This window comes from Pseudomonas sp. GM60, assembly GCF_000282415.1.
Classification (GTDB): Bacteria; Pseudomonadota; Gammaproteobacteria; order Pseudomonadales; family Pseudomonadaceae; genus Aquipseudomonas; species Aquipseudomonas migulae.
In genome coordinates this window covers 1-57,671 of sequence record NZ_AKJI01000068.1, presented here as the reverse complement: position 1 = coordinate 57,671, position 57,671 = coordinate 1, and the positions used below count along the sequence as shown (strand labels likewise).

44 protein-coding genes (1 of these 44 running past the window's edge) are annotated in these 57,671 nt (G+C 60.3%); 18 read left to right on the top strand and 26 right to left on the bottom strand.

Annotated features, from left to right (window positions below):
- Positions 1–345, top strand: partial view of a glutathione peroxidase gene (locus PMI32_RS12525; protein ID WP_008030357.1) — the 3' portion only. Its footprint begins 141 nt before the window's first position; only the last 345 of its 486 coding nucleotides appear in the window; the start codon falls outside the window, past its left edge; the stop codon is at positions 343–345.
- Positions 342–803, top strand: a complete 462-nt coding sequence (locus PMI32_RS12530; RefSeq protein WP_008030355.1) for a MarR family winged helix-turn-helix transcriptional regulator — start codon at positions 342–344, stop codon at positions 801–803. The genes PMI32_RS12525 and PMI32_RS12530 overlap by 4 nt, the downstream gene beginning before the upstream one ends.
- On the opposite strand, the gene PMI32_RS12535 is transcribed toward PMI32_RS12530, so the two are convergent.
- Entirely contained in the window at positions 787–3,108 is a 2,322-nt protein-coding gene (locus PMI32_RS12535) for a hybrid sensor histidine kinase/response regulator (RefSeq protein WP_008030354.1), read from the bottom strand. The genes PMI32_RS12530 and PMI32_RS12535 overlap by 17 nt on opposite strands.
- A 165-nt stretch (positions 3,109–3,273) precedes the next feature.
- Here PMI32_RS12535 and PMI32_RS12540 point away from each other — a divergent pair, with 165 nt between their 5' ends.
- On the top strand, positions 3,274–4,164 hold the full coding sequence (locus PMI32_RS12540) for an ATP-binding protein (protein WP_008030353.1): 891 nt from the start codon (positions 3,274–3,276) through the stop codon (positions 4,162–4,164).
- Positions 4,161–4,643: a free L-methionine (R)-S-oxide reductase MsrC gene (gene msrC / locus PMI32_RS12545; protein ID WP_008030351.1), complete on the top strand. Its 483-nt coding sequence runs from the start codon at positions 4,161–4,163 to the stop codon at positions 4,641–4,643. The genes PMI32_RS12540 and msrC overlap by 4 nt, the downstream gene beginning before the upstream one ends.
- On the opposite strand, the gene PMI32_RS12550 is transcribed toward msrC, so the two are convergent.
- The 9 genes from PMI32_RS12550 to PMI32_RS12590 form a co-directional block, all read right to left on the bottom strand.
- Positions 4,644–7,586: an HD domain-containing phosphohydrolase gene (locus tag PMI32_RS12550; protein WP_008030349.1), complete on the bottom strand. Its 2,943-nt coding sequence runs from the start codon at positions 7,584–7,586 to the stop codon at positions 4,644–4,646. It lies immediately after the preceding gene.
- Between the two features lie 50 nt (positions 7,587–7,636).
- The gene (locus PMI32_RS12555) at positions 7,637–10,936 is read right to left on the bottom strand and encodes a transporter substrate-binding domain-containing protein (protein WP_008030346.1); all 3,300 of its coding nucleotides are present in this window, start codon (positions 10,934–10,936) and stop codon (positions 7,637–7,639) included.
- 8 nt (positions 10,937–10,944) lie between these two features.
- On the bottom strand, positions 10,945–11,571 hold the full coding sequence (locus PMI32_RS12560) for a response regulator transcription factor (RefSeq protein ID WP_008030344.1): 627 nt from the start codon (positions 11,569–11,571) through the stop codon (positions 10,945–10,947).
- Positions 11,572–11,821: 250 nt separating this feature from the next.
- On the bottom strand, positions 11,822–12,214 hold the full coding sequence (locus PMI32_RS12565) for a response regulator (protein ID WP_008030342.1): 393 nt from the start codon (positions 12,212–12,214) through the stop codon (positions 11,822–11,824).
- A gap of 175 nt (positions 12,215–12,389) precedes the next feature.
- Positions 12,390–13,718 (bottom strand): deoxyguanosinetriphosphate triphosphohydrolase, encoded by a 1,329-nt coding sequence (locus PMI32_RS12570; RefSeq protein WP_008030339.1) that lies wholly within the window; start codon positions 13,716–13,718, stop codon positions 12,390–12,392.
- Between the two features lie 69 nt (positions 13,719–13,787).
- Complete coding sequence (locus PMI32_RS12575) at positions 13,788–14,951, bottom strand: EAL domain-containing protein (RefSeq protein ID WP_008030337.1); 1,164 nt, start codon at positions 14,949–14,951, stop codon at positions 13,788–13,790.
- Between the two features lie 124 nt (positions 14,952–15,075).
- Positions 15,076–15,417 carry a hypothetical protein gene (locus PMI32_RS12580; protein ID WP_008030336.1) on the bottom strand — a complete coding sequence of 114 codons (342 nt, stop codon included), beginning with the start codon at positions 15,415–15,417 and terminating at the stop codon, positions 15,076–15,078.
- Positions 15,414–15,803, bottom strand: coding sequence for a phage holin family protein (locus PMI32_RS12585; protein ID WP_008030334.1), 390 nt, complete (start codon positions 15,801–15,803; stop codon positions 15,414–15,416). The genes PMI32_RS12580 and PMI32_RS12585 overlap by 4 nt, the downstream gene beginning before the upstream one ends.
- A 2-nt stretch (positions 15,804–15,805) precedes the next feature.
- The gene (locus tag PMI32_RS12590) at positions 15,806–16,120 is read right to left on the bottom strand and encodes an ElaB/YgaM/YqjD family protein (RefSeq protein ID WP_008030332.1); all 315 of its coding nucleotides are present in this window, start codon (positions 16,118–16,120) and stop codon (positions 15,806–15,808) included.
- Positions 16,121–16,425: 305 nt separating this feature from the next.
- Between PMI32_RS12590 and PMI32_RS12595 the strand changes: the two genes are divergently transcribed.
- Entirely contained in the window at positions 16,426–17,634 is a 1,209-nt protein-coding gene (locus PMI32_RS12595) for an ammonium transporter (protein ID WP_008030330.1), read from the top strand.
- A gap of 1 nt (position 17,635) precedes the next feature.
- On the opposite strand, the gene PMI32_RS12600 is transcribed toward PMI32_RS12595, so the two are convergent.
- Positions 17,636–19,348 (bottom strand): cation:proton antiporter, encoded by a 1,713-nt coding sequence (locus tag PMI32_RS12600; RefSeq protein ID WP_008030327.1) that lies wholly within the window; start codon positions 19,346–19,348, stop codon positions 17,636–17,638.
- 210 nt (positions 19,349–19,558) lie between these two features.
- Between PMI32_RS12600 and PMI32_RS12605 the strand changes: the two genes are divergently transcribed.
- The 3 genes from PMI32_RS12605 (at position 19,559) to PMI32_RS12615 (ending at position 21,243) form a co-directional block, all read left to right on the top strand.
- Positions 19,559–19,795, top strand: a complete 237-nt coding sequence (locus PMI32_RS12605; RefSeq protein ID WP_008030325.1) for a glutaredoxin family protein — start codon at positions 19,559–19,561, stop codon at positions 19,793–19,795.
- 165 nt (positions 19,796–19,960) lie between these two features.
- Positions 19,961–20,281 (top strand): hypothetical protein, encoded by a 321-nt coding sequence (locus tag PMI32_RS12610; RefSeq protein WP_008030323.1) that lies wholly within the window; start codon positions 19,961–19,963, stop codon positions 20,279–20,281.
- A gap of 71 nt (positions 20,282–20,352) precedes the next feature.
- A complete protein-coding gene (locus tag PMI32_RS12615) occupies positions 20,353–21,243 on the top strand; it encodes a pseudouridine synthase (RefSeq protein WP_032828803.1) in 891 nt (296 codons plus the stop codon).
- A gap of 70 nt (positions 21,244–21,313) precedes the next feature.
- Here the strand turns inward: PMI32_RS12615 and PMI32_RS12620 are convergent, their stop codons facing one another.
- Together PMI32_RS12620 and mobA are read right to left on the bottom strand one after the other, a co-directional pair.
- Positions 21,314–21,535: a YgdI/YgdR family lipoprotein gene (locus tag PMI32_RS12620; RefSeq protein WP_008030318.1), complete on the bottom strand. Its 222-nt coding sequence runs from the start codon at positions 21,533–21,535 to the stop codon at positions 21,314–21,316.
- A 76-nt stretch (positions 21,536–21,611) separates the two neighbouring features.
- Positions 21,612–22,214 (bottom strand): molybdenum cofactor guanylyltransferase MobA, encoded by a 603-nt coding sequence (gene mobA / locus PMI32_RS12625; RefSeq protein ID WP_008030317.1) that lies wholly within the window; start codon positions 22,212–22,214, stop codon positions 21,612–21,614.
- Between the two features lie 81 nt (positions 22,215–22,295).
- Here mobA and moaB point away from each other — a divergent pair, with 81 nt between their 5' ends.
- Complete coding sequence (gene moaB / locus PMI32_RS12630) at positions 22,296–22,835, top strand: molybdenum cofactor biosynthesis protein B (protein ID WP_008030315.1); 540 nt, start codon at positions 22,296–22,298, stop codon at positions 22,833–22,835.
- 22 nt (positions 22,836–22,857) lie between these two features.
- Positions 22,858–24,045: a molybdopterin molybdotransferase MoeA gene (locus PMI32_RS12635; RefSeq protein WP_008030313.1), complete on the top strand. Its 1,188-nt coding sequence runs from the start codon at positions 22,858–22,860 to the stop codon at positions 24,043–24,045.
- 66 nt (positions 24,046–24,111) lie between these two features.
- On the opposite strand, the gene PMI32_RS29855 is transcribed toward PMI32_RS12635, so the two are convergent.
- The gene (locus tag PMI32_RS29855) at positions 24,112–24,420 is read right to left on the bottom strand and encodes a hypothetical protein (protein WP_081501773.1); all 309 of its coding nucleotides are present in this window, start codon (positions 24,418–24,420) and stop codon (positions 24,112–24,114) included.
- A 228-nt stretch (positions 24,421–24,648) separates the two neighbouring features.
- Here PMI32_RS29855 and yegS point away from each other — a divergent pair, with 228 nt between their 5' ends.
- Positions 24,649–25,566: a lipid kinase YegS gene (gene yegS, locus PMI32_RS12645; RefSeq protein WP_032828808.1), complete on the top strand. Its 918-nt coding sequence runs from the start codon at positions 24,649–24,651 to the stop codon at positions 25,564–25,566.
- Here yegS and PMI32_RS12650 read toward each other — a convergent pair.
- The 3 genes from PMI32_RS12650 to PMI32_RS12660 all read right to left on the bottom strand — a co-directional run bounded on the left by PMI32_RS12650 (position 25,550) and on the right by PMI32_RS12660 (position 27,915).
- The gene (locus PMI32_RS12650; protein WP_032828800.1) at positions 25,550–26,209 is read right to left on the bottom strand and encodes a response regulator; all 660 of its coding nucleotides are present in this window, start codon (positions 26,207–26,209) and stop codon (positions 25,550–25,552) included. The two genes, yegS and PMI32_RS12650, sit on opposite strands and share 17 nt — an antisense overlap.
- Positions 26,206–27,099, bottom strand: a complete 894-nt coding sequence (locus PMI32_RS12655; protein ID WP_008030303.1) for a sensor histidine kinase — start codon at positions 27,097–27,099, stop codon at positions 26,206–26,208. The genes PMI32_RS12650 and PMI32_RS12655 overlap by 4 nt, the downstream gene beginning before the upstream one ends.
- Positions 27,100–27,444: 345 nt before the next feature.
- Positions 27,445–27,915, bottom strand: coding sequence for a hypothetical protein (locus tag PMI32_RS12660; protein WP_008030299.1), 471 nt, complete (start codon positions 27,913–27,915; stop codon positions 27,445–27,447).
- A 463-nt stretch (positions 27,916–28,378) separates the two neighbouring features.
- Between PMI32_RS12660 and PMI32_RS12665 the strand changes: the two genes are divergently transcribed.
- Positions 28,379–29,314 (top strand): chemotaxis protein CheV, encoded by a 936-nt coding sequence (locus PMI32_RS12665; protein ID WP_008030297.1) that lies wholly within the window; start codon positions 28,379–28,381, stop codon positions 29,312–29,314.
- 204 nt (positions 29,315–29,518) lie between these two features.
- Entirely contained in the window at positions 29,519–30,325 is an 807-nt protein-coding gene (locus PMI32_RS12670; RefSeq protein ID WP_008030296.1) for an MOSC domain-containing protein, read from the top strand.
- 71 nt (positions 30,326–30,396) lie between these two features.
- Here the strand turns inward: PMI32_RS12670 and ppnP are convergent, their stop codons facing one another.
- The 8 genes from ppnP to PMI32_RS12710 form a co-directional block, all read right to left on the bottom strand.
- Positions 30,397–30,681 carry a pyrimidine/purine nucleoside phosphorylase gene (gene ppnP / locus PMI32_RS12675; protein ID WP_008030293.1) on the bottom strand — a complete coding sequence of 95 codons (285 nt, stop codon included), beginning with the start codon at positions 30,679–30,681 and terminating at the stop codon, positions 30,397–30,399.
- Between the two features lie 69 nt (positions 30,682–30,750).
- Positions 30,751–31,293, bottom strand: a complete 543-nt coding sequence (locus tag PMI32_RS12680; protein WP_008030291.1) for a 3'-5' exonuclease — start codon at positions 31,291–31,293, stop codon at positions 30,751–30,753.
- 71 nt (positions 31,294–31,364) lie between these two features.
- Positions 31,365–33,326, bottom strand: a complete 1,962-nt coding sequence (locus tag PMI32_RS12685; RefSeq protein ID WP_008030290.1) for an acetyl-CoA carboxylase biotin carboxylase subunit — start codon at positions 33,324–33,326, stop codon at positions 31,365–31,367.
- Between the two features lie 117 nt (positions 33,327–33,443).
- Positions 33,444–34,241 (bottom strand): enoyl-CoA hydratase/isomerase family protein, encoded by a 798-nt coding sequence (locus tag PMI32_RS12690; protein WP_008030289.1) that lies wholly within the window; start codon positions 34,239–34,241, stop codon positions 33,444–33,446.
- Positions 34,238–35,395, bottom strand: coding sequence for a citronellyl-CoA dehydrogenase (atuD, locus tag PMI32_RS12695; protein WP_008030288.1), 1,158 nt, complete (start codon positions 35,393–35,395; stop codon positions 34,238–34,240). Before atuD ends, PMI32_RS12690 begins: the two co-directional genes overlap by 4 nt.
- 24 nt (positions 35,396–35,419) lie before the next feature.
- Positions 35,420–37,036, bottom strand: a complete 1,617-nt coding sequence (gene atuC, locus PMI32_RS12700) for a geranyl-CoA carboxylase subunit beta (protein WP_008030286.1) — start codon at positions 37,034–37,036, stop codon at positions 35,420–35,422.
- 3 nt (positions 37,037–37,039) lie between these two features.
- Positions 37,040–37,909: an SDR family oxidoreductase gene (locus PMI32_RS12705; RefSeq protein WP_008030284.1), complete on the bottom strand. Its 870-nt coding sequence runs from the start codon at positions 37,907–37,909 to the stop codon at positions 37,040–37,042.
- Positions 37,910–37,921: 12 nt separating this feature from the next.
- Positions 37,922–39,712 (bottom strand): acyclic terpene utilization AtuA family protein, encoded by a 1,791-nt coding sequence (locus PMI32_RS12710; protein WP_162130731.1) that lies wholly within the window; start codon positions 39,710–39,712, stop codon positions 37,922–37,924.
- Positions 39,713–39,887: 175 nt separating this feature from the next.
- Here PMI32_RS12710 and PMI32_RS12715 point away from each other — a divergent pair, with 175 nt between their 5' ends.
- The 3 genes from PMI32_RS12715 (at position 39,888) to PMI32_RS12725 (ending at position 42,508) form a co-directional block, all read left to right on the top strand.
- Positions 39,888–40,514, top strand: a complete 627-nt coding sequence (locus PMI32_RS12715; protein WP_008030281.1) for a TetR/AcrR family transcriptional regulator — start codon at positions 39,888–39,890, stop codon at positions 40,512–40,514.
- A gap of 93 nt (positions 40,515–40,607) precedes the next feature.
- Complete coding sequence (locus tag PMI32_RS12720; protein WP_008030280.1) at positions 40,608–41,402, top strand: substrate-binding periplasmic protein; 795 nt, start codon at positions 40,608–40,610, stop codon at positions 41,400–41,402.
- A gap of 101 nt (positions 41,403–41,503) precedes the next feature.
- On the top strand, positions 41,504–42,508 hold the full coding sequence (locus PMI32_RS12725; RefSeq protein ID WP_008030279.1) for a GNAT family N-acetyltransferase: 1,005 nt from the start codon (positions 41,504–41,506) through the stop codon (positions 42,506–42,508).
- 124 nt (positions 42,509–42,632) lie between these two features.
- Here PMI32_RS12725 and PMI32_RS12730 read toward each other — a convergent pair whose 3' ends face one another.
- Positions 42,633–43,181 carry an RNA polymerase factor sigma-70 gene (locus tag PMI32_RS12730; protein WP_008030278.1) on the bottom strand — a complete coding sequence of 183 codons (549 nt, stop codon included), beginning with the start codon at positions 43,179–43,181 and terminating at the stop codon, positions 42,633–42,635.
- Positions 43,182–43,553: 372 nt separating this feature from the next.
- Between PMI32_RS12730 and PMI32_RS12735 the strand changes: the two genes are divergently transcribed.
- On the top strand, positions 43,554–56,552 hold the full coding sequence (locus PMI32_RS12735; RefSeq protein WP_008030277.1) for a non-ribosomal peptide synthetase: 12,999 nt from the start codon (positions 43,554–43,556) through the stop codon (positions 56,550–56,552).
- A gap of 201 nt (positions 56,553–56,753) precedes the next feature.
- Entirely contained in the window at positions 56,754–57,566 is an 813-nt protein-coding gene (locus tag PMI32_RS12740; protein ID WP_008030276.1) for an alpha/beta fold hydrolase, read from the top strand.
- The last annotated feature ends 105 nt before the right edge of the window (positions 57,567–57,671 follow it).

Genomic DNA, 57,671 nt, shown 5'->3' with positions numbered 1-57,671 from the left:
GAACTGTGGCAGACCTACAAGGATCAAGGGCTGGTGGTGCTCGGTTTCCCGTGCAACCAGTTCGGCAAGCAGGAGCCGGGCAATGAAGGCGCTATTTCCGAGTTCTGTGAACTGAACTTCGGTGTCAGCTTTCCGCTGTTCAAAAAGATCGACGTTAACGGTGCCGATGCCCACCCACTGTTCGTGCAGCTGAAAAAACGCGCACCGGGTGTTCTGGGTTCTCAGGGCATCAAGTGGAACTTCACCAAATTCCTGATCGGCAAGGACGGCCAACTGGTCAAGCGCTTCGCTCCCGCGACCAAGCCGCAAGACCTCAGCCGCGAGATCGAAGCCCTGCTCAAATGAATACCTTGTCCGTCGATTCCCTGAAGCTCGACAGCCAACTCTGCTTCAAGCTGTACGCCGCTTCCCGGGCGGTGATCCGCGCTTACAAGCCGATGCTCGATCAGCTCGGCCTGACATACCCGCAATACCTGGCGATGCTGGTTTTGTGGGAATGGCAGGAGGCGGCACCGGAGCAGCCGACGGTCAAGGCGTTGGGCGAGCGTCTGGCGCTGGATTCCGGCACGTTGACGCCGCTGCTCAAGCGACTTGAACAACTGCAACTGGTGCAGCGACAGCGTTCAGCGCGGGATGAGCGTGAAGTGCACCTGAGCCTGTCGCCCACGGGCAAGGCGTTGCGCGATCAGGTTGGGCCGCTCAAAGCCCGACTGTTGTGTGACAGCGGTGTCGATCTGGATCGCTTGAATGATCTGCGCGAGGGGCTTGATCACTTGTTGGGACAAATCAAGGCACTGTCGTAGCGGGCATCCACAGGTCCAGCAGGGCAGCCAACTCTTCCCGGCGGAAGGGTTTGGCCAGGTAATCGCTCATGCCTGACGCACGGCAGCGTTCGCGTTCTTCGGACATGGCGTTGGCGGTCAGGGCGACGATGGGCAATTGCGGCCAGCGACCGCTGCGACGGATTTGCCGACTGGCTTCGTAGCCGTCCATTACCGGCATGTTGCAGTCCATCAGCACCAGATCGAATTCGCTTTGCTCCAGTTGATCCAGGGCCTCGCCGCCGTGGGCGGCGACAATCACCTCGCAGCCGAGTTTTCCGAGCATGCCCTTGGCCACCAATTGATTGACCGGATTATCCTCCACCAGCAGCACCCGTCCGCGCCGCTGGGGAGTGAGCGCCTCCAGTCGCGCATCGTTGATGGTGTTGATTTCCGGTTGCAACACTCGCCGCAGTGTCTGGTAAAGCGCATTGCGCGCCAGAGGCCGGGCCTGTTGTTGTAATGGCGCCAGGGCGCTGGCCTGTTCGCTGGGCATGAAACTGCCGTAAGCGGTCACCAGCAGAATCGGTGCGGTACAGGTGGGGCGCAGGCGAAACAGGCATTCCGGGCAATCGGTGATGACCACATCGGGCTTCAGACCGATCATCGCGTCATCGATCGAACGCTGCTGATAGTCGAGCCCCCAACCCGGCAACAAACTCTTCAACAGCTCCGCCAGGCCGCTGCTGGCGGTGGTGATCGCGATCACCTTGCCGTGCAGCGTGGCCGGGGCGAAGGCGCGGGTGTGGCTCGGCAGCGGCAGGTCGGCGCAGAACTGGCTGCCGAAACCGGCTTCCGAGCTGATGGTGAGGCGCCCTTGCATGGCTTCGCAGAGGTTGTAAGTCAGCGCCAGCCCCAGCCCGGTGCCGCCAAACTGTCGGGTAATGCCGGCGCCGGCCTGGGTGAATGGCTGGAAAATCTTGACCTGAGCGTCCTGGGCGATGCCGATGCCAGTGTCGCAGACTTCGATTCTGACGCCGTCTTCGTACGTCGACAGGCGAACATCGACCCGACCGAAACGGGTGAATTTGAGGGCGTTGGACAACAGGTTGCTGACGATCTGCCGGACCCGGGTCGGGTCACCGAGCACCAGCGCCGGGAATGTCGGTTCGATCAGGCACGTCAGTTCGACGCTTGGCGCCGCGTTTTGCGACAGCAGGTTGGCGGTGTCCTCGATCAGCGAACCGAGGTCGAACGGAATGTGTTCGAGTTCGAGCTGACCGGCGTCGAATTTCGACAGGTCGAGAATATCGTTGAGCAACTCCACCAGCACTTTGCCCGAGTCATGGGCGATAGACAGTTGTTGCTGTTGCTCGGCATTGAGCGGGCCGTCGAGGGACAGCGCGATCATCCCCAGCAAGCCATTGAGGGGCGTACGGATCTCGTGGCTCATGTTGGCGAGAAATACCGAGCGTGCCTCGGCCATGTCCAGGGCGGTGCTGCGCGCGACTTCCAGTTCCTGGTTGGACTGGCTGAGCCGGCTGTTGATCGCCTTGAGTTCGGCGGTGCGCGCCGACACGATGTTTTCCAGTTGCCCGAGGTAATCGGTCAAACGGTTTTCAGCGTTGCGCCGCTGCTGGATTTCAGTGGCAATGTTCTCGAATTGCTGGTTGGCAACCTTGACCAGCACGCCGATCTCATCGTTTTTATGCCCGCTCGGATACTCCAGCCAGGTCGGTTCGACACTGCGCGGATCGCGGCTGCTGAGTTCGCGGATAACCCGCACCAGCGGTTTGGTCAGCATCACATAGAACAGCGCCAGCAGGATGCCGGTCAGGATCAGGCTGCGGGCAAAGCCATTGAGCAGGGTCACTTCGGCCCGACGCAGGAAGCGGTTGCCGAAAGAATAGGTGTCGACTTCCAGGCGCAAGGTGCCGAGGGATTCGTTGGGCAAGTGATCCAGATACAGCCGGTCTTCGAACGCCCGGTTGGCACCGAACAGGAAGTCGCTGATCACCCGATAGCTGCTCTGCGATGGCGGGCGCTTGACACTGGCCAGCACCGAGCCGTTGTTGTCGGTGAGTTGCGCAGCGATGATCGCCGGTGAGCGCAGCAGGCCCAGGGTCAGTTCCTGGGCGAGTTCGGCGTCGATGTTGTAGGCAATGCGCGAAGCGGGGTTATGGCTGATTTCCAGCAACGACACTATTTCACGGTTGATGGAGGCGTCTTCACTGGCATAATCGATGCCTATTTGCAGCAGGCTGAGCAGCGTACCCAGAATGAAACCGACCAGCACGGTAAGCCGGGCTTGCTTGTAGGACAGCCGGTTGGTGAACTTGATATCCATGGGGTGTCGAACCACTTCCGTTTCCCTTCGCTGCTCAAGCATAGTCGATCATGCATGGATACCGATGTTCTCGCGAGCCCTTGTGCACGGGATGAACAAGTCTCTGAATGCTGTATTTCGTCGCTGTAGCGCCATCATTACTGTGAACGTGCCCGAGGAGAAGACGTGGATTCCCGATTGAATGCTTTTCTTGAACGCGCCGATGCCGTTCTGGCCCGTATCGAACCGCTCTTGCCCGCACCTCGGCAAGCCATCGACTGGACGCATTGCCTGGCCGCACGCTGGCAGCGGGAAGGGCGCAGCGGTTTTCTGCTGCCGCTGCAGGTCAGCCTCGATACGCGATTGTCCGACCTGATCGGTGTTGACCGCCAAGTAGAGCAACTGGGCCGAAACACTCAACAATTCCTCGACGGCATGCCAGCCAACCACGCGTTGCTATGGGGCTCGCGTGGCACCGGTAAATCGTCGCTGGTGCGCGCGCTGCTGGCCGAACACGCCAAGACCGGTCTGCGACTGATCGAGATCGAACGCGATCACTTGGCCGACTTGCCGCGTGTGGTCGAGCAAATCGCCAAACTGCCCCAACGTTTCGTGCTGTTCTGCGATGACCTGTCGTTTGAGGCGGGCGAGGGCGACTATCGCGTGCTCAAGAGCGTGCTCGACGGCTCTCTCGAACAGGCGCCGGACAACGTTTTGCTGTACGCCACTTCCAACCGTCGCCACCTGGTGCCGGAAAAGGAAAGCGATAACGAAAACTGGAAAAGGGTCGACGGCGAATTGCACCCCAGCGAGGCTGTGGAAGACAAGATCGCGCTGTCGGACCGTTTCGGCCTGTGGTTGTCGTTCTATCCGTTTACGCAGGAACACTTCCTTAATGTGGTCGAGCACTGGATCGGTCAACTGGCCGACAAGGCCGGCCTGAAGTGGCAGCGTGACGAAGAACTGGACATCCTCGCGGTGCGCTGGGCCACCGGCCGAGGCAATCGCAACGGACGTTGCGCCTATCAATTTGCCCGCTATTGGGTCGGGCTCAAGCTGTTGGAGCACAAGGCATGATCGATTTACAACAAAGCGGCCAAGGCCTCGAAGGCTACGGCATGCTGCACGCGCAACTGGAATCCTTGCTGGCGGACGAGCGTGATTTCATCGCCAACGCCGCACAGTTTTCCGCGTTCCTGTACAACCAGCTCGATGACTTGAACTGGGCCGGTTTCTACCTCAATCGCAATGAAGAGCTGGTGCTGGGTCCGTTCCAGGGGCAGATCGCTTGCGTGCGCATCCCGTTCGGTCGTGGCGTGTGCGGGACAGCGGCGGCGACGTTGCAGACTCAGTTGGTCGAAGACGTGCACGCCTTTCCCGGGCACATCGCCTGCGACAGCGCGTCGAACAGCGAACTGGTCGTGCCGCTGGTCAAGGACGGTCGCCTGATCGGCGTGCTGGATCTCGACAGCCCGAAACTGGCGCGCTTCACCGAACACGATCAAGCCGGGATTGAAAAGCTGGCGGCCATCTTCCTGCGCCTGACCGACTGCTGATCACGCCCTCAAGCCTGCCTTGGCCAGCAGGCCTGGCGGGTCTACGGCATCGATCTGTTGCGGATCGAGAAATCGCTCGGCGTATTGCCGGTAAATTTCGGCGTTGATGAACAGCCTGAACAGTTCCGGGTCGATGTGGGCGTCACGGCACATGGTGGCCATGATGCCCAGTGCTTCGCTCAACGGCTTGGCTTTCTTGTAGGGACGATCGGCGGCGGTCAGCGCTTCGAAAATATCGGCTATCGCCATCATCCGCGCCGGCAGGCTCATTTCCTCGCGCTTCAACTGTTTTGGATAACCGGTGCCGTCCATTTTTTCGTGGTGGCCGCCGGCGATTTCCGCGACGTTGTTGAGGTGACCGGGAAAGGGCAGGTGGCTGAGCATCAGGATCGTCTGCACCATGTGGTGATTGATGATGTAACGCTCCTCGCGCGTCAACGTGCCTCGGGCAACGCTCAGGTTGTAGAGCTCGCCCCGGTTGTACTTGTAGCGGGGCACATCGAGTTTGAACCCCCAGGGATTGTCTTCCGGCATCAGCTCGCCTTCGGCGCGTTCGAACAGGTGCTCCGGTTTGTCCGCCAGCAGCGGCTCGCTGACCGGCAGGGTCGGTGCCGATGTTCTCGCCTGACGCCGGTTCTCTTCCCAGGAAACGCCCAGCCGGTCATCAAGGGTTCGGGTCCAGGTGCGCTGGGCCAGGCTGCGCAGGCGTTGCAAATCGGACTCGGCCATCGCCTCGCCGCCCAGATTGCAGCGGGCAACAAACGCGAAATCATCGTCCAGCGCCGCCAGAGTGGCATCGCGCAGTTCCGCCAGGTGCTGCTCGTCACCGCCCAGGGCAATGGCTTGCCAGTAGCTGATCCAGGCATCGCGCTTGAGCACTTCGAAGCGGGTGCGGATTTCGTGGATGCGGTCGTTCAGGGTTTCCAGCTTGGTGGCTTTATCGACCACGTACTCCGGCGTGGTGACCTTGCCGCAGTCATGTAGCCAGGCGGCGATGTGCAGCGCTTCCCACTCGTCCTCGGTCGGTTGATAACTGCTGAAGGCCGGGTCCTGACTCGCCGCGGCAGCCTGGGCGAGCATCAACGTCAGCGCCGGCACTCGCTGACAATGCCCGCCGGTGTAAGGGCTTTTCGCATCAATGGCGCCGGCCAGCAGTTGAATGAACGCGTCCAGCAGTTGCTTCTGTTTGGCTTGCAGGCGCTGACTTTCGATACTTACGGCGGCCGCGCCGGACACAGCCTGAAGGAACGCGATACGGTCCGGACGAAGTTTTTCCAGATCACTTTGATCGCCGCTGTCCGCCAGCAACAGGACCAGCAGGCCCACGGTTTCGTTATGGCGATTGTGCAGGCGGATACCGATCAGATGCACCCGCGGGCATTCCATCGCCAGCAACACTTTCTGCAAATCCCCCACTTGTTCGAAACCGAGGCTGGTGACCACGTTGTTGGCATGTGACAGCTGCTGTAGCCAGGCAGGGCTCTGTGGGTCCTGGAGTTCATGGCTGCGAATGTCGAATGAGGGCAATGCCTGTGAAATGTCATTGATGACCAGGCCATGAGGTGTCATGCGATCACCGTCATTTTCCCGCAGATAGATCAGGCCCGCCTGGGCCTGTCCGATTTTCACGGTTTCGAACAACACCCTTTCCAGCAAGGGGGCAAACCGGGTCTCGGCGCTCAGGCTGTCGGTGATCCGGAAAAAACTCGCCAGGGTGTCTTTCATGCGCGCCATCGACACGCTCAGTTGGTCGACTTCGAGTACCGGAGAGCGACGGGAGGCCGGAAATTTGAAATTGAAACTGCGAATCGCATCGGCTTCCTGCACCAGAGCACGCAGGGGGTTGACCAGAATTCTGGAGGTCAACCAGCCCAAGGGCAGGCATAAAAGCAACGTGGCCAGCGTAATCAGCGCGCCCTGCCAACGCATGCGGTAGGCATCGGCGAGCAATTCGTCTTCCGGCACCAGCAGCGCCAGTTGCAGCCCCTGCGGACCACCTTCCTGCATGCTGCTACGGGCAACGATCCACTGCCGGCCGGCGGCCCTCAGCCGATTGCCTGTTGGCGGGTTGTTCAGCAATGCGCCAAGGCCGGGACTCAGGTCGGCGGCCTTGCTCAGGCGTGCGGTCTGGTCGTCGACGATCAGTTTGTTGCTGTCGGGGTATGCGATGGCATTGCCCTGGCCATCGAACAGCACGATTTCGGTATGGGGGGTTACAACGTGCTTGGCCAGCGTCGCGGACAGTTCCGCCAGGGTCAGGTCGGCGCCCATGATGGCGTGCTCGCCGCTGCGCCGGGCGAGGGTGGTGCCGACATTGCGGGTGGAGAAAAAGAGGTAGGGCTCGGTGGTGATCTGATCGCTGTCGCCGCGAGCGCTGGAGTACCAGGCGCGGGTGCGCGGATCGTAGGTGTCGTCGGGGTTGTCGTGACGGCTGAGGAGGTTCAGGTCCTGATCGAAAAACAATGACTGGGAATGCACCGGGCCGCGGTTTTGCTCGATGCTCCAGACTTGATAAACCGCCCTGTCCGGGGCCTTGAGCAGCGCTTTCAGGGCGGCGGTTCGCAGGGGGCGAACCATGAAGAAGTCACCGTTGTCGTAGCCCAGATACAGCGAGGCCAGGTCAGGATTGTCCTTGAGCGACTGGCTGAAGGGTTTGAGCAATGCCAGGCGCTGCTCCAGGTCAGGCGCCTGCGCCGCCGGGTTGAACACCAACAGGCTCAACAGATGGCGAATGGGCTCATAGGTGGCGTGCAGGTCCAGACGGACGTCCTGCTCGATGCGCTCGAAGAGCTTCTCACTACTGGACAGAATGATTTGCGTGGTTTGCCCATAGTTGAAAATGCCCAGCACCACGCCAGTCAGCAGCAACAGGAAGGTGAACATCACGCTGATATGGACGTGCAGGGGAAACCGTCGTTGATCCGGGCGCAGTGGGCTGGTCATTGCGGGTTCTCTCCATGATGTTTAACACACTGCTCAGCGACCAAGCATAGTTAAGGCTCCGTCATTCTGCTTTTGTCGTTTTGTCCAATTTGTTGCTGCAATGCCTGCTCCAGTTCAAGCATGGCGCGCTCCATGGCTTTGCAGCATTGCGCCACTTCGTCGTGATGGAAGACACCATGGCAGACCTGCTCAAGCGCCTCGCAGCTGTCCATCAAGCGGGTGGCCTGGACAATGCGCGCGGCGCCCTTGATTTTGTGGGCGACGTCGAGAAAAGCTTGCGGGTCTTTTGACCGGGATAATGCCCGCAGCGCTTGCAGGTCCTGGCGGTTACTGCTCTGCAGTTCGGTCAACAATCGCCTGTCCATCACAGGATTGCCACCGGTCAACAGGTGCAGCCCTTGCAGGCTGAAGGCGGGATCGCGAACGGGCAGTTTGATGCCGGCCACCCATTCGCTTAACGCGGTCAGCGTCAGTGGCTTGAACAGGCAGTCGTCCATCCCGGCTTGTTTGCAGCGCAGTAATTCTTCGGGCTGTGCGTTGGCGGTGAAGCCGAGCACGGTGCAGGGCGGTCGTTTCGAATGCTGTTCATGGCGGCGAATGGCGCGGGTCAGCTCGTATCCGTTCATGACCGGCATGTTGCAATCGACAATCACCAGATCGAACAGCCCGTTATTCCACGCTTCCAGTCCTGCTTCGCCGTCTTCTGCGACGCTGAATCGATGCCCCAGAAACTCCAGTTGCTGACACATCAGCAAGCGATTGGCCGGGTGATCGTCGACCACCAGAACGTTCAAGGGCATCGTCGTGTGGATGGGCACTTCGGCGGCTTTCGGCACCTGTTCGACGGGCACTGTGGCCAGGTGCAGCGAAACCCGAACCTGCGTGCCTACCCCCGGCTGGCTGCTCAAATGCAGGCTGCCGTCCATCATTTCGCACAGGCTTCGGCTGATCACCAGACCCAATCCGGCGCCGCCTCTGCCGGCCTGCCCGTGGTCATTGGCCTGGGCGAAAGGTTCGAACAGCCGTTGCTGATCCTGTTCGCTGATGCCGATGCCGCTGTCCTCAACCAGCAACAGCATCCGGATGTGCCCGGGCTCGGTGCCCGGGAGCAACTCAACAGTGATTCTGACCTCGCCTTGCTCGGTGAATTTAATGGCGTTGCTGACCAGATTCGACAGCACCTGCTTGAAGCGCATCGGGTCCAGCAGGACACCGACGGGCGGGTTGGCCGGGTTGAACTCAAGTCGCAGATCGAGGTTTTTCTGGCGGGCCAGCCCATCGAAGATCCTTGCCACCGAGCCGATGATTTCAAGCGGATTGACGCGTTGCGGGCTCAGGCTCAGGCGCCCGGATTCGATGCGAGCGATGTCGAGAATGTCCCCGATCAGTGCCAACAGGTCCTTCGCCGAGCTGTACGCCACGTCGATGGCCGGACGGTCCGGGTGGTTGCGATCGATCCGCTTCAGCGTCAGTTCGAGCATGCCGATGACGGCATTCATCGGGGTGCGGATCTCATGGCTCATGGTCGCCAGGAACGTGCTTTTGGCCCGGTTGGCTTCATCGGCGCGATCTTTCGCACAACGCAACTCGTCGAACAGCTGTCGCCGTTCAAGCAATTGATCGTTCAAGGCACGCTCAGCCGCCTGACGTTGTTTGATCTGACGACGCATGTAAGCGTTCCACGCAGCGGAAATCAGCAGCAGTACGCCGGCACCGATAACTATCTGATAGAACAACCGCTGGTAGTTGCGCCAGGTACTTTGCGACGACGCCGAATAGCCACGCCAACGGCTGTTGATGATGCCAAGCTCTTCCGGCGCGATGCTCAGCAGCGCCTTGTTGAGGATGGCGTTGAGTTCTTTGGCGTCTTGCCCGGTCGCCAGCGAGAACGCGGCCTGGCGGGTGCCGATGGTGGTGCTGATCTGAAGCGTGTGTTCAAAAAGACGCGATGACATGAAGTAGTTGGCGATCACCAGTGAGTTCACAGCACCTTCCGCTTTGCCTTCGGCGAGCAACTCGACCGCGCTGAAAGTGTCTGGCGTCTCTATCAGCTTGATTCGCGGGAACTCGCGACGCAGGTAATCCACCAGTGGATTGCCTTGGGCGATGGTCAGGCGCTTGCCTTGCAGTTGCTCAAGGTTGGTCGGGCTGTCGGAGGCTTTGCGCGTCAGCAGCACAAAGGAGTTTTGCAGATAAGGACGGGTGAAGTTCAGGGTCGTTTCACGTTCGGCGCTGGGGAGCAGGGCGGCGATCACGTCGGCCTGTTGGTCGTTGATCTGTTTGATCATCTCGTCGTCGCTTCGGCTGCGGCGGATGTCGAAGCGCAGACCGGTACGCAATCTGATCAGTTCGAGCAGGTCTGCGGTAACGCCGCGAAAGTTGCCATCGCTGTCGAAAAACGTCAGTGGTGCATAGGCTTCATTGACCACCACGCGCACCACGGGATGTTGCGCGAGCCAGCGTTCTTCGAGGTGGGTGAGCTGCAGTTTCTGGTCGGTGAGCAGAATGTCGCTGCCGGCACTCCAGCGTTCGGCAATGTTTTCCCGCTCGCTGGCGGGGATGGCCATGAGCATCGCGTTGATGATTGCGAGCAGCTCCGGGTTGTCTTTGTGCACGGCAAAACTGAATCCGTGGGCCTCGTGTTTGCCGAAGTTGGCCATGCGGATATTGTTCAGGTAACCCTTGTTGATCATGTAGTGGGTCGAAATGGTGTCGCCGAGGAAGACGTCAGCCTGATCGAAAGCCACGGCATTGATTGCATTCTGGTAGGACGGATAAGACGTGATAACGGCTTTGGGATACAGGGCCCTGACTTCCTCCAGCGGCAAATAGTGATACACCATGCTCAACCGCAGACCGGCGAGGCCGTCGGTCAGGGATCGGGTTTCTCCTTCCCGCGTCACCAGAACCGGCTGGTCCACGGCGTAGGGGGTTGAAAGCACAATATCGGCGTTATGAGCCTCGAAGCCATTGGCGGTGCCGAGCAGATCGACCTCACCTTTTTCGAGCGCCTTGATCGCAGCCCCCCGGGACGCGAAGCGCTGCACCTTGATCGGCAAACCGATGGCCTTGCCGAGGAGGCCCGCATAATCGGCGGTGAAACCTTCGTAATCCTGGCCGCTGACGGTCAGGTCGAAAGGTGGGTAGTCCGGCGCTGACGTGCCGAGAATCAGTTGCCGTTTACCGGTGATCCATTGTCGTTGTGCTTGATCCAGTTGGACGTCCAGGTGTCCGGCCGTTGAGCGACTGAGCAGGTTGTAGTGCTCGCTGGCAGGCTGTGCGGCAAGCGCCGAAGAGGTCAGGCATACGGCGGCCATGAGTAGCAGATAATCCTTTATGCGACTGGGCATCCTGTGTCTCACACCAATGCGTTACGTTTTGCCATCTCGATGAGTTCAACCAGGGACTTGGCTCTGAGTTTTTGCATGAGCCTTTTTTTGTAGGTGCTCACAGTCTTGTTGCTCAGAAACATGCCTTTGGCAATTTCCTTGTTGGTGCGGCCCTGGGCAAAAAGTTGCAATACCATCAGCTCTCGGTCGTTGACTGACTTGAACAGTTCCAGTTCTGCGCAGCGCACCTCATCGCCGCGAACAGGGTTCAGGGCCTGGCTCGGAAAGTAGTTGTAACCGGACAATACTGCTTTGATAGCACTCACCAGTTCACTCAGGTCTTCCTGTTTGCATACATAACCTGAAGCACCGGACTGCATGCAGCGAATACCGAAAAGTGTCGGGCACTGTGCAGTTAATACCAGTGTTTTAAGGGGGGTACTCATTGCGTTGAAGCGGGCGAGAACTTCGAGGCCATCCAGTTTCGGAATACTGATATCGAGAATGACCAGGTCGGGCATGCATTCGCGAACCATCTGCATGGCATCGACCCCATTGTCGGTTTCGCCGACGACTTTGTAGCCTTCGTGCTCCAGCAACATTCGGACGGCAAGACGGATGACGGGGTGATCGTCGACAATAAAAACGGAGTTCATAATCAAATCCCATACGAGCTCTAATAAAGCGCGCACCTTAGCTCAGATAGTTGAGGGGACGCATGAACTGACGGACCACAAGCAGCAATATAGGAAAAATCCTACAAACGAATAGGAAAGGGGCTACGAATCAACTAGGTTTTTAATGAGGATGGCTGGAAGTTGCGTGTGATCAGTCAGTCTGTTGGAAGTTTTTGTTTGTTGTTTTCAAGTTGTGTATTGATAAACAGTTGTCGCAGTTGTGCTGTTTTCATAATAAGGCCAAGGTCAATAAGTTTCTGAATTCGGATTGTTTCAAGGGTTTGATCAAATAGCCAAGTAAGGGGAGCTCGTGTTCGTTGGCTGTTTTCTCAAGTTCATCAAGTTCTGTACAACTCAAGCTGCTTAACAGTATGGCCTGCCTGATCATTCCTCGCTGGCTGGCGAACTGGACAAGATCAAGTCCGGGAAGGTCGGGCAAACATTGATCGCACAATAGAAGATCGAACGGTTGCACAGCCCTGAACATTTGCTGCAACGCGCCTTTGGCACTGTCGGTGGTGGTCAGTTGAGTGAAGCCGTAACTTTCAAGCAGGTACTGAGTTGCCCTGAGTTGAAAGGGATGATCTTCCACCAGCAGGATGCGCAGGTCGTCTTTGAACATGGAGTTATTCACGCTTCGTCTCTGGGGCGCGTGATTATTTCGCGAGTATTCCGAGTAATCGATCAGCTTGCTCGACGTGAGGTGTAGGGCGATTCAGCGAACGTTGAGTGCACTTGGGCGTTGGGAGGCTGATCAGCCATTTCAGGCGGCGTAATGGCTGATCTGCCTTCTCTCATCAGTGGCTCGAACGACCGGTCATCTCCAGGGCCATTTCGCTGGCATAGCTGTCGGTCATGCCGGCGATGAAGTCAATCATGCGCAGGAACGACGTGTGCAATGGCCCGTGAGGGTCTGGCGCGTTGTTACCCAGCAAATCGAGGATGCGACGGCTCTTGAACGAAGGCGTCCGACCGTTGTGCTGTTCCAGCGCTGCGCCGCAGAAGGCATTGAGAAGAATTTCCAGCGTGGTATAGGCACCGATTTCGTGCAGGGTCTTGCGCTTGTCCTGAAAGATTTTCTTGCGCGCCATGTCCTTGGCATTCAGTACGCAACGCTTGGCCGGACCGTGCATGTGTTCCACCAGATCACCGGGCAGTGTACCGGCCAGCAATGCATCCTGTTGCTCGACAAAAGCGCGGGCGGCGGCGTTGGTCAGGTGTTCGATGGCTTTGCCGCGCAGGATCGCCAGTTTGCGTCGCCGCGAGTCCCGCGGACCGAGCTGGCGATAGGTTTCCGGCAGATCGTCGCCGACCAGGTCCAGCAACAGGGACTCGACTTCAGCGTACTCCAGCAACTCCATTTCCAGACCGTCTTCCAGATCGATCAGCGCGTAGCAGATGTCATCGGCGGCCTCCATCAGATAGACCAGCGGATGGCGGGCCCAGCGTTGCTCTTCGAGTTGCGGCAGGCCGAGTTTATGAGCGATCTGCTCCAGCAGCGGCAGCTCACTCTGATAGCAGCCGAATTTGTGCTTCTTGTAACCCAGCGAATCGGCGTGCATGGCCGTCCATGGGTATTTCAGGTAAGTGCCCAGCGTGGCGTAGGTCAGCCGGGTACCGCCATCGAACTGATGGTACTCAAGCTGCGTGAGCACCCGGAAACCTTGGGCGTTGCCTTCGAAGTTGAGGAAGTCATTGCGTTCGGCTTCGCTCATTGCATCCAGCCAGCCGCGGCCGGCAGCCTGTTGGAACCAGTGACGGATCGCATCTTCGCCGGAGTGGCCGAACGGCGGATTGCCGATGTCGTGGGCCAGGCAAGCGGATTGCACCACCATGCCCAGATCACTGGGTTCGCACCAGTCGGGCAGGGCGCTGCGGATGGTTTCACCGACACGCATGCCCAGCGAGCGGCCGACGCAACTGACTTCCAGCGAGTGGGTCAGGCGCGTGTGGATATGATCGTTGCTGGTGACCGGATGGACCTGGGTCTTGCGTCCGAGGCGGCGAAACGCTCCCGAGAAAATGATGCGGTCGTGGTCTTTGTGGAAAGGGCTGCGGCCGAGTTCTTCCGGGCTGTGCAGCGGCTTTCCGAGGCGTTCGCGGGTAAGCAGGGTTTGCCAATCCAAGGCTGATTCTCTCCGTCAGGTGACTGATGCCTTTAGCTTCCCGGTTCGCGTCAGGACCTGCAAGCGGAACTACAGACCCGCGGCGTCGATATCGATGAGCAGCAGTCGCTCGCCGGTGGCGAAAAATTGCCCGGCGGTGAGGCAGTACTGGTTGCTGGTGGCGTCGCGGTAAGTGTTGGAAAGCGTCAGTCGGCGCTCATCCCAACCCTCCGCCAGCAAATGATAAAAGTACGGACGCCATGACCAGTTATGGCCCAGGTAGCGATCGTCGGCTTCCCAGCCACTGTTGCGCCATTCGAGGTTGGGCGTCAGTTGGGTGCCGTGGCGGTCGCATTGATAGAAACGCAAGAGCCAGGGAAAGGCGTCCAATTGTGGCAATGCGCTCAGCGGCGCGCGGGCCTGGGCCCAGGCTTGCAGAATCGCCATCAGCTCGCAAAGTTGCTGGCGCATGATCATCAGGCGACCGCGCTCAGCCAGTTTCTGCTGTACGTAGCGCTGACGCAGCTGGGCGAAGCGCTCGACGAAGGCGTCGGTGGCAAAGAAGTCAGCCTGCGCGCGGGCAAACAGAAAACCCTGCACATAGCGCGATCCGCACTCCAGGGCAAAATTCAGTTGAGCGTCGGTTTCCACCCCTTCGGCAATGATCCAGCAGCCGGTTTTCTCCGCCATTTGCGCCAGGGCCTTGACCACGTCGCTGCTGGGACCGCCCAACGCCGCGGCCTGGAACAGTCGCATGTCGAGCTTGAGAATGTCCGGTTGCAGGGCCAGCACGCGATCAAGCTGTGAGTAACCGGCACCGAAATCATCGATGGCGATTCGCGCACCGGCGTGTCGGTATCGCGCCACCACGTCAGCCAGACGCTGGATGTCGCCGCCCAGTTCGGTGATCTCGAACACGATTCGCTGCGGGTCGACGCCGTGCCGGCTCAATTGCTTGAGGCTCGGCAGTGCCTGGTCCGCACGCAAGCGACTGATCCAGCGCGGTGACATGTTCAGGCTGAGAAACCACTCCGGGGGCGCTTCATGCAAACGACTCAGGGCGTTATCGCGGATCTGGCGGTCCAGGCGACGCAGGGCGATGGCGGGTGTTCTCGGGTCGGCGAACAGTGGACCCACCGAGGCCAATTGACCGTCGGCCTGACGCAGTCGGCCCAGTGCTTCGACGCCGGCGATACGGCCGGTGGCGGTATCGATGAACGGCTGAAAGCAGGCGAGCGGTTGCCCGTCGATCACGAGGCCTCCTTAGTAAGGTCTTGTTTTTGGATTAAACCTGATGCCGGGTAGGCGCGCAGGTTTGAACCCCTCGATAAAGAGGTTCATCCCGGAGATGTTGCAAGAATGCAGCCAGCTAGTGACTTCAGTGTTTGGGCGAGTTGCCTTGCAGAATCAGCTTGATCAGCGGCCCCAGCGTGGTGCCTAGCCGAACCAGTCGGGTCAGGCTGCTGACGCCACCGCTTTTGGCGCCCTTGCCGGTCAAAAAGCCCAGCAGGGTCACGGCCGCTACGCCCCAGAGCGGGGCGTGCTTGATGCCGAAGCCGTCTTGCAGGTTTTGCGTCATCCCGCGCACACGTTGCAAGGGGTGCAGCAGTTGCGCGGATTCGTGACGGATTTCCTGGCGATGCATCTCCATGCGCAGACGGATCAGCGCCTTGCGCATTTCCGTGCGCGAGCTGTTGTGAGGCAGTTCAGGCAGGCTCATGGCAGCAGGCGCTCCCGATCGTTGGCCAGTTCTTCCAGGGTGCCATTGAAAGGCGAGGACTCATCGAAAACCGCTGCTCTCAAGCGCATCGCGCAGAAGATGGCCGCGAGGGTATAGAACACGCAGAGCCCGATGATGGCGGGCAGACGATAGGTGTCCCAAAACAGGATCAACACCAGCGTCGACAACCCCACCAGCAACAGCAAGGCAAACACCAGCGCCAGGCCTGCGAACAGCAGCAGGCTGACGGTGCGGGCTTTTTGTTCCTGCAATTCGATGCCGAACAGTTCGACATGGCTGTGCAGCAGTCCAAGGAAAGCGGCACCCAGGCGCCGCGATGAGGAGCTTGGGCCCGTCTCGGACGAGCCGGATTCACCGATCGCCATAATCAGCGCCGTGTTGCCAGCAGACCGATCAGGAAACCCACGCCGGCCGCGATCCCGACCGATTGCCATGGGTTGGCCTGAACATAGTCTTCAGTGGCGGTGACGGCGGCCTTGCCGCGTTCGCGCAGGGAGTCTTCAGTCAGTTTCAAGGTTTCGCGTGCACGCAGCAGGCTGTCGTGGATCTGTTCGCGCAACTCATCCGCCTGATCACCGGCCAATGTGGCGGTGTGTTCCAGCAACCGCTCGGTGTCGCTGACCAGAGTCTGAAAGTCGTTCATCAGGATTTCTTGAGCAGTCTTTGCCTTGATGCTGGCCATTGGTGATCTCCGTAAGTGGCTTCTGTTGCGTTCGAGTATGAGCCTTGCGCGAAGGTTCAGTACAAATGACTGGTACAACTTTTGCTATGTCGTGGTGCGTCAGCCCGCGTGTTTGCGCTGTTGCTGGGCAAGAATCGAGCAAAACCTTATCTCAAATAATGAAACCTCGCGCAAAGGTTCCAACCTTGTGCGCCAAAGTGACTCATCGGGATCAATGGACTGATCCGGCGAAGTTGCAACTTGGTGCATGAATTGTCTGCGTGAACTGCTTTGGTGCTTTTTTCGCCTTCAGGTCTGCCAACTCCATGGAAAATCTGCAAAGCGCTGTGGACAGTCTGGTCCATAGCTCCAACACGTTGTTCATTCTGATCGGTGCAGTCATGGTCTTGGCCATGCACGCCGGCTTTGCCTTTCTCGAAGTCGGCACGGTTCGACAGAAGAACCAGGTCAACGCCTTGTCGAAGATCCTCAGCGACTTCGCCATTTCGACCCTTGCCTACTTCTTTATAGGCTATTGGATCTCCTACGGGGTCACCTTCATGCAACCGGCGGCGGTGATCAATGCCGATCATGGTTATGGCCTGGTGAAGTTTTTCTTTCTGCTGACGTTCGCCGCAGCCATACCGGCAATCATTTCCGGCGGCATCGCCGAGCGCGCCCGGTTCGTTCCGCAGTTGTGTGCGACGGCGTTGATCGTGGCGTTCATCTATCCCTTTTTCGAGGGCATGATCTGGAACGGCAACTTTGGCTTGCAGGCCTGGTTGCTGGCGCGCTTTGGTGCCAGCTTCCATGATTTCGCCGGTTCGGTGGTGGTCCATGCCATGGGCGGCTGGCTGGCATTGGCGGCGGTGTTGTTGCTCGGGCCGAGGCAAGGTCGCTATCGCGAGGGACGCCTGGTGGCGTTCGCACCGTCGAGCATTCCCTTCCTGGCCCTGGGCTCGTGGATTCTCATCGTGGGCTGGTTCGGTTTTAACGTGATGAGCGCGCAAACCTTGCAGGGCGTCAGCGGGTTGGTCGCGGTGAACTCGCTGATGGCCATGGTGGGCGGCACCGTGGCGGCGCTGATCGTCGGGCGCAATGACCCGGGCTTTCTGCATAACGGTCCGCTGGCCGGGCTGGTGGCGATCTGCGCCGGTTCCGATCTGATGCACCCGGTCGGCGCGCTGGTGACCGGCGCCATCGCCGGGGCGTTGTTTGTCTGGTGCTTTACCGCTGCGCAAGGCAAATGGCACATCGATGACGTATTGGGTGTCTGGCCGTTGCACGGTCTGTGCGGTGTCTGGGGCGGGATCGCCTGTGGCATTTTCGGTCAGAGCGCACTGGGTGGCCTGGGTGGGGTGAGCCTGATCAGTCAGTTGATCGGAACCTCCCTCGGGGTGGTCGTGGCGCTGGCCGGCGGCTTCACCGTGTATGGCGTGATCAAGGCGTTCCATGGCCTGCGCCTGAGTCAGGAAGAAGAGTATTACGGCGCGGACCTGTCGGTGCACAAGATCGGCGCCGTGAGCCAGGACTGAGTCAGGTTTCTTCATCGTCGGCACCGGGATAAAAACCGTGCAGCAGGCGATAGCGGTCATGCCGTATCTGGTCGGCCCGCTCTTGGACCTGATGCGCGGGTATACCCAGCATAATCAGCGCGTGGGAGGCGAGCATCAGGCTCGACTCCAGCAATTCGGGCACGACTTCGCTGGCGCCGGCTGCTTTCAACTCGGCCAGTTGGCTGTCGTCCCGAGTGCGAACCAGGATTGGAACGGTCGAGTTTAATCGGCGCGCCTCCTGGAGAATCAGTAACGCGATATCGGCCTGGTCCACGGCAATCACCAGCAGCCTGGCGCGCGCCAGTCCTACCGCCAGCAGCAGTTCACCGCGTCGTGAGTCGCCATAGTGCACACAGGTTTCACCCACGGCGGCTTCCTGGACACGCACCGGATCGGTGTCCAGCGCGATATAGGGCTGCAGCGCATTGCGCAGCGCTCGCCCGATCGACTGACCGACGCGACCATAGCCACAGATCACCACATGGCTGTGCAATCCGGCGTTAAGCGCGCTTATTTCGTCGAGTTTGGCTTCTTCGTTGGGCTTGCGGTGCAGACGCGTTGCGATGCGGGGCGCGGAACGCAGCAACAGTGGCGTCAGCAGCATCGAGCAGAAAGTCGCGGCCAGCAGCAGCCCGCCGAGGTCGGCGGGCATCATTTTGTTTTGTTGCATCAGGGCCATCAACGCGAAGCAGAACTCGCCGCCCTGGGCCAACGCCAGGCCGCTGCGCCAGGCGGTTTCGACATCGCTGCCGCGCCATTTGACCAGCAGCGCGACCACGCAGCCTTTGATCAGCAGCAAGCCGAGGGTCAGACCGAGGATCAGCAGGCTGTGGCTGGCGAATAACTGCAGGTCGATCAACATGCCGATGCTGACGAAAAACACCCCGAGCAGAATGTCGCGGAACGGACGGATATCGGCCTCGATTTGATGGCGGTAATGACTTTCCCCCAGCAGCATGCCGGCGAGAAACGCCCCCAGGGCAGGGGAGAGACCGAGCAGGTGAGTCAGCCAGGCGGTCAGCAGCACAATGACCAGCGCCAGCAGCACAAACAGCTCGGCGGAGCGGGCCGCCGCCACTTCATGGAACAGCCGCGGCAGCAACCAGCGGCTGGTCAGCAATAGCCCGACGAACAGCACAACGGTCTTGCCGAGCGTCACAGGTAACGCCCAGTACCAGGCCTGATCGCTGTTCCCGGCGAACACTGGCACCAGGGTCAGCAGCAACACCGCCACGACGTCCTGGAACAGCAGCACCGCAATGGCGTTCTGGCCGTGGCTGCTGAAAATCTCGCCGAGACTGCCCAGCTCCTTGCTGACAATGGCGGTGGACGACAGCGACAGACCGGCACCGAGCAGCAGCGCAGGGGTTACCGACATGCCGAGCAACATCAGCACCCCCCCAAGCAATGTCGCGGTGACCAGTACTTGCAGGCCGCCCAGCCGGAACACCACGTGGCGCAATGCGAGCATTTTCGTCAGGGAAAACTCCAGCCCGAGGGAGAACAGCAGGAACACCACGCCCAGCTCGGCGAGGTCGGGCAACTCCTCGCTTTCATTGACCCAGTTGAACGCGGTCGGCCCGATCATCAACCCCACGCACAAATAGCCCAGCACCGGTGGCAGGCGCAGGCGCTGGAACAGTGCAATAACCACCAGAGAGGAGGCGAGGATGATCAACAGGTTGGCGAACACAAAAAACTCCGGTCAAGGTGCGAATTACTCAAGCGTAGAGGCAAAAAAAGCCGCGAGCATCGCGCAAGTGACATTGCGCTTGAGTGATTTGAGTCAGGGAGTTGCCGAAAACTTTGGAAATGCGCCGTTGCCAAGGCGCCTGAGTCATTGGCTCGACTGCTTCTTATAGCGGGCCTAGAATAAACGCTCACTTTACCGGGTTCTGTGCTCATGCCTCCTGAATGTCAGCTTTTCGGCACCCTTGGGTGCCATCTTTGTGAAGTGGCCGAAGCCATGCTGATGGAATTTGTCGAGCGCGGTCTGCTGGTCGAGCTGGTGGATATCGCAGAGAACGAATCATGGTTCGAAGCTTACAGTTTGCGCATTCCGGTGTTACGGCGAGTCGATACCGGCGCTGAGCTGGGTTGGCCATTCAGTGCCGACCAGGTCGTGGCGTTCCTGCGCTGACCTCGACATTTTTCTCGATTCCCATCTGTCGCTGTTCTCGTTTCGGTCATTGGCGAAATGCAGGTTATTCGGTTACTGTATGTGCATACAGTTATTCCGATCACCTGCCGTGTTCTCTTTATTGCGGATTCAGGCAGGCGATCCCGGAAGTCAGAGGGATGAATCTTGGTCAATGTCGAACAGTTGAAGAACAGCGTGAACCGGATGTCGGTGGACGTAGTGCGTGAGGCCGTCCACGAGTTGCGTCTGGATGGCCTGGTCACGGAAGGAAAAACGCCGTTCAATAAGCTGCATTTCAATACCTGTTTCGCTGAAATCGAAGCATTGTTCCAGCGCGCGGGTTATCACCGGCAGCTGGACGTCGTGGGCTATCAGGGCTTGTTGTACGCACTTTACGATCCGGGTCGCTGGGAGGCGGTCGATGTGTTGCGCTGGCTCAAGGAGTTCACTGAAGCGGCGGCGCGCACGCAGTCGATTCCGGCCTGAGGATTCTCTGCTAGGTTCGGTCCGGCCTCTGTTGGATAATGCCGCCCTGCATTGAGGGTCAGAACTTCCGTATGTCCACTTCATCTTTTTCTGCTGCGCACAGCCAGGCCAGTACGCTCTACTTGCCGCCCGGCCCGTGGCAGACCGTACTTGAATGCCTGTGCGAGCACTTCAGTGCCATCGGTCGCGAGCAATGGCTGGACCGAATCGCCCGTGGTCGGGTCCTCGACGGGCACGGTGCGCCAATCGCCCTTGATCTTCCTTACAAGGAAGGCCTGCGGATTCACTACTTTCGGGAAGTGCCGGACGAAAAGCCGATCCCTGTGGTCGAGTCGATTCTGTACGCGGACGAGCACCTGGTGGTGGCTGACAAGCCGCATTTCCTGCCTGTGACGCCAGCCGGTGAATATGTCGAGCAGACGCTGCTACGACGGTTGATCCGTCGGCTGGATAACCCGCACCTGGTACCGTTGCATCGCATTGATCGGCATACGGCGGGGCTGGTGCTGTTTTCAGCCAATCCCCAGAGCCGTTCCGCGTATCAGTCGTTGTTTCCAACGCGGCAGATCGAAAAGCGCTACGAGGCTATTGCCAGGGCATTGCCGGAACTGACCTTTCCCTTGGTCCACAAGAGTCGGCTCGTTGATGGCGAGCCTTTCTTTCGCATGCAAGAGGGGCCGGGCGCCAGCAATACCGAGACGGCTGTCGAGGTCAGGGAGAAGAACGGCGATCTCTGGCGATATGCGCTTTACCCGGTGACAGGCAAGAAACATCAGTTGCGGGTGCACATGACGGCTTTGGGGGCCAGCATCTGCAATGACCCGTTCTATCCGCAAGTGCTCAAGGATGTCGAAGACGACTATGCCAATCCGTTGAAGTTACTCGCACAAGGGCTTCGGTTTGTGGACCCGGTCACGGGTGAGGAAAGAGACTTCGAAAGCGCTATCACCCTGCAATGGTGATGGCCGTTCTTCAGCCACGAAAAAGCCCGCATAAAGCGGGCTTTTCTGTATCCGGTTGGTGCCGCAAAGATTACAGCTCTTTGACGGTACGAACTTGATCCTTGTTGACGCGGGTTTGTTTGCCGTCCAACTGTTCAAATTCGTAGAAACCCGATTCCTTATCGTATTTTGGCGAGTCTACAGCCTGGATTTCGCGACCATCATTCAAGGTGATCACTGCAGGCGATGCGCAACCGGCAAGGGTAGCGAGGCCGAGTGCGAGCATGAAAGCGGCGAGGGTCCGTTGAGTCATGTGTGTGTCTCCGAATATGAATTCTTTTAGTAACTGAGCTTGAGACGTTCGCGACACGCGCAAGTTCATTCTCGTGTCAGTCTGACACAGTGTTGTGGGCACTTAACAGTTCCGGTGTATTGAGGTTGGCCAGGCGAGGATCGTTGTCGGGGCATTGCAGCGCCGTGGCGCCCAGTTTGCGCATGAGGCGCCCCGGGCTGCGTTCGCCGTCATTCCAGGCACTTTCGAACGCTTCTCGCAGGGCAACCGGAATGATGCACAACAAGGGTTCCCAGTGTCCGTCATGGCGCAGCATCAGCGGTTTGTCCGGATGCTCGCTGGCGGTTTCGCGCATGCTGTGGAGCAGCGCGGCATCGATGCGCGGTACGTCACAAGGCAATACCAGCAGATGCGCATGACGAGCGGCCTTCAGGCCTGCACGCATGCCAGCCAACGGACCGGGGAAATCGCCTTCGTCGTCATGGACCAACAGGTCGGCGTAGGGCGCATACTTTTCCAGGTTCCTGTTGCAGGAGATGATCAGGTCATCGCTCAACGGACGGGTCTTGCGATGCAAATGCGCGATCAGTGGCTCGCCGTGCCACTCGATCAGCCCTTTGTCCTGACCGCCCATGCGTTGGCCGCGCCCCCCTGCCAGGAGCAGAATGGAACAGGGTGGCAAATGTGTATTCGAGGTCATGGCAGGTCTCCATGGGGGCGGCGAAAAAAGGAGGCGCTGTGATATAACACCGGGCTGTTTCTCCTACAACTGGACGAGCCTATGAAAGCCAAGGCTGATGTACCTTTCGCACCGCTCAACATCGCGGTGCTGACTGTCAGCGATACCCGTACTCTGGAAACCGACACGTCAGGCCAGGTCTTCGTTGACCGCTTGATCGCTGCTGGCCATAACCTGGCCTCTCGGGTTCTGCTCAAAGATGACCTCTACAAAATCCGCGCGCAAGTCGCCAACTGGATTGCCGATGATGTGGTGCAGGTTGTCCTGATCACGGGTGGTACGGGATTCACCGGGCGCGACAGCACGCCCGAAGCGGTGAGCTGCTTGCTGGACAAGCAGGTCGATGGATTTGGCGAGCTTTTCCGGCAGATATCGGTGGCGGATATTGGCTCCTCCACTGTTCAGTCCCGCGCCTTGGCCGGTTTGGCCAATGGCACGCTGGTCTGCTGCTTGCCCGGCTCGACCAACGCTGTGCGAACCGGTTGGGACGGTATTCTCGCTGAGCAACTGGATTCGCGGCACCGCCCATGCAATTTCGTGCCTCATCTGAAACAGGCGCAGCCCTGTGAATCCCGTGGGTAAGCCAGGCAAGACAGGCAGCCTGATGGCTGTCGAAGTCGCACTGGCGCGCTTGCTGGAAATGGCTGAAGCCACGCCGATTCGTGAGCGTGAGCGCCTGCCCCTGGCGCAGGTTGAGGGTCGTGTTTTGGCCGATGACCTGATCTCGACGCTTGATCTTCCTCCGTGGCCCAACAGCGCAATGGATGGTTATGCGTTGCGCGCGGCCGACTGGACGGGAGAGCCGTTGGTGGTCAGCCAGAAGGTTTTTGCAGGCAATGCTCCGCCGCCTTTGACGCCCGGCACCTGTGCGCGAATCTTCACCGGTGCGCCGGTTCCTGCTGGGGCCGACTGCGTCGAGATGCAGGAAAACGCTGAAATCCAGGTGGATGAACGAGTCCGTTTCACCGAAGCCCTGGCGCCAGGACAAAACATCCGGCCACAAGGCCAGGAAACTACCGTCGGTGAACTGATTCTGCCAGCCGGCACGCGGCTTGGGCCAATTGAGCAGGGCTTGGCTGCGTCACTGGGATGCGCAGAGCTGGAGGTGATTCGCAAAGTTCGCGTCGCCGTTTTGTCCACCGGTGATGAATTGGTTGAACCGGGTAAGCCGCTGGGACCTGGTCAGATCTACAACAGCAATCGTGTGTTGCTCTGCAGCTGGTTGCAGCGATTGGGTTGTGAGGTGATCGACGCCGGTATTCTTCCAGATGACCTCGAGACCACTCGTGCCCGTCTTGCCAGTTTGGCAAGCGTCGATCTGATCCTCTCGACCGGTGGCGTATCGGTGGGTGAGGCGGATTTTCTGGGCATTGCCTTACGGGAGGAGGGCGAGCTGACATTGTGGAAGCTCGCTATCAAACCGGGAAAACCGCTGACCTTCGGACATTTTCGTGGTGTTCCGGTCATTGGTTTACCCGGTAACCCGGCGTCGACCCTGGTGACCTTTGCCTTGTTGGCAAGGCCCTATCTATTACGCCGCCAAGGCGTAAAAGTGGTTGAGCCGCTGAAATTTCAGGTGCCGGCAGGGTTTAACTGGTCCAAAGCCGGCAGTCGACGCGAGTACTTGCGTGGACGTCTGGAAAACGGCCGGGCGATCATCTACAAAAATCAGAGTTCAGGTGTACTGCGCAGCGCAGCCTGGGCCGATGGTCTGGTTGAAGTGCTGGAGGATCGCACGCTGATCGAAGGTGACAGTGTGTCTTTCATCCCGCTGAGCGAAGTTCTGGGCTGATACTTGCCTCACGCTGGCCACGCAAACCCGGTTGATCGAACCGGGTTTTGCGTTGATGGCTGACGCTTAGTGTGCGATGAGTGCCACGACCTGGTCGAAACGACTGTTGGCGATCCAGCCCAGAAGGCCGAGCACCACGGCTGTGCCACCGGCGGAATAGGCAAGCCGGTGTTTGATCGATTTCACGTCACTGCGGACTTCATCCATGTCTCTTCGGATGTATTCGAGGTGAGTTTCCAGTTCGACGACGCGAGGTTCCATTTCGGCTTCTCCTGTGGGTTTTGCACTTTTATTGAATTCGGCTTGTTGTTTGGCCCGTCTTTCCGCGAGTGGTGCAACCGGGATGCCCGGTAACCTGATGTCATTGCTTTGCATGGTACGTCCCTGTAATTCCTGCTGATGACTGATAAACCGCAGCCACCAAGGTGTACCAATCAAAGGGGTGGGTCAATTGAGCCGATTCCTCAGGTTTTGTAAGAAAAAATCCCGCCTTGTAGGACCTCAATCCCGGACTCCTTGAAATAATTCAGTTTCCTGCGACTTTTATGGTGCGCATCGCGGTCAACATCTCCCATACGGAATGCAAACATGGGGGTGATCACAATGAGCGAACGCAAGGCACTGTTGATTCTGCATGGCAAGCAGGCGCTCAACGAGGAGGTTCGTGCGGCGGTCGAGGGCAAACGCGCACAAGGTTGGGAGTTGGCTGTTCGATTGACCTGGGAGGCCGGCGACGCACGGCGCCTGGTGGATGAGGCTCTGGCCGCGGGCTACAGGCAGGTCATCGCTGGGGGCGGTGATGGAACGTTGCGTGATATTGCCGAGGCCATGGCTGCGCAGTCGACGCAGGCCAGCCTGGTGCTGATGCCGTTGGGAACCGCCAACGATTTCGCGCGCGCTGCGGGTGTGCCTCTGGAGCCCGCCAAAGCCTTGAATCTTCTGGAAACTGAACCGTGTGCCATCGACCTGGGAGAGGTCGGTGGGCAGGTGTTTCTGAATATGGCCACGGGTGGCTTCGGCAGTCAGGTCACGGCCAACACCTCAGAGGAATTGAAGAAAGTGCTCGGAGGTGCGGCCTACCTGTTCACGGGGTTGTCACGTTTCAGCGAGTTGCATGCGGCCTATGGCGAGCTGCATGGCCCGGATTTTCAGTGGAGTGGCGAGCTGCTGGCACTGGGCATCGGCAATGGCCGTCAGGCGGGCGGTGGTCACGTGCTGTGCCCACAGGCGCTGGCGGATGACGGTCTGCTGGATATCAGTATTCTGCCTGCACCGCAGGAAGTGGTGGGTACGTTGAAAAGCTTGCTCGCCGACGGCTTCGGTATCGACAGCATGTTTGTGCGCGCCCGTCTGCCATGGGTCGAGATCAAGGTCTCGGAAGGTCTTTACATCAATCTCGATGGTGAACCACTGGAGGGCGACAGCTTGCGTTTCTCGGCGCGCCCGGCAGCACTGCGGGTACATTTGCCCGAGGACTCGCCGCTGCTGAGCGTTCCGGCAATGATCAATCGTCCAGACTGATGATCTGCTCGCGCACGGCGAACAGCACCAGGCCTGCCACGTCGTAAATCTGCAAGCGCTTCATGATTTGCGAGCGGTGGGTTTCGACCGTCTTGATACTCAAACCCAGGCCATTGGCGATTTCCCGGGTGGATTTTCCGCGAACAATCAGCCGCAGGATTTCCAGCTGACGTGCCGTCAGGTTGTGCGAGTCCGCGGGTTCCGGCTGATGTTTCTGATTACGGGTCAGCGCCTGGTTGATGACCGTATGGGCGATGGCCGGGCTCAGGTAGCGTTCGTTGTTGCGCAGGGCTTCCAGGGCATGTTCGAGTTCGGTGGCCGTGGTGTCCTTGAGCAGGTAACCGTGGGCGCCGGATTCCAGAGCTTGCATGATGAGCGCCGGGTCGGTGTGCATCGACAGAATCAGCACCTTGCTTTGCGGGCGCACGCGCTTGAGGCGCTGCAAGGCTTCAAGGCCACCGGTTTCCTTCATGGAAATATCCAGCAGCACGATATCCGGGGACAGATGCTCGACCATTTCGAGCAGCTGCGAGCCGTCATTGGCCTCGCCGATGACGGCGTAGCCGGGAATATCCAGCACCAGAGCGCGCACGCCAGCCCTGATAAGCGAGTGGTCATCCACCAGAAGTAAGTTACAAGTCAACGCATAACCTTATTCGTACTGGCCCGTTCGAGCGCACGTGGCGCCCAGGGGAAGAGAGCTTCGATTTGAGTACCTTTGCCCGGTTCGCTGGTGACGGTCAATGTACCGCCCAGTTGATCGATACGTTCCGACATTCCGGCCATTCCGCGCTGGCCCTCACGACCCGGATCCGTCGCCGGCGCGAAACCCAGGCCGTCGTCGCTGATCAACAGCGTCAAGCCTTGAGGCTGGCGTTGCAGGCGGACCAACAGATTTTTCGCCTCGGCGTGGCGCAGTATGTTGGTCACCGCTTCCTGGGTGATTCGAAAGGCGGCCACTGCCATTTCTTCGGGGATGCCGGTCAAGCGTGAATGGCATTCCAGGCTCCAGTTCACCGTCGTATTGCCCAGTGTCTTGAGCAAATGCGCTCGCAGGCTGGCTTCCAGCCCCAGGCTGGTCAACTGTCTGGGGTTGAGGATGGCCGATACGTCACGCACTTTGGTCAGGGTTTCTTCCAGCGTGTCGCAGAGCGCCGCGCATTGCTCTTGCAGTTCTTCGGGCATTCGGCGTCTGAGCCAATCACTTTGAAGTTTTGCCGCGGTCAATAACTGGCCAATATCGTCATGCAGTTCACGACTGAGTCGATGGCGTTCGTTCTCCTGAACCTTCAATAAACGGTCGGCGAGCTCTTGAGGCTCGAACTTTATCGACTTGCGCGACAGGCGATGCTGCACCCAGACGCACGTCAGCGCTGCAATATTGAGCAGCAGCAGACTTAGCGGCAAGCGTGTGGACAGGCCATAGATCAGCAGGCTGCCGAGCGCCGAGCAGGTACACAACAAAAGCGTGAACCGACGCGCGTTTACTCGGGAGGGGGGCCACATGGTGATTGACTTGAGGCTGGCGTACATAACGGATGGAGCCAATGGATGTTCGCTGCGGGCAGACCGGTCTAATGGACTGACGGGTCTCTGTCTGAGTCACTCTGCCATTAATTGACGTCAACTAATGGTCGGCATAATACCACTTAACATACCGTTGGTCGCGTTCGGTATATATGTCTATAGAGTCAGGAAATAAAGGTTTTGGACGATAGTTCCACAATGGAAAAGTTTATCGGCAGGAAGGGAATAGTTACTTGTATCGGGCTGTCGTTGACAGGCATGAAATATTCAATTGCGACATGAGCGTGATCAAGTTACAGAGTGACATCTTGGCAATATGAATACGAACCGCGGCGTTATTATCGGGTGAAATTAAGCCTGCCGTTCCGTAAAGGAAACGAGCCGGAACGGTTTGGAATTAACCGGTGGCTGAAACTGGTTTTGCCCGACCTGGTAGGCAAAGGCTTCGATCAATGAGGTTTGTTCACTGTCGTCGAGGCTGAGTTGGCCGGTGGTCTGATCGATCAGTTCGAGTTGCCAGGCCATCAATGTGAAGCAGTCTTTCAACGCATCCAGCGCCTGAGCATGCAGGTCGACGTGGTTTTGGGCATGGTTCAGCAGGCCATGAATGTGCAGCGAAAACTCCGAAACGGCGACCAGGGCGAGGGCATCGGCCTTGTTGGCCAGCTTGAGCAGGGTACTGAGCATGCATTCGATGGCGTCCTTGTCATTGCTGATCAGTTGCAAATGACTCAGGCACTCCTCGGATTTGGCCAGGAGTGTTTCAGCTTCGGCGAGAAACTCCGGGAACCGTTTGGCCCACTCGTTACGGTCGTTCGGCATGCTTATCTCCACAACGTCATGTCAAATGAGGGAATGTCGTGTGTGTCAGCGAGAATGATCTGCGCCATGGCGTTGCCGTGCCGTCGTGAGATCGCGCTCCAGCCGGGCTGTCTGCAGGCGGAGGAGTTCAAGAGGGTGGATGGCCACTGACCTGCGATCGCACACAAAAGCCTGACTCCGTTCATGCAATGAGAATGGCGTCACATTAATGGCTATTGGATATTGCGAATATCAGGTTGGGCCTGATTGTTACTAGGGGAATCCCTTACGCACGGGAACCTAATGGACGAAACAGGGTCGCGCCGCAGGGAGTGAAGCAGATGAAGTGATGGCGTCAGTAAAGCATGATGTTAATGTGACATCAATGCCTGAGCGTGGCATTTTGCGTCGGGGTCAAGGTCCTGAAAAAACAGCCGATAACCCTCTTTAGTGAATTCATCAGAACAAGTACCAGGAGTCATTGATGGCCGGCATTCTCGACACGGTAGACCAACGCACGCAACTGGTGGGTGAGAATCGCCTGGAAATTCTCATGTTCCGCCTGGCTGGGCGGCAATTGTTTGCGATCAACGTTTTCAAAGTGCAGGAAGTGCTGCAACTGCCGAAACTGACCCTGATGCCCCAGCGCCATCCGTTTGTCTGCGGCGTGGTCAACCTGCGTGGCCAGACGTTGCCGGTGATCGACCTGTCCCAAGCCATCGGCATGCGTCCGCTGGTGCCGAGCCCTACCAGCACGATCATCGTCACCGAGTATAACCGCTCCGTGCAGGCTTTCCTGGTAGGCGGTGTGGACCGCATCGTCAACATGAACTGGGAAGCCATTCTGCCGCCGCCGACCAGCGCCGGCCGTCAGCATTACCTGACTGCCATCAGCAAGGTCGATGATCAGTTGGTAGAGATTATCGACGTCGAAAAAGTCCTTGCCGAAATCGTTCCGTACAACGCCAAGGTGTCCCGCGACAAACTCGACGATCCAGTGCTGGAGCGCGCCCGTGGCCGTGAAGTGCTGCTGGTGGACGACTCCAACGTGGCGCTCTCGCAGTTGCGCGACACCCTCGGCCAGTTGGGCGTGAAGATGCACATTGCCAGCGATGGCTTGAAAGCGCTGAACATGCTCAAGGGCTGGGCGGATACCGGCGTGAACATGACCGACAAATTGCTGATGATCTTCACCGACGCCGAGATGCCGGAAATGGACGGCTATCGCCTTACCACCGAGATCCGTAACGATCCGCGTCTGCGCGGCCTCTACGTGGTTCTGCACACCTCGTTGTCCGGCAGTTTCAACGACTCGATGGTCAAGAAGGTTGGTTGTGACAACTTCCTCTCCAAATTCCAGCCGGACAAATTGGTCGATGTGGTGCGTCAACGCCTGATGCTCGACGAAGTGCCTGCCTGATCACGATGTAAAGGCTGCACTCTGCTTACCTGTGGGAGCGGGCTTGCTCGCGAAGGCGGTTTAACATTCAACATTTATGTCGACTGTCACACCGCCTTCGCGAGCAAGCCCGCTCCCACAAGGTATGCAGTGTTCAGTTCGCAGTCTTTGATTCGGCGATCAAGCTCGTATAGGGTGGCATTTTTGTCCTCCAGGGAGCTGGTCATGCTGCGTCTGAGCGCGCTTTATCGTTATCCGTTGAAATCCGGCAAGGGCGAGATCCTGCAACAGGTCAGTCTCGACAAACTGGGGCTGGACGGGGATCGACGCTGGATGCTGGTGGACGAGGCCAGTGGGCGCTTCCTGACCCAGCGTGCGGTGGCGCAGATGAGCCAGCTGTCGGCGTTGTGGAATGCCCAGGGCGGTTTGACCCTCAGCGCTCCCGGCCACACGCCGATCGATATTGCCTTGCCTGCCAGCGACGCTGAGTTGCGTGGCGTGACTATCTGGCGCGACACCTTGCGTGTGCCTGATGCCGGTGACGAGGCAGGGGCCTGGGTCAGTAGATTCATCGGCAAGCCGACTCGCCTGGTGCAAGTGCCGGTTGACCGCGCTCGGACCACACAGGCCGGTTATGGCAAGGACGACGATCAGGTGGCCTTCGCCGATGGCTTCCCGTTGCTGCTGATCGGGCAGGCGTCCCTTGAGGATCTGTCGCAAAAAGTCGGGCGTTCGTTGGAGATGCTGCGTTTTCGACCGAATCTGGTGATCGAGGGCAGCGAGGCGTATGCCGAGGACGGCTGGAAGCGTATCCGTATCGGCGATGTCGAGTTTCGTGTGGTCAAGCCGTGTTCGCGCTGCATTCTGACCACCATCGATCCGCAGACCGGCGAACGCAGCGATGATCGTGAACCGCTCGCGACCTTGCAGAAGTATCGTGCCCAGGAAGACGGTGCGATGTTTGGCCAGAATCTGGTCAACGATGGCAACGGTCTTCTCGAAGTCGGCATGCCGGTCACGATCCTGGAATAAGCGACCCTGAATGAAAAATGCCCGTGTCCAAGGACACGGGCATTTTTTTTGCGCTGTGAAAACCCGGGGTTTTAGCCGCGGTATTCGCACAGGTAAGCGGTGTCGACGGCCACTTTCAGCTGGAATTTGCTGTTGGCTGGCACGTTGAACTGGCTGCCGGCGGCGAAGGTTTCCCAGTTGGTGCTGTCTGGCAGTTTGACGGTCAGGGCGCCGGTCACCACGTGCATGATTTCACGCTGGCTGGTGCCGAATTCGTATTCGCCCGGAGCCATGACGCCAATGGTCGCCGGACCTTCAGCGGTGCCAAAGGCGATCGACTTGACGGTGCCGTCGAAGTACTCGTTGACTTTAAACATGGGCGATTCCTCGAAAAGGGCTAAAAAGGGCCGGCCAGTATGCACAAGGCCCTTGGCGCCGTCACCTCTCTAGAGCGGGAGAATCAGCGGTAACAGACGCGCTGTATTGCGCGCATCTTCCAGTGCCCGGTGCTGCTGGCCAGTGAACTGCATGCCGGCCAGTTGCAGGGCACCGTTGAGTCCCAGCGGGCGTTCCAGTCGTCGGGCCTTGGCAAAGCGCTGCTTGAGGTTCATGTGCGGCACGCGACTCAGTTGGCTGTCGAGTTGCAAGCGCTCCCACTCCTGAAGCAGTTGCCTGCGATCGTAATCGCCCCAACTGGCCCAGCCTTCCAGCCGTGAATGATGTTGGCCGAGCCAGCGCTCGAAGACCGGCCAGACCTCGGTCAGCGCCTGTGCGCTGTCGATATTGGCCTGGGTGATGCGAGTCAGCTCGCGACAAAACGGTGTGAGCAGGGGGCGTCGCAGCGGTCGCACGAAGCGCTGGAAATGGTCCTGCTCACGCCCTTGGCGGTCCACCAGCGTGGCGCCGATTTCGATGATTTCCATTTCCGTAACTGGCCAGCCACCTTCATCGGTGGTGGCTTCCAGATCGATCACCAGCCAGTGAGGCATTGAAGGGTTCCCGGTATCCGCATCCTGATAGGGCTTGAGCGTAGCCAAACCCGACGGATCCGCCTAGCGGCTTATTCGACCTCCAACAAAATCTGACGATTTTTTACCTGATCGCCGACCTTGACCTGCAAGCGTTTGAGCACGCCGTCGATACCGGACTTGAGCGGATGCTCCATTTTCATTGCTTCCAGCACCACCAGCAGTTGGCCTTTACTGACCAGGCTGCCTTGTGCGACCAGCACGTCGACGATCGCGCCGTCCATCGGCGCCTTGAGCGTGCCGGAGCTGACGCTGGCCTGGCCGCTGACCAGCGCTTGCGTGCGATCCTCCAGGCACAGGCTGCCGGGGCGGGTGAACAGCCAGAGCTGTCCGGCCTCCAGACGATAGGCATGACGCTGGCGGATGCCGTTGATGTCCAGGGTGGCCCAGCGTCCGTCGCACTGGATGACGTTCAGTTCGAAGGCCTGGGCGGCGACTTCAATCCGGTACGGTTCGCCTGGTACCGCGTTCAATTGCACCGGCCAGTCCCGATCCTCCAGGCCGATGCGATAGTGCAGCGGCACACTGGCGTTGTTGCGCCAGCCGGCCAGCGCGGCGGGATGAACCTGCGCCGAAGCCTGATAAAACAGCGCCGCCGCAATCGCCAGTTCTTCAGCGCTCGGGTTATGCGGATGCAAACAAGGATGGTCGGCGAAATGCGTCGGGATGAACCCGGTGCTGAACTCGCCACTGATGAAGCGTGGATGTTCCAGCAGGCTGGCGAGCAAGCGCTGATTGCTCGGCAAGCCCATCAGCACACTGTCTTGCACCGCGCGCAGCAACTTGCGCCGGGATTCTTCACGGGTAGCGCCGTGGGCGATGATCTTGCCCAGCATCGGGTCATAGAACGGGCTGACGTGTTGACCTTCGATCAGCCCATGGTCGATCCGCGCTCCACTCTGCAAGGCCGGTTCCCAGGTGGTGATGCGCCCGGTCTGCGGGAGGAATCCTTGGGTCGGGTCTTCGGCATACAGCCGCACTTCCATGGCGTGGCCGTTGAGTTGCACCTGTTCCTGGCGCAATGGCAGCGGCAGCCCTTCGGCGATGTGCAACTGCCAGGCCACCAGATCGAGGCCGGTGATCAATTCAGTCACCGGGTGTTCCACCTGCAACCGCGTGTTCATTTCCAGAAAGTAGAACTGCCCGTGCGCGTCCAGCAGAAACTCCACAGTGCCAGCGCCCACATAATTCACTGCACGACCGGCCTTGAGCGCCGCTTCCCCCATGGCCTGGCGCAGTTCGGCGGTCATGACCGGGCAGGGTGCTTCTTCGATGACTTTCTGATGGCGGCGCTGGATCGAACAGTCGCGTTCGCCGAGGTAGATCAGGTTGCCGTGTTGGTCGCCGAACAGCTGAACTTCAACGTGACGCGGATCGATCAGCGCTTGTTCGAGGATCAGTTCGTCGCTGCCAAACCCGTTCAATGCCTCGGAGCGCGCGGTGCGAATCTGTGCGAGCAAATCCCCTGCATCGTGCACCAGGCGCATGCCGCGCCCGCCACCGCCGGCACTGGCCTTGATCATCAACGGAAAGCCGATGCGTTCGGCTTCGAGGCTCAGGGTCGCGTCGTCCTGCCCGGTGCCTTGATAGCCTTTGATGCAGGGCACACCGGCGTCGAGCATGGCGAGTTTCGACAGGCGTTTGCTGCCCATCAGTTCGATGGCTTCGGGGCTGGGGCCGATGAAAGTGAGGCCGGCGTGCTGGCAGGCGCGGGCGAATTCGGCATTTTCCGAGAGGAAGCCGTAGCCGGGGTGGATCGAATCGGCACCGGTGCGGCGGGCGGCGTCGAGGATGGCCGGGATGTTCAGGTACGACTGCTGGACCGGGGCCGGGCCGATGTTGACGGCTTCGTCGGCGATTTGTACGTGCAAGGCATCCGCATCTGCGTCGCTGAACACGGCGACGGTGCGGTAGCCCAAGGATTGGGCCGTGCGCTGGATGCGGCAGGCGATTTCACCGCGGTTGGCGATCAGGATTTTTTTCAGGGCGGGCATGGCTTATTCCCTTGGTTTTTGCGGTGAAAGTGATGGCCTCATCGCCGGCAAGCCGGCTCCTACAGGGATTTGTGTCGTTCACTAGACCGTGTAGGAGCCAGCTTGCTGGCGATGCTTTTATGGCGCCCATCCCGGTTTACGTTTTTGCACGAAGGCCATCGTGCCCTCGACTCCTTCAGCTCCGATCACCGCTTCGCTAAACCACTCGGCCGCTTCATCCAGCAACGCATCCGACGGTTGCCCGGCACTCGCCAGCAACAGTTTTTTGGTCGTCGCATTGGCCCCCGGCGCGCAGCACAGTACGTGGGCCAGAATTTCACCGAGACGCTCGGCCAAGGCTTGCGCGTCATGCTCGACAAAATGCACCAGCCCCATGCGCCGCGCCTGGTTGCCATCGAACCGCGCCGCCGTCAGCGCCAGGCGCCGGGCCTGAGTCAAGCCGATGCGCTGGACCACAAACGGCGCGATCTGCGCGGGCAGCACGCCGAGGCTGGTTTCCGGCAGCCCGAATTGCGCCTGATGATCCGCCAGGGCGACATCGCTGACGCAGGCCAGGCCCAAACCACCGCCAAGCACTGCGCCTTGCAACACGGTGATCACCACTTGCGGCGCGTGTTGCACCTCTTGCAGCAGCGCGCCGAACGCACGGTTCAGATCACGGTAGGCGTTCGCGCCTTGAGCACGGGCGTTGGCCATGTCCTTGATGTCGCCACCGGCACAGAAATGCCCACCGGCACCGCCGATCACCAAGGCCCGAATCGCACGGTCATCGCGCACGGCCAACAGCACCGCACGCAGTTCGGCGACCATCAGCAGGCTCATGGCGTTGCGGCTTTCCGGGCGGTTGAGGGTGATGTGCAGCACGCCGTTATGCGGTTCGAGCAATAGCGTCTGGCAATCCGGCAGGGTGCTCATTTCTTTTTCCCCGGCAGGATGCCCATGAGTTTGCAGATGATCCCCAGCATGATTTCGTCGGCGCCGCCGCCAATCGACACCAGCCGCACATCGCGGTAAGCGCGGGCCACGGGGTTGTCCCACATGAAGCCCATGCCGCCCCAATATTGCAGGCAACTGTCGCTGACTTCGCGGCCCAGTCGCCCGGCCTTGAGTTTGGCCATCGATGCCAGACGCGTGACGTCCTGACCTTTGATGTACTGCTCGGTGGCCTGATAGACCAGCGCCCGCAGGCATTCGATTTCGGTTTGCAATTCGGCGAGGCGAAAGTGGATGACCTGATTGTCGATCAGCGCATTGCCGAAGGTTTTACGTTCCTTGCAATACTCGATGGTGCTGTCGATGCAGTATTCCAGGCCCTTGATCATGTTCGCCGCGCCGAACAGGCGTTCTTCCTGAAACTGCAGCATTTGCATCATGAAGCCCGCGCCTTCATGACCGATGCGGTTGCGTTGCGGCACGCGCACGTTGTCGAAAAACACCTGGGCGGTTTCCGAGCTGCGCATGCCGAGCTTGTCCAGGTGCGAACTGAGGCTGATCCCCGGCGTGTTCATCGGCACCATGATCAGCGACTTGTTGATGTGCGGTTTGTCGTCCGAGGTGTTGGCCAGCAGACAAATGAAATCGGCGCTTGGCGAGTTGGTGATCCACATCTTGCTGCCGTTGATCACGTAGTCGTCGCCGTCCTTGCGGGCGGTGGTTTTCAACCCGGCCACGTCGGAACCGGCGCCGACTTCGGAAACGCCGATGCAACCGACCTGTTCGCCGGTAATGGCAGGGCGCAGAAACTCTTCACGCAGTTCATCGGAACCGAAGCGCGCCAGCGCTGGAGTGCACATGTCGGTCTGCACGCCGATGGACATCGGAATGCCGCCGCAATGAATGGTGCCGAACTCCTCGGCGGCGACAATCGAATAGCTGTAGTCGAGCCCCATGCCGCCGAATTTCTCCGGTTTGGAAATTCCCAGCAGGCCCAGGTCACCGGCCTTGCGGAAGATTTCGTGGATGGGAAAGCGCCCGGCCTTTTCCCATGCATCGACGTGCGGGTTGATTTCGTTTTCGACGAATTGACGAACGGTGCGGCGCAGTGCTTCGTGTTCCTGGGTGAAGATCATTTTTATTGTTCTCCTCTGGCCGGTTCAGAACCGGGCTACGCCAAAACTGTTGGTTTGCAGCGGCCGCACATCGGCCTCATGACAGATGTCCAGCAAGTAACCGAGCAGGGTCCGGGTGTCCCGCGGATCGATGAGCCCGTCGTCCCACAGACTGGCGCTGCCATAAAGCGCGGTGGACTGGCTGTCGAGTTTCTGTGCAGTGACCTGCTCCAGCATGTCGAGCATTTTCGGGTCGGGCACCAGGCCGTCCTTGAGTTGTTTGGCTTCGGTGACGATGCGTAGCACCTTGCCGGCCTGCGCGCCGCCCATTACCGCTGTGCGGCTGTTGGGCCAGGCGAAGATGAAGCGCGGGTCGAGGCCGCGACCGCACATGGCGTAGTTGCCGGCGCCATAGGAACCACCGACGACGATGGTCAGTTTCGGTACGCGGGCGTTGGCCACCGCCTGAATCATCTTCGCGCCGTGCTTGATCACGCCTTGCTGTTCCGATTCGGTGCCGACCATGAACCCGGTGGTGTTGTGAAAGAACAGTAGCGGCGTCTGGCTCTGATCGCAGAGCTGGATGAATTGCGCGGCTTTACTCGCCCCTTTGGGGGTGATGGGGCCGTTGTTGCCAATGAATCCGCAGGCGCGCCCCTGAATGTGCAAATGGCCGCAAATGGTTTGCTGATCGAATTCACCCTTGAACTCAAGGAAGTTCGAGCCGTCGGCAATCCGCGCAATGATTTCGCGCACGTCGTAGGGCTTTTTCGGATCGTCCGGGATCAGTCCCAGCAGCTCGTCGATAGGGTAGAGGGGTTCTTTCCACTGCCGTTCGGGCAACCATTGCAGCTGCTCGTTCCATGACAACAGGCTGACAATCTCGCGCACCAGGCGCACGCCATCGGCATCGTTCTCGGCCAGGTATTCAGCGGTGCCGGCGGTTTGCGCGTGCATCTCGGCACCGCCCAGTTCTTCGTCGGTCGCCACTTCTCCGGTCGCGGCTTTCAGTAACGGTGGGCCGGCGAGAAACAGTTTGGCTTTGCCACGCACCACTACCGTGTAATCCGAGAGCCCTGGCTGATAAGCGCCGCCCGCCGTGGCCGAGCCGTGGACCACGGTGATCTGCGGCAACCCCATGGCCGACATCCGCGCCTGATTGGCAAAACTGCGCGCGCCTTCGACGAAAATCTCCGCTGCGTAATTGAGGTTGGCGCCACCGCTTTCGGCGAGGGTGATCACCGGCAGTTTGTTCTCCATGGCGATCTGTTGCAGGCGCAGGGACTTTTTCAAACCGCTGGGGGAAATCGTCCCGCCCTTGATTGCGCTGTTGTTCGCCACGACCAGAACCCGCACGCCGGACACGTAACCGATGCCGGCGATCAAACCGCCGCCGGCCGAACTGCCGTCCTTGTCGTCATGCAATTTGTAGCCGGCCAGGCTCGCCAGTTCGAGGAACGGCGCACCGGGGTCGAGCAGAAGGTTGAGGCGTTCGCGGGGCAGCAATTGCCCGCGCTTGTCGAACCTGGGTTTGGCTTCGGCCGCTTTGTTCAGCAGGTTCTGTTCGAGCTGACGGACTTGCTCGATCCCGGCCAGCATCGCTGCACGGTTCTGGGCAAACTGTTCGCTGAACGGGTCGACTTGCGACTGAATCACCGGCATGACTTATTCCTTGTCCTTGAGCACGTCCGGCAAGTACGCGCGGTGGAAACCGTTGTACGACTCACTGATCTTGGCCTTGTGGATCGGCCACGCCCGACCGCCAAGGCTGGCGGCACCGTCGATACGCAAGGTGCTGCCACTGACAAACGCTGCGGCCGGACTGAGCAGGAATACGATCGCGGCGCTGACTTCCGATTCGGTGCCGATGCGTTTCAGCGGCACGTGCTCGCGCAAGGTCGGAATCACCGCTTTGAACGCACCTTCGTAAGTGTCCATGCCGCTGGAGGCGATCCAGCCCGGTGCCACTGCATTGACCCGCACCCCGGCGTAACCCCATTCGAACGCAGCGGTCTTGGTCAGGTTGTCCATGCCCGAGCGCGCCGCGCCCGAGTGGCCCATGCCGGGCATGCCGTTCCACATGTCGGCGAGCATGTTGACGATGGCGCCGCCGTGTTGGCTCATGGACTGGTTGAAGACTTCGCGCGCCATCAGGAAACCGCCCACCAGGTTGGTGCGCATCACGGTTTCGAAACCCTTCTGGTTGATCGAGGCCAGTGGTGAGGGGAATTGGCCGCCGGCATTGTTGACCAGTCCGTGGATCGGACCGTGCTTGCGGATCAGTTCGCTGACCAGATGTTTGACCGCTTCTTCGTCGCGAATATCGCAGGTCTGCCAATCGGCCTTGCCGCCATCCTCGGTAATCTCGGCAACCACGGATTTCAATTTGTCGGCATTGCGCCCGATCAACAGCACATGGGCGCCGAGGGCCGCCAGTTCATGGGCGGTGCAGCGACCGATGCCGCTGCCGCCACCGGTGACGATGATGTTTTGGCCGGCAAACAGATCAGCTTTGAAAATCGAATCGTAGGCCACGGCGGCAGTCCTCTAGTTGACCTGGTCGGCGATGCGCTGCGGCACCGGAATCTGGATGTCCAGTAGTTGTTGGGCGAAGGCTTTGCCTTGCGGATCGATCCGCAGACTGGCCACGCCACCACCGCCAAGGGCGTTTTCCAGCAAGAAATTCAGGCTGTGGGTCGCGGGCAGGTACCAGCGCTCGACGCGCCCGTGAACCGGGTCGAGCACATGACTCATCCAGTCGACCATCACTTCCGGGGTCAGGGCTTCGGCGATCCACGGCAGGTACTCCGGCTCGCGTGCCATGACGCCGATGTTGCTGTGATTGCCCTTGTCACCCGAGCGTGCGACCGCGAGCTTGATCAGCGCCACGCTGGCATCGGCGCGACCGCTGGGTTTCGGTGGGTCGTACGGCACCGGCAGGTCCGCGGTGGTGAGCGCGTCGAGGGCGGGCAGGGCGCACGGATGACGTTGACCATTGAGATCAATGTCCAGCGTGCAGGCGGATTTGTCGATGAGGAACGAGAACAGCCGGATCAGCGGATACACCGTCGGCCGTCCGCCGACGATGCCGGTCAACCCCGGCGCCATGCCGGTGGCGGCCTGGGCGATTTCCCGGGAGAACACGATCAGCGCCTGTTTGTCCGGATGGCGCACGGCGAGCTTGATCACCACTTCGCGGCTGTCCTGACGCTGGCCATGGGGACCGTACGTGGCCTCGCTGCCGAGCAGTTCAATATTGACTTCGCTGTAGGGCGCCCAACCGCGCAGGCTGAAGATTTCCGAGGTCTTGCGGATGATCGCTTCACTGACGCGCCGCGCCTTGTCCACCGCATCGATCCCGGCGATCAGGCAGCTGGCAGTGCAGCGGAAACCGTCCGGATACGTCGCGCTGACCTTGTACTGATCGGTGGGCGGCAAGCCTTTGGCGCCGTGTACCTGAACTGCGTTCTTGCCTTGTTGCTGAAGTTTGACCTGGGTGAAATCGCAGATCACATCGGGCAGCAGATAGGCCTGCGGGTCGCCGATTTCATAGAGCATCTGCTCACCGACCGTGAGTGGCGTGACCAGGCCGCCTGAGCCTTCGGGTTTGCTGACGATGAACTGGCTGTCGGCGCTGACTTCGACGATGGGGAAACCGATGTGTTCGTAGTCGGGCACGTCACGCCAATCGGTGAAGTTGCCGCCGGTGCACTGGGCGCCGCATTCGATGATGTGACCGGCGAGTGCGGCTTGCGCGAGTTTGTCGTAGTCGTGCCAGGACCAGCCGAATTCATGCACCAGTGCAGCGCTGACCACGGCGCTGTCGACCACGCGCCCGGTAATGACGATGTCCGCGCCCAGGCGCAAGGCTTCGACGATGCCGGGCGCACCGAGGTAGGCGTTGGTGGAGACGCACATCGGCGGCAAGGGCGCGCCGCTGAACATTTCGCGAAGGCCGCGGGTGCTCAGGTGTTTGAACTGCGGTTGCAGGTCATCACCCAGCAACACGGCGATTTTCAGCGCCACGCCGGCCTTGTCGCAGGCCGCTTGCAGGGCAGCGGCGCAGGCCTGCGGGTTGACGCCGCCGGCGTTGCTGATGACGCGGATGTTCTGTGCGGCGAGCTGCGTGAGCAGCGGGCTAAGCACTTCGATGAAGTCGCTGGCGTAGCCGGCCTGGGGATCTTTCATCCGCGCACCGGCCATGATCGACATCGTGATCTCGGCCAGATAATCGAACACCAGGTAATCCAGGCGTCCGCCTTCCACCAGTTGCGCGGCGGCGGTCGAGGTGTCGCCCCAGAAGGCGCTGGCGCAACCGATGCGAACAGTTTCAGGCACAGCCCTTTCCATAGCCACCTCCCTCAGACGTGTATCGAGACTACCAAGCAAGCGCTTGGTTTGTAAACGACTTAAATATCTTCTGCCCGAGCGCTTGCTTGGTTGCCTTCGTCAGCTTAAATTGCCCGCGCAACCCCGCTGTTTTAGCGGTGAGTACGACTGTAGGAGAGAACGGGTGGACGAGCAAAAAGCCCTGAGGGTAATGCGCGAATTGGTCGACAACGGCCAGTTGACCGACCCGGACAGCGCCCGTGGCAAATTGCTGCAAGTGGCGGCTCACCTGTTTCGCAACAAAGGCTATGAGCGCACCACGGTGCGTGATCTGGCCGGCGCGGTGGGCATTCAGTCGGGCAGCATTTTTCATCACTTCAAAAGCAAGGACGAGATCCTGCGGGCTGTGATGGAGGAAACCATTCGCTACAACACCGCGTTGATGCGTGCGGCGATCGCCGAAGCCGAAAACGTGCGCGAACGGGTACTGGCGCTGATTCGCTGTGAGTTGCAGTCGATCATGGGCGGCAGCGGCGAGGCCATGGCGGTGTTGGTGTACGAATGGCGTTCACTGTCCGAAGACGGGCAAGCGAAGGTGTTGGCGCTGCGCGACATCTATGAAGACCTCTGGCTGCAGGTGCTGGGGGAGGCCAAGGACGCGGGATTCATTCGCGGGGACGTGTTTATCACCCGGCGTTTTCTGACCGGTGCGCTGTCCTGGACCACGACCTGGTATCGCCCGGATGGCAGCGTGAACCTCGATCAATTGGCCGATGAGGCGTTGATTCTGGTGCTCGAAGAAAAACAATAGTGTTGCCCGTAGCCGCAGGAAACTGGCTAAGTGGCCGAAACCGCCTAGCTTGAATGAATTGATGCGTACTTTTTTGGGGAGTGGGTTGTTTTGATGTCTTCGCCAATTCGGACGGCCTCGCGGCTTTTTCTGGCGGCGCTTGCAGCGCTTTGGGTGTTGCCGTCTCCGGCGGCGCAACTGGTGCGGGTCGGTGCCGCGCATTTTCCGCCCTACACCGTACGCCCTGAATCCGGTGCCGACACCGGCCTGCTGCCGCAATTGGTCGAGGCGCTCAATGCCTTGCAAACCGACTACCAGTTTGTGCTTGTGCCGACATCCATTCCGCGACGCTTCGGTGACTTCAAGCAGAGCCGGGTGGACATGGCTATTTTCGAGAACCCGAACTGGGGCTGGAAGGACATTCCCCACGTCAGCGTCGACATGGGCCTGGAAGATGCCGAGATTTTTGTCGCGCAGCGGATTCCCAATCGTCAGCAGAACTATTTCGCCGATCTTGCCGGCAAGCGTCTGGCGCTGTTCAGCGGCTATCACTACGAGTTCGCCAACTTCAATGCCGACCCCAAAGTCCTCGCGCAAAACTACAACGCCACGCTGACCTATTCCCATGACAGCAACCTGCTGATGGTGCTGCGCGGGCGCGCCGACATCGCCCTGGTGACACGCTCTTACTTGAGCGATTACCTGCTGCGCAACGAGAAGGTCGGCGATCAGTTGCTGGTGTCTCAGCGCATTGATCAGGTCTATCACCACTACGCCATCCTCCGTCCCACGGCGCCCATAAGCGGTGAGGCATTCGGCAAGTTGCTGCAAGGATTGCGGGACAACGGCCAGATGCTGAGGATTTTCGATCCGTACAAGATCGCCATCGTGCCAGTTCCCGGCAGCTGAGATCGCGTCGCCGGGCGGTGTTTTTGCCGACCTTCCTTAAATTTCCCCCACTGGCTCACGTCACTTCGTTGAACTGTCGACGATTATCGTGAGCCCGCCCCATGCCCAATCTGAATGACCTGACTGCCCTGGCTTTGCCGACAGGCAACCGCCTTGTCGCGGATGAAACCGAAAACCGCCTGAGCCTGAGCCTGGACGCGCAACCGCTGATTACCTTGCGGCTGACGCGTGAGCCCGAGTTGCACGTGCATGCCGAGGCACGCGTCGACACTCAGGCCGTGTGGGCCGCCGGTTATTGGTTGTTTGCCCGTGACCCGGCTTGCCAGCGCCTGACCTGGCACCTCGATGAAGCTCCCGCCGAAGCCTTGCTCAGCGGTTTGCTGGTGTCGACCGAACTCGCCGGCCAGTATCGCTGCGAGCGCACGCTGTTCTGGCAGTTGCCGCAGCCTTGGCTGGGGACATCGCTGACCAGCGGCTACCCGCAGAAAATGGTGATCAGCGCTGGCAAGCGTCATCCATTACGCCCGGTGAAACCGCGCGGTGAAGTCTATCGACGTTTCGATGCGCGGCTGGGTGCGTGGATTTCCCTGCGTACGCTGGACATCGATCTGGACCTGGCGCGGTTCAATCGCTGGCAGAACAGTGCGCGGGTGGCGAGTTTCTGGCAGGAGGAGGGCAGCCTTGAACAGCATCGCGAATACCTGAGCAAACTCGACGCCGATCCCCACACCGTGACGTTGATCGGCTGTTTCGATGATCAGCCATTTGCTTATTTCGAAGCCTACTGGGCCAAGGAAGACCGCATTGCACCGTTCTACGATGTCGATGATTACGACCGTGGCATTCACATGTTGGTCGGCGAAGAAAACCATCGCGGTCCGCACAAGGTGGCGAGCTGGTTATCGGCGTTGACGCATTACCTGTTTCTCGATGATCCGCGTACCCAGCGGGTGGTTGCAGAGCCGCGAGCCGACAACGCGAAGATGATCGGGTACATGCAGGGGCAGCGCTTTCATTGCGAGAAAGAGTTCGACTTCCCGCACAAGCGCGCGGCGTTGATGGTGTTGGGGCGGGAGCGGTTTTTTGAGCGGTGTGTGTTGGCGTGATGGGTAGGGCTCAAGATTCGATCGGTCTTGAGTCCGTCTTCGCGGGCAAGCCTCGCTCCTACAGGTCCGTGTCGCTCGCCAAAACGACACTCACCTGTAGGAGCGAGGCTTGCCCGCGAAGCTGTTAACGGCGGGAGAAGGTATCCGCCCGACTGCCCGACACCTTGCGGCAATGCACCAGCGCATCGCGAATCATGAAGTTCACCAGGGTTGGCGAAACACCCAGTTCCTTGGCGATGTCCTTTTGCGGCACGCCGTGCAGGCGGTACATCTCAAAGGCGTAGCGGGTGCGGCTCGGCAGCTCCGTCAGCGCGTCGGCGATGTTTTCCAGGGTCGAAAAATTGATGTGCGAGGTTTCCGGCGAAGCGCCTTGAATCACCACGTTCAGCCCTTCTTCTTCAGGCCCCGAATACTTCTGCTCCAGCGCCTGTTTGCGGTAGTGGTCGATCGCCAGGTTACGCACGATCTGGAACAGGTAACTGAGCTGAGCCTTGATCGAGGAGGTGATCTGCGGCGCCGATTGCAGGCGGAAGAACGCATCCTGAACCACATCTTCGGCACGGGATCGGCAGCCGGTAATACGGGCGGCAATCTTGACCAGAATCAGTCGATTGTCCACGAATGCCTGAAGTAGCGGTGAATCGCACCTGCTTGTGGATACTTGTTCCGTCATGGAAATCACCTTGCTGCAAATGGGGTCGTGGGACGACGGGTATATCGGAGCCGTCCTACACATCGAGCGACAAATTATTCTGAATGATAATGATTGTCAATTGAGAAAGAGAACTAATCCTCCTCTTAAGTGAGCAGTGAGAACTGCGACACGCTGCCGCACCCAGCCCCCGTTGGCGATCAAGCCTGCCGACTAATTATTTCAAGACGTCATCCGTTCTCATTGGTGAATGGCTCCGGGCGCAAGCCCCGGCCAAAACAGCATTCCCAATGCCTCGCGCGGTCGGCGAAGACCGCGTCCTGCATGCCCCTGATGGGGCGTGAAAGCAGAAAACCGATTCCAATTGCAAGCCGAATTCAGGCAGGAAACCTCATGACCGACGCGTTCAAAATACCTGGCACACTGGTCCAAGCCCTTCAGCGCCGCGCGGCCCTGACGCCGGATCGGGTGGCCTTGCGTTTTCTCGCCGAAACCCCGGATCAGACGGTGGTGCTCAGTTATCGCGAACTGGATCAGCGGGCGCGCACCATTGCCGGCGCGTTGCAGGCCGAAACTGATTTTGGTGATCGCGCGGTGCTGCTGTTTCCCAGCGGTCCGGATTACGTCGCGGCGTTTTTTGGTTGCCTTTATGCGGGCGTGATCGCGGTGCCGGCTTATCCGCCGGAGTCGGCCAAGCGTCATCATCAGGAGCGCCTGTTGTCGATCATCAGCGACGCCGAACCGCGCCTGCTGTTGACCAGCGCCGGCCTGCGCGATGCGTTGCTGCAAATCGAAGGCGCGCCGCCGCTGCTGTGCGTCGACACCCTCGACGGTGCACTGGCCGCAAAGTGGGTCGAGCCGAATCTCGAAGGCGACCACATTGCCTTCCTGCAATACACCTCGGGCTCCACCGCGCTGCCAAAAGGCGTGCAAGTCAGCCATGGCAACCTCGTCGCCAATGAGTTGCTGATTCGTCACGGTTTCGGCATCGACCTGAACCCTGACGACGTGATCGTCAGCTGGCTGCCGCTGTACCACGACATGGGTTTGATCGGCGGTCTGTTGCAGCCGATTTTCAGCGGCGTGCCATGCGTGTTGATGTCGCCGGCGTACTTCCTCGGTCGGCCGCTGCGCTGGCTCGAAGTGATCAGCGAGTACGGCGGCACCATCAGCGGTGGGCCGGATTTTGCCTACCGTCTGTGCAGCGAGCGTGTCAGCGAGTCGGCGCTGGAACGCCTCGACCTCAGCGGCTGGCGCGTGGCGTATTCCGGTTCCGAACCGATTCGCCTCGACACCCTCGACCGTTTCGCCGAGAAGTTCGCGACTTGCGGTTTCACCCCGGACAGTTTCATGGCGTCTTACGGCTTGGCCGAGGCCACGTTGTTCGTCGCCGGCACACCCCGTGGCCAAGGCATCGGCAACCTGCGCGTGGATGATCAGGCGTTGGCGCAAAACCGTGCCGAAGCGGGTGAAGGCAGCGCGATCATGAGTTGCGGCATCAGCCAGCCGGATCACGCGGTGCTGATTATCGATCCATTGGCGCTGACCGAACTGGCCGACAACGCGGTCGGCGAAGTCTGGGCCACCGGGCCGAGCATCGCCCATGGCTACTGGCGCAACCCCGAGGCCAGCGCCAAGACCTTCGTTCAACACGCCGGCAAAACCTGGCTGCGCACCGGCGACCTGGGTTTCATACGCAACGGCGAGCTGTTCATCACCGGTCGCCTGAAAGACATGCTGATCGTTCGCGGTCACAACCTGTACCCGCAGGACATCGAGCAGACCATCGAACGTGAAGTGGAAGTGGTGCGCAAAGGTCGCGTCGCCGCGTTCGCCGTGAACATCGACGGTCAGGAAGGCATCGGCATCGCCGCGGAAATCAGCCGCAGCGTGCAGAAAATCCTGCCGCCCGAGGCACTGATCAAAGCCATCCGCCAGGCGGTGGCCGAGGCGTATCAGGAAGCACCGAGCGTGGTGGTGTTGCTCAATCCGGGCGCGTTGCCCAAGACGTCCAGCGGCAAGCTGCAACGTTCGGCGTGCCGCAATCGGCTGGTGGATGGCAGCCTCGACAGCTACGCACTGTTCCCATCGGCGGCCCCTGAAAACCAGACCAAAACCGAGTCGGGTTCCGAGCTGCAAAGCCTGATCGGCCAGATCTGGGCCGAGCAATTGCAGGTGAAACAGATCGGTGCCGATGACCACTTCTTCCTGCTCGGCGGCAACTCCATCGCCGCCACTCAAGTGGTTGCGCGCCTGCGTGAAGAGTTGGGTCTGGAGCTGAACCTGCGCCTGCTGTTCGAAGCGCCGACCCTTGGTGCATTTACCGCCGTGGTCGCACAGCAACAACAGGACGGCGGCCTGGCCCAAGGCGCGATCAGCACACTCTCGCGCAGCGAAGCGATGCCGCAATCCCTTGCGCAAAACCGTTTGTGGATTACCTGGCAGCTCGACCCGCAAAGCAGCGCCTACAACATTCCCGGCGCCTTGCGTTTGCGTGGCGAGCTGGATGAAGACGCCCTGCGCGCCAGCTTCCAGCACCTGATCGAACGCCACGAATCCCTGCGCACGCGCTTCTTCGAGCGTGACGGCGTGGCGCTGCAACAGGTCATTGCCGCTGGCGAATTCAACCTGCAACGGATCGACATCAGCGATTTGCCCGTCGCCGAGCGTGAAGCTCGCGCGCAACAAATCCGCGAGGACGAAGCGCACACCCAGTTCGACCTGGAAAAGGGGCCGCTGCTGTGGGTGACGCTGGTGCGCCTCGATGACGAGGATCACCAGTTGCTGGTGACGTTGCACCACATCATTGCCGATGGTTGGTCGCTGAACGTGCTGATCGACGAGTTCTCGCGCCTGTATGCCGCTGCGTCCCAAGGGCAAACGGCAACGCTCGCGCCATTGCCGACCCAGTACGCCGACTACGGCAGCTGGCAGCGTCAATGGCTGGCGCAAGGTGAGGGCGAGCGGCAACTGGCCTACTGGAAAACGCAGTTGGGCGATGAGCATCCGACCCTGAACCTGGCCACCGATCACCCGCGTTCGGCGCAACACCGTCACAGCGCCGCGCGCCACACCGTGCGTTTGGCTGCGCCCCTCAGCGAGGCGATTCGCCAGACTGCCCAGGCCCACGACGCCACGTCCTTCATGCTGTTGCTCGCGGCGTTCCAGAGCCTGTTGCATCGTTACAGCGGCCAAGCCGACATTCGCATCGGTGTACCAAACGCCAACCGTCCGCGCCTGGAAACCCAGGGCCTGATCGGCTTCTTCATCAACACCCAGGTGCTGCGCGCCGAGGTGGATCCGCGGTTGCCATTTGTTGAGCTGTTGGCGCAAACCCGCCAGACAGCCTTGGGCGCCCAGGCGCATCAGGACCTGCCGTTCGAACAACTGCTGGAAGCGTTCCCGCAGGCCCGCGAACAAGGCTTGTTCCAGGTCATGTTCAACCATCAACAACGGGACCTGAGCGCACTGCGTCGCTTGCCCGGGCTGCTCGCCGAAGAACTGCCGTGGCACAGCCGCGAAGCCAAGTTCGATTTGCAATTGCACAGCGAGGAAGACCGTAACGGTCGCCTGAGCCTGTCGTTCGACTATGCCAGCGAGCTGTTTGACGCCACCACCATCGAGCGTCTGGCCGAGCATTTCTGCAACCTGCTGCGGGCCATTTGCGAGCAGCCTGTCACCACCGTCGGCGACCTGCAACTGTTGACCGCGAGCGAGCACGATCAGCAAGCCTCTTGGAGCGTCGCACCGTGCACACCGGCCAGCCAATGGCTGCCGGAACTGCTGAACGAACAGGCACGCCTGACCCCGGAGCGCACCGCGCTGCTATGGGACGGCGGCAACCTGGACTTCGCCGAACTGCACGCCCAGGCCAACCGCCTCGCGCATTACCTGCGCGACAAAGGCGTCGGCCCGGACGTTTGCGTGGCCATCGCCGCCGAGCGTTCGCCGCAACTGTTGATCGGCTTGTTGGCGATCATCAAGGCCGGTGGTGCCTACGTGCCGCTGGACCCGGATTACCCGGCCGAACGCCTGGCGTACATGCTCGGCGACAGCGGCGTCGAATTGCTGCTGACCCAAACCGAATTGCTCGACCGGCTGCCGGCCACCGATGGCGTCAGCGTGATTGCCATGGATGCACTGCACCTGGAGAACTGGCCGAGCCAGGCGCCGGGCCTGCATCTGCACGGCGACAACCTCGCTTACGTGATTTACACCTCCGGCTCCACCGGCCAGCCGAAGGGCGTCGGCAACACCCACGCGGCGCTCGCCGAACGCCTGCAATGGATGCAGAACACCTATCGCTTGAACGACACCGACGTGCTGATGCAAAAGGCGCCGATCAGTTTTGACGTGTCGGTGTGGGAATGCTTCTGGCCGCTGATCACCGGGGCGCGTTTGCTGATTGCCGCGCCCGGCGAACACCGCGATCCGCACCGCATTGCCCAACTGGTTCAGCAATACGGGGTGACCACGCTGCACTTTGTGCCGCCGCTGCTCTCGTTGTTTATCGACGAGCCGCTCACCGCCGAATGCACCAGCCTGCGTCGCGTGTTCTCGGGCGGCGAAGCCTTGCCAGCGGAACTGCGAAACCGCGTGCTGGAGCAACTGCCGGCCGTGCAACTGCACAACCGTTATGGCCCGACTGAAACCGCGATCAACGTCACTCATTGGCATTGCAGCACGGCCGATGGCGAGCGCTCGCCGATTGGCCGTCCGCTGGGCAACGTTATCTGCCGCGTGCTCGACAGCGAGCTCAACCCGGTGCCGGCCGGTGTGCCTGGTGAGTTGTGCATCAGCGGCATCGGTCTGGCCCGGGGGTATCTGGGGCGTCCGGCTCTGACGGCTGAACGTTTTGTCGTCGACCCGTTGGGCGAGCAGGGCGCACGTCTGTATCGCACCGGCGACCGTGCACGCTGGACGGCCGATGGCGTGATCGAATACCTCGGCCGTCTCGATCAGCAGGTCAAACTGCGGGGCTTTCGCGTCGAACCGGAAGAAATCGAAGCGCGTCTGCTGGCGCAAGACGGTGTTGCGCAAGCCGTGGTGCTGGTGCGCGAAACCGCTGCTGGCGGGCAGTTGATCGGTTACTACACGGCCAGCGAAACCAGTGAATCCGAAGACACTCAAACCGCTCGCCTGAAAGCCGCGCTGGCGGCCGAGCTGCCGGAGTACATGGTCCCGGCGCAGCTGATGCTCCTTGAAGAAATGCCCCTCAGCCCAAGCGGCAAACTCGACCGCCGTGCCTTGCCGGAACCGCAATGGCAGGTGCGCGAACACGTCGAGCCGGTCACTGAACTTGAACAGCAGATCGCCGCGATCTGGCGCGAAGTGCTGGGCTTGAAGCAGATCGGTCTGCGCGACGACTTCTTCGCCCTCGGCGGCCATTCGCTGCTGGCCACGCAAATCATCTCCCGCACCCGTCAGGCCTGCGACGTCGAATTGCCGCTGCGCGCGTTGTTCGAAAACAGTGAACTGGGCGTGTTCGCCGAGCAGGTGCAACGGATTCAGGCCAGCGGCAACACCAACAAACAACCGCCGATTGAAAAGGTCGACCGCAGCCAACCGGTGCCGCTGTCCTATTCCCAGCAGCGCATGTGGTTCCTCTGGCAGATGGAGCCGGACAGCCCGGCCTACAACGTCGGCGGCATGGCGCGGTTGCGCGGGGTGCTGGACATCGGGCGCTTCGAGACGGCGTTGCAAGCGCTGATCATGCGTCACGAAACCTTGCGCACCACGTTCCCGAGCATCGACGGCGTGGCGCAACAGCGCGTGCACCCGGAAACCGGGATGCGCATGGACTGGAAGGATTTTTCCGCGCTGGACGCCGATTTGCGCGAACAGCGGGTGCAGGCACTGGCCGACAGCGAAGCGCATCAACCCTTCGATCTGGAAACCGGGCCGCTGCTGCGCGCCTGCCTGGTCAAGACCGCCGAGCATGAACATTACCTGGTGCTGACCCTGCACCACATCGTCACCGAAGGCTGGGCGATGGACATTTTCGCCCGGGAACTCAGTGCGCTTTACGAAGCGTTCGTCGATGACCGCGAATCGCCACTGGCGCCGCTGCCGGTGCAATACCTCGATTACAGCGTCTGGCAGCGTCAATGGCTGGAATCCGGCGAGCGTCAGCGCCAGCTCGACTACTGGACCGCGCAACTGGGGCGCGAACATCCACTGCTGGAATTGCCCGCCGACCGTCCGCGTCCTGCGGTGCAAAGCCATCAGGGCGAGCTGTTCCGTTTCGACCTGAGCGATGATCTCGCGGCATGGGTCCGCGCCTTCAATGCGCAAAACGGCCTGACCCTGTTCATGACCATGACCGCCGCGCTGGCCGTGCTGCTTTACCGCTACAGCGGCCAGACCGACCTGCGCATCGGCGCGCCGGTGGCCAACCGCATTCGCCCGGAAAGCGAAGGGCTGATCGGTGCGTTCCTCAACACCCAAGTGCTGCGTTGCCAGCTCGACGGGCAGATGTCCGTTGGCGAATTGTTCGAGCAGGTGCGCCACACCGTGATCGAAGGCCAGTCCCATCAGGACCTGCCGTTCGATCATTTGGTTGAAGCGTTGCAGCCACCGCGCAGCGCTGCGTACAACCCGCTGTTCCAGGTGATGTGCAACGTGCAGCGCTGGGAATTCCAGCAGAGCCGCACGCTGGCCGGCATGACGGTCGAGTACCTGGCGAACGATGCGCGAGCGACCAAATTCGACCTCAACCTGGAAGTGACCGACCTCGATCATCGGTTGGGTTGCTGCCTGACTTACAGCACCGACCTGTTCGATGAACCGCGCATTGCGCGCATGGCCGGGCACTGGCGCAATCTGCTGGAAGCGTTGCTGGCCGATCCGCAACAGCGCCTCAGTGAACTGCCGTTGCTCGAAGCCACGGAACAGCAAAAGCTGCTCGACAGCCTGGGCATCGAACCGGGTGAACATCGACTGGATCAGTGCATTCATCACCTGTTCAGCGAACAGGCGCTGGTGCGCAAGGATGCGCCGGCGCTGACGTTCGCCGGGCAAACCCTGAGCTACGCCGAGCTCGACAGCCGCGCCAATCGCCTGGCCTGGATGCTGCGCGAACGGGGTGTAGGGCCGCAGGTTCGCGTCGGCCTGGCACTTGAGCGGTCGCTGGAAATGGTCATCGGCCTGCTGGCGATCCTCAAGGCGGGTGGCGCCTACGTGCCGCTCGATCCGGAATACCCGCTCGATCGCCTGCATTACATGATCGAAGACAGCGGCATCGGTTTGCTGCTCAGCGATGCGGCGATGTTCAACGCCCTGGGTGATCTGCCGACAACCGTCAGTCGCTGGTGCCTCGAAGATGACGCTGCCGAATTGGCCAACTACCCGGCCACCGAGCTGCCGTTCATCAGCCTGCCGCAGCATCAGGCGTACCTGATTTACACCTCCGGCTCCACCGGCAAGCCGAAAGGCGTGGTGGTGTCCCACGGTGAAATCGCCATGCACTGCCAAGCGGTGATCGAGCGTTTCGGCATGCGTGCGGACGACTGCGAACTGCACTTCTATTCGATCAACTTCGACGCCGCGACCGAGCGTCTGCTGGTGCCGTTGTTGAGCGGTGCGCAAGTGGTCTTGCGTGCTCAAGGGCAGTGGGACGCAGAAGAAATCTGCGGATTGATCCGTCGCCACCACATCAACATCCTCGGCTTCACCCCAAGCTATGGCAGCCAATTGGCGCAGTGGCTGGCGACTCAGGGTGAAACCTTGCCGGTGCGTATGTGCATCACTGGCGGCGAAGCCCTGACCGGCGAGCACTTGCAGCGCATTCGCGCAGCGTTCAAACCGAGCCTGTTCTTCAACGCCTACGGCCCGACGGAAACGGTGGTCATGCCGTTGGCCAGTCTTGCACCGCAGCAGCTTGAAGAAGGGTTGGGCAGTGTGCCGATCGGCAGCGTGATCGGTGCTCGCGTGGCCTACATTCTCGATGCCGATCTGGCACTGGTGCCGCAAGGCGCAACCGGTGAGTTGTACGTCGGCGGTGCCGGTCTGGCGCAGGGTTATCACGACCGTCCGGGCATCACGGCGGAACGCTTCGTGGCCAACCCGTTCGTGGCCAATGGCGGGCGGATTTATCGCACCGGCGACCTGGTGCGGCAGCGCGTCGACGGTCTGGTGGAATACCTCGGCCGCATCGACCATCAAGTGAAAATTCGCGGTTTCCGCATCGAACTGGGCGAGATCGAAATCCGCCTGCTGGACCATGATTCGATCCGTGAAGCGGTGGTGCTGGCGCTGGACGCCCCGAGCGGCAAACAACTGGTCGGCTATCTGGTGACTGAGGTCGCGGATCAGGACGAAACCCAACAAGCCCAATTGCGTGAAGCCCTCAAGGCTCACCTGAAATCGCAACTGCCGGAATACATGGTGCCGACGCATCTGATCCTGCTGGCGAGCATGCCGCTGACTGCCAACGGCAAACTCGACCGTCGCGCACTGCCGGCACCGGACCCCGAGCTGAATCGTCAGGACTATGTGGCGCCAAGCAACGAACTGGAGCTGACGTTGGCGCAGATCTGGTGCGAAGTGCTGAACGTCGCGCAGGTCGGCCTCAACGACAACTTCTTCGAACTGGGTGGCGACTCGATCCTGTCGATCCAGGTGGTCAGCCGCGCGCGTCAGCAGGGCATTCACTTCAGCCCGCGTGACCTGTTCCAGCACCAGACAGTTCAAACACTCGCCGCCGTGGCCAGCCGCACCGAGCAGGTTACGGCCGAGCAGGGTTTGCTCACCGGCGAATCGCGTCTGACCCCGATCCAGCACTGGTTCTTCGACACCGACATGCCCGAGCGTCAGCACTGGAACCAGGCGTTGTTGCTGGAACCGACCGTTGCGCTGGAACCTCATCGCCTGGAGCAAGCGCTGCTGGCGGTGATCGAGCAGCACGACGCCTTGCGCCTGCGCTTCACCGAGGCCGGCGGCGCATGGACGGCGGCGCACCAGAAGGTGGGAGGCGCCCCCGTGTTGTGGCAAGTGCATGTGCCGGCGATGGATAAATGCGCGGCATTGTTTGCCGATGCCCAGCGCAGCCTCGACCTCGAACAGGGGCCGTTGATGCGGGTGCTGCTGGTCGATGGTCCCGAGGGCCAGCAACGGCTGTTCTTCGCGATCCATCACTTGGTGGTGGACGGCGTTTCCTGGCGTGTATTGCTGGACGATCTGCAAACGGTGTATCGCCAACTGGCGGCTGGGCAGTCGGTGAAACTGCCGGCGAAAACCAGCGCCTTCAAGGATTGGGCGGCCCGTTTGCAGGCGTATGCCGGCAGCGAATCCCTGCGTGAAGAACTGAGCTGGTGGCAGTCGCAGCTGGCCGGGCCGAGCGTCGAATTGCCGTGTGATCGCCCTGAGGGCGGCCGGCAGAATCGTCATGCGCAAACCGTCAGCGTACGCCTCGACAGCGAGTTCACTCGCCAGTTGCTGCAACAGGCACCGAGCGCCTATCGCACCCAGGTCAACGACCTGTTGCTGACGGCATTGGCCCGCGTGCTGTGCCGCTGGAGCGGTAATGAATCAGCGCTGATCCAACTTGAAGGCCACGGTCGCGAGGCGCTGTTCGACGAGATCGACCTGACCCGCACCGTCGGCTGGTTCACCAGCGCCTACCCGCTGCGCCTGACCCCGCAGAACATCGAAGAAGCCGCCGGCCAGGGCGCCTCGATCAAGGCGATCAAGGAACAACTGCGCGGCGTGCCGCACAAGGGTCTGGGCTATGGCGTGTTGCGTTACCTCGCCGACGACCTGTGCCGCGAAGCCATGGCCGCGTTGCCGGTGGCGCCGATCACCTTCAACTACCTCGGCCAGTTCGACCAGAGCTTTGGTGCGGACGCGTTGTTCCGTCCACTGGATGAACCGGCCGGTGCCGCCCACGATCCGAAAGCGCCGCTGCCCAACGAGCTGAGCATTGACAGTCAGGTCTACGGCGGCGAATTGGTGCTGCGCTGGACCTTCAGCGCCGAGCGCCACGATCCGCAAACCATCAGTGAACTGGCGGACGCCTACCTCGGCGAATTGCAGAGCCTGATCGTGCATTGCCTGCGTGACGAGGCGGGCGGCCTGACGCCGTCGGACTTCCCGTTGGCGAAGCTGACCCAGCCGCAACTCGATGCACTGCCGATTCCGGCCGCCGCCATCGAAGACGTCTACCCGCTGACCCCGATGCAGGAAGGCATGCTGCTGCACACCTTGCTCGAACCGGGCACCGGCCTCTACTACATGCAGGACCGCTACCGCATCAACAGCGCGCTCGATCCGCAACGTTTTGCCGAGGCCTGGCAAGCGGTGATCGCCCGTCACGAAGCCTTGCGTGCATCGTTCTGCTGGAACGTTGGCGAAGACATGCTGCAGGTTATCCACAAGCCGGGCAGCACGCCGATCGAGTCCCTCGACTGGACGGCAATCGCCGAGGCGGAGCAAGAGCCCAAGTTGCAGGCGTTGCTGAAAAGCGAGCGTGAAGCCGGGTTCGATCTGCTGAATCAGGCACCGTTCCACCTGCGTTTGATCAAGGTTGGCGAAGCGCGCTACTGGTTCATGATGAGCAACCACCACATCCTCATCGATGCCTGGTGCCGCTCGTTGCTGATGAACGATTTCTTTGAGATCTACACCGCGTTGGGTGAAGGTCGCGAAGCCCAACTGGCTGTGCCGCCGCGCTACCGCGACTACATCGGCTGGCTGCAACGCCAGAGCCTGGCCGAGGCGCGGCAGTGGTGGAAAACCAACCTGCAAGGCTTCGAACGGACCACGCCGATCCCGAGCGACCGGCCGTTCCTGCGTGAACATGCCGGCGACAGCGGCGGCATGATCGTCGGCGACCGCTACACCCGACTCGATGCCCGCGACGGCGCGCAACTGCGTGAACTGGCGCAGGCCCATCAGCTGACCATCAACACCTTCGCCCAAGCGGCGTGGGCCCTGGTGCTGCGGCGCTTGAGCGGTGATCGCGACGTGCTGTTCGGCGTCACGGTGGCCGGGCGTCCGGTGGAAATGCCGGAGATGCAACGCACCGTCGGGCTGTTCATCAACAGCATCGCGCTGCGGGTGAAGATGCCGGAAGACGACCAGCGTTGCAGCGTTCGCCAGTGGCTGAGCGGCTTGCTCGACAGCAACATGCAACTGCGCGAGTACGAATACCTGCCGCTGGTGAGCATTCAGGAAAACAGCGAATTGCCGAAGGGCCAACCGCTGTTCGACAGCCTGTTCGTGTTTGAAAACGCGCCGGTGGAAGTTTCGGTACTGGACCGTGCGCAGAGCCTCAATGCGACCTCGGATTCGGGTCGCACCCACACCAACTTCCCGCTGACGGCGGTGTGCTATCCGGGCGATGACCTGGGTTTGCACCTGTCTTACGACCAGCGTTATTTCGATGAGTCGACCGTTGAACGCATGCTTGGTGAATTCAAGCGCCTGTTGCTGGCACTGGTCGAAGGTTTCCATGGCGACATGGCGGACTTGCCATTGCTGGGTGCCGAGGAACAGGATTTCCTGATCCACGGCTGCAACCAGAGCGAACACGATTACCCGTTGGAGCAGAGCTACGTTGCGTTGTTTGAAGCGCAGGTTGCGCAGCATCCGCAACGGATCGCCGCCAGTTGCCTCGATCAGCAACACAGCTATGCCGAACTGAACCAGCGCAGCAACCGTCTCGGCCATGCGTTGATCGCGGCCGGTGTCGGGCTGGATCAGCCGGTGGCGTTGCTGGCCGAACGTAACCTCGATCTGCTCGGAATGATCATCGGCAGCTTCAAGGCCGGCGCGGGTTATCTGCCGCTGGATCCGGGGCTGCCAAGTCAGCGCCTGAGCCGGATCATCGACCTGAGCCGCACGCCGTTGCTGGTCTGCACCCAGGCCTGTCGCGAACAGGCGGTGGCGTTGCTGGAGGAATTCGGTTGCGCCAGTCGGCCACGGTTGCTGGTGTGGGAAGAGGTGCAGGCGAGCGAAGTGTCGGTGGCGAATCCGGGCATCTACAGCGGCCCGGACAACCTTGCCTACGTGATCTACACCTCGGGTTCGACCGGCCTGCCCAAAGGTGTGATGGTCGAACAGCGCGGCATGCTCAACAACCAATTGAGCAAGCTGCCGTACCTGAACCTCAGCGCTGCCGATGTGATCGCGCAGACCGCTTCGCAAAGCTTCGACATTTCGGTCTGGCAGTTCCTTGCCGCACCGTTGTTCGGTGCACGGGTGGACATCGTGCCGAACACCATCGCCCACGATCCGCAAGGCTTGCTGGCGCATGTGTCGGCCCAGGGCATCACCGTGCTGGAAAGCGTGCCGTCGCTGATTCAGGGCATGCTCGCCCAGGAACGCATGAGCCTCGACGGCCTGCGCTGGATGCTGCCGACCGGTGAAGCGATGCCGCCGGAACTCGCGCACCAATGGTTGCTGCGCTACCCGGACATCGGGCTGGTGAATGCTTACGGTCCGGCGGAATGTTCGGACGACGTGGCGTTCTTCCGTGTCGACATGGCGTCGACTCGCGGCAGTTACTTGCCGATTGGCACGCCGACCGACAACAACCGTTTGTACCTGCTCGATGGCGCGCTGGACCTGGTGCCGTTGGGTGCGGTGGGCGAACTGTGCGTGGCCGGCACCGGTGTCGGGCGCGGTTATGTCAGCGATCCGTTGCGTACCGCGCAGGTGTTTGTGCCGAACCCGTTTGGCGCCCCGGGTGATCGCTTGTATCGCACCGGCGACCTTGCCCGTCGTCGCAGTGACGGCGTGCTGGAGTACGTTGGGCGCATCGACCATCAGGTGAAAATTCGCGGCTACCGCATCGAGCTGGGTGAAATCGAAGCGCGTCTGCATGAGCAACCGGAAGTGCGCGAAGCGGCGGTTGGTGTGCAGGAAGGCGTGAACGGCAAGCATCTGGTCGGCTATTTGGTCGCGACTGATTCTTCACTTAATCCGACTGAGCGCCTGGAGCGCATCAAGCAGCGCCTGCGCGCCGAGCTGCCGGAATACATGGTGCCGCTGCACTGGTTGTGGCTGGAACGGATGCCGCTCAATGCCAACGGCAAACTGGACCGCAAGGCACTGCCGGCGCTGGAGATCGGCCAGTTGCAGAGCGAGGATTATCAGGCGCCGCGCAATGAACTGGAGCAGACGTTGGCGGGTATCTGGGCCGAGGTGTTGAAGGTCGAAAAGGTCGGTGTGCGCGACAACTTCTTCGAGTTGGGCGGGCATTCGCTGCTGGCGACGCAGATTGCGTCGCGGGTGCAGAAAGCCCTGCAACGGGACGTGCCGCTGCGGGCGATGTTCGAGTGCAGCACGGTGGAGGAATTGGCTGAATACATCGACGGGTTGGCGGCGAGTGACATCACCGAGGACAAGGTTGATCGGTTGAATGACTTGATGGCGGAGTTGGAGGGCCTGTAATTCTCTAGCGTCTGGGATGGCCCCTTCGCGGGCAAGCCTCGCTCCTACAGGATTTGTGTCGTTCATAATAATTGCAATCGACACAAATCCTGTAGGAGCGAGGCTTGCCCGCGAAGGCGTCATTTCAGCCACCACAAAGTTGACTCTGGATCGCTGGCGGCTCAGTCTGCCCGCTCCCTTTTTGGCAGAGGAGACAGTTTGATGCCCTTCGTTACGATTGACGGACAACCCCTTCACTACATCGATCAAGGCACCGGCCCTGCCGTATTGCTCGCCGGCAGCTACCTCTGGGACCAAACCATGTGGGCGCCGCAGATCGCCGCCCTGTCACAGCACTACCGGGTCATCGCCCTGGACCTGTGGGGCCACGGTGAATCAGGCCCACTACCCGAAGGCACGCAATCGCTGGATGACATTGCACGTCAGGCGCTGGCCTTGCTCGATCATCTGCACATCGACCGTGTCACGCTGGTCGGTCTTTCCGTCGGTGGCATGTGGGGCGTGCGCCTGGCGCTGTCGGTTCCTCAGCGTATCAACGGCCTGGTGCTGATGGACACTTACGTCGGCGTCGAACCTGAACCCACTCGCCAATACTATTTTTCGTTGTTCAAACAGATCGAAGACAGCGGCGTGATTGCACCGCAACTGCTCGACATCGTTGTGCCGATTTTCTTCCGTCCGGGCATCGACCCGCACTCGGCGCTGTATCAGGATTTCCGCGCAAAACTGGCTGCGCTACCGCCAGAGCGTCTGCGCGAAAGTATCGTGCCGCTGGGGCGGATCACATTTGGGCGCGATGATGTGTTGCCGCGCCTGGGCGAGCTGGAGGCTGAGGCCACGCTGGTGATGTGTGGTGATCAGGACAAGCCGCGACCACCGTCGGAAACCATTGAAATGGCCGAGTTGATCGGTTGCCCGTATGTGCTGGTGCCGGAGGCGGGGCATATCTCCAATCTGGAGAATCCGCGGTTTGTGACCGAGGTGTTGCTGGAGTTTCTAGCCCAGAGAGATTAGTCGGTCTCAAAGACGCCATCGCCGGCAAGCCAGCTCCTACAAGGTTTGAGTCGTTCACAAAAATTGCGATCGACGTAGACCCTGTAGGAGCTGGCTTGCCGGCGA

Excerpts from the sequence above, each read along its gene's own strand:
- PMI32_RS12530 (WP_008030355.1), top strand. The coding sequence starts at position 342 with ATGAATACCTTGTCCGTCGATTCCCTGAAGCTCGACAGCCAACTCTGC.
- PMI32_RS12535 (WP_008030354.1), bottom strand. The coding sequence starts at position 3,108 with ATGGATATCAAGTTCACCAACCGGCTGTCCTACAAGCAAGCCCGGCTT.
- msrC (WP_008030351.1), top strand. The coding sequence starts at position 4,161 with ATGATCGATTTACAACAAAGCGGCCAAGGCCTCGAAGGCTACGGCATG.
- PMI32_RS12550 (WP_008030349.1), bottom strand. The coding sequence starts at position 7,586 with ATGACCAGCCCACTGCGCCCGGATCAACGACGGTTTCCCCTGCACGTC.
- PMI32_RS12555 (WP_008030346.1), bottom strand. The coding sequence starts at position 10,936 with ATGCCCAGTCGCATAAAGGATTATCTGCTACTCATGGCCGCCGTATGC.
- PMI32_RS12560 (WP_008030344.1), bottom strand. The coding sequence starts at position 11,571 with ATGAACTCCGTTTTTATTGTCGACGATCACCCCGTCATCCGTCTTGCC.
- PMI32_RS12565 (WP_008030342.1), bottom strand. The coding sequence starts at position 12,214 with ATGTTCAAAGACGACCTGCGCATCCTGCTGGTGGAAGATCATCCCTTT.
- PMI32_RS12580 (WP_008030336.1), bottom strand. The coding sequence starts at position 15,417 with ATGAGCCTGCCTGAACTGCCTCACAACAGCTCGCGCACGGAAATGCGC.
- PMI32_RS12585 (WP_008030334.1), bottom strand. The coding sequence starts at position 15,803 with ATGGCGATCGGTGAATCCGGCTCGTCCGAGACGGGCCCAAGCTCCTCA.
- PMI32_RS12590 (WP_008030332.1), bottom strand. The coding sequence starts at position 16,120 with ATGGCCAGCATCAAGGCAAAGACTGCTCAAGAAATCCTGATGAACGAC.
- PMI32_RS12595 (WP_008030330.1), top strand. The coding sequence starts at position 16,426 with ATGGAAAATCTGCAAAGCGCTGTGGACAGTCTGGTCCATAGCTCCAAC.
- PMI32_RS12605 (WP_008030325.1), top strand. The coding sequence starts at position 19,559 with ATGCCTCCTGAATGTCAGCTTTTCGGCACCCTTGGGTGCCATCTTTGT.
- PMI32_RS12615 (WP_032828803.1), top strand. The coding sequence starts at position 20,353 with ATGTCCACTTCATCTTTTTCTGCTGCGCACAGCCAGGCCAGTACGCTC.
- PMI32_RS12620 (WP_008030318.1), bottom strand. The coding sequence starts at position 21,535 with ATGACTCAACGGACCCTCGCCGCTTTCATGCTCGCACTCGGCCTCGCT.
- mobA (WP_008030317.1), bottom strand. The coding sequence starts at position 22,214 with ATGACCTCGAATACACATTTGCCACCCTGTTCCATTCTGCTCCTGGCA.
- moaB (WP_008030315.1), top strand. The coding sequence starts at position 22,296 with ATGAAAGCCAAGGCTGATGTACCTTTCGCACCGCTCAACATCGCGGTG.
- PMI32_RS12635 (WP_008030313.1), top strand. The coding sequence starts at position 22,858 with ATGGCTGTCGAAGTCGCACTGGCGCGCTTGCTGGAAATGGCTGAAGCC.
- PMI32_RS29855 (WP_081501773.1), bottom strand. The coding sequence starts at position 24,420 with ATGCAAAGCAATGACATCAGGTTACCGGGCATCCCGGTTGCACCACTC.
- yegS (WP_032828808.1), top strand. The coding sequence starts at position 24,649 with ATGAGCGAACGCAAGGCACTGTTGATTCTGCATGGCAAGCAGGCGCTC.
- PMI32_RS12655 (WP_008030303.1), bottom strand. The coding sequence starts at position 27,099 with ATGTACGCCAGCCTCAAGTCAATCACCATGTGGCCCCCCTCCCGAGTA.
- PMI32_RS12660 (WP_008030299.1), bottom strand. The coding sequence starts at position 27,915 with ATGCCGAACGACCGTAACGAGTGGGCCAAACGGTTCCCGGAGTTTCTC.
- PMI32_RS12665 (WP_008030297.1), top strand. The coding sequence starts at position 28,379 with ATGGCCGGCATTCTCGACACGGTAGACCAACGCACGCAACTGGTGGGT.
- PMI32_RS12670 (WP_008030296.1), top strand. The coding sequence starts at position 29,519 with ATGCTGCGTCTGAGCGCGCTTTATCGTTATCCGTTGAAATCCGGCAAG.
- ppnP (WP_008030293.1), bottom strand. The coding sequence starts at position 30,681 with ATGTTTAAAGTCAACGAGTACTTCGACGGCACCGTCAAGTCGATCGCC.
- PMI32_RS12680 (WP_008030291.1), bottom strand. The coding sequence starts at position 31,293 with ATGCCTCACTGGCTGGTGATCGATCTGGAAGCCACCACCGATGAAGGT.
- PMI32_RS12685 (WP_008030290.1), bottom strand. The coding sequence starts at position 33,326 with ATGCCCGCCCTGAAAAAAATCCTGATCGCCAACCGCGGTGAAATCGCC.
- PMI32_RS12690 (WP_008030289.1), bottom strand. The coding sequence starts at position 34,241 with ATGAGCACCCTGCCGGATTGCCAGACGCTATTGCTCGAACCGCATAAC.
- atuD (WP_008030288.1), bottom strand. The coding sequence starts at position 35,395 with ATGATCTTCACCCAGGAACACGAAGCACTGCGCCGCACCGTTCGTCAA.
- atuC (WP_008030286.1), bottom strand. The coding sequence starts at position 37,036 with ATGCCGGTGATTCAGTCGCAAGTCGACCCGTTCAGCGAACAGTTTGCC.
- PMI32_RS12720 (WP_008030280.1), top strand. The coding sequence starts at position 40,608 with ATGTCTTCGCCAATTCGGACGGCCTCGCGGCTTTTTCTGGCGGCGCTT.
- PMI32_RS12725 (WP_008030279.1), top strand. The coding sequence starts at position 41,504 with ATGCCCAATCTGAATGACCTGACTGCCCTGGCTTTGCCGACAGGCAAC.
- PMI32_RS12730 (WP_008030278.1), bottom strand. The coding sequence starts at position 43,181 with ATGACGGAACAAGTATCCACAAGCAGGTGCGATTCACCGCTACTTCAG.
- PMI32_RS12735 (WP_008030277.1), top strand. The coding sequence starts at position 43,554 with ATGACCGACGCGTTCAAAATACCTGGCACACTGGTCCAAGCCCTTCAG.
- PMI32_RS12740 (WP_008030276.1), top strand. The coding sequence starts at position 56,754 with ATGCCCTTCGTTACGATTGACGGACAACCCCTTCACTACATCGATCAA.